At 64.9% G+C, this 57,482-nt stretch carries 49 protein-coding genes, 1 tRNA gene and 1 pseudogene (1 of these 51 running past the window's edge); 29 read left to right on the top strand and 22 right to left on the bottom strand.

Annotation, left to right across the window (positions count from 1 at the left end; genetic code table 11):
* From pyrF to J2X53_RS19485, 3 genes are all read left to right on the top strand, one after another.
* On the top strand, positions 1 to 445 hold the 3' portion of the coding sequence (gene pyrF, locus J2X53_RS19495; RefSeq protein ID WP_349039164.1) for an orotidine-5'-phosphate decarboxylase. Its footprint begins 251 nt before the window's first position; 445 of the gene's 696 nt are visible here — the last part of the coding sequence; its start codon lies beyond the left edge, outside the window; the stop codon is at positions 443 to 445.
* 209 nt (positions 446 to 654) lie between these two features.
* Positions 655 to 2,130, top strand: coding sequence for an AMP nucleosidase (locus J2X53_RS19490; RefSeq protein ID WP_349039163.1), 1,476 nt, complete (start codon positions 655 to 657; stop codon positions 2,128 to 2,130).
* Positions 2,131 to 2,271: 141 nt separating this feature from the next.
* Positions 2,272 to 2,562 carry an HU family DNA-binding protein gene (locus J2X53_RS19485; RefSeq protein WP_304880324.1) on the top strand — a complete coding sequence of 97 codons (291 nt, stop codon included), beginning with the start codon at positions 2,272 to 2,274 and terminating at the stop codon, positions 2,560 to 2,562.
* Positions 2,563 to 2,851: 289 nt separating this feature from the next.
* On the opposite strand, the gene aroC is transcribed toward J2X53_RS19485, so the two are convergent.
* Positions 2,852 to 3,952, bottom strand: coding sequence for a chorismate synthase (gene aroC, locus J2X53_RS19480; protein ID WP_349039162.1), 1,101 nt, complete (start codon positions 3,950 to 3,952; stop codon positions 2,852 to 2,854).
* A gap of 529 nt (positions 3,953 to 4,481) precedes the next feature.
* Between aroC and J2X53_RS19475 the strand changes: the two genes are divergently transcribed.
* Both J2X53_RS19475 and J2X53_RS19470 read left to right on the top strand, forming a co-directional pair.
* On the top strand, positions 4,482 to 4,961 hold the full coding sequence (locus tag J2X53_RS19475; protein ID WP_349039161.1) for a hypothetical protein: 480 nt from the start codon (positions 4,482 to 4,484) through the stop codon (positions 4,959 to 4,961).
* Positions 4,962 to 5,167: 206 nt separating this feature from the next.
* Entirely contained in the window at positions 5,168 to 6,946 is a 1,779-nt protein-coding gene (locus tag J2X53_RS19470) for an ABC transporter ATP-binding protein (protein WP_349039160.1), read from the top strand.
* Between the two features lie 3 nt (positions 6,947 to 6,949).
* On the opposite strand, the gene J2X53_RS19465 is transcribed toward J2X53_RS19470, so the two are convergent.
* Together J2X53_RS19465 and J2X53_RS19460 are read right to left on the bottom strand one after the other, a co-directional pair.
* On the bottom strand, positions 6,950 to 7,795 hold the full coding sequence (locus J2X53_RS19465; RefSeq protein ID WP_349039159.1) for a shikimate dehydrogenase: 846 nt from the start codon (positions 7,793 to 7,795) through the stop codon (positions 6,950 to 6,952).
* Positions 7,796 to 7,900: 105 nt separating this feature from the next.
* Positions 7,901 to 8,278, bottom strand: a complete 378-nt coding sequence (locus tag J2X53_RS19460; RefSeq protein ID WP_349039158.1) for a diacylglycerol kinase — start codon at positions 8,276 to 8,278, stop codon at positions 7,901 to 7,903.
* A gap of 219 nt (positions 8,279 to 8,497) precedes the next feature.
* Here J2X53_RS19460 and J2X53_RS19455 point away from each other — a divergent pair, with 219 nt between their 5' ends.
* The gene (locus J2X53_RS19455; RefSeq protein ID WP_349039157.1) at positions 8,498 to 9,685 is read left to right on the top strand and encodes an efflux RND transporter periplasmic adaptor subunit; all 1,188 of its coding nucleotides are present in this window, start codon (positions 8,498 to 8,500) and stop codon (positions 9,683 to 9,685) included.
* A gap of 3 nt (positions 9,686 to 9,688) precedes the next feature.
* Entirely contained in the window at positions 9,689 to 12,817 is a 3,129-nt protein-coding gene (locus tag J2X53_RS19450; RefSeq protein WP_349039156.1) for an efflux RND transporter permease subunit, read from the top strand.
* Positions 12,818 to 13,009: 192 nt separating this feature from the next.
* Here J2X53_RS19450 and J2X53_RS19445 read toward each other — a convergent pair whose 3' ends face one another.
* Entirely contained in the window at positions 13,010 to 13,771 is a 762-nt protein-coding gene (locus J2X53_RS19445; protein ID WP_349039155.1) for a DeoR/GlpR family DNA-binding transcription regulator, read from the bottom strand.
* Between the two features lie 259 nt (positions 13,772 to 14,030).
* On the opposite strand from J2X53_RS19445, the gene glpD reads away from it, so the two are divergent.
* From glpD to J2X53_RS19400, 9 genes are all read left to right on the top strand, one after another.
* Entirely contained in the window at positions 14,031 to 15,632 is a 1,602-nt protein-coding gene (gene glpD, locus J2X53_RS19440) for a glycerol-3-phosphate dehydrogenase (protein WP_349039154.1), read from the top strand.
* 10 nt (positions 15,633 to 15,642) lie between these two features.
* Positions 15,643 to 16,743 (top strand): ABC transporter ATP-binding protein, encoded by a 1,101-nt coding sequence (locus J2X53_RS19435; protein WP_349039153.1) that lies wholly within the window; start codon positions 15,643 to 15,645, stop codon positions 16,741 to 16,743.
* Position 16,744: 1 nt separating this feature from the next.
* Positions 16,745 to 17,821, top strand: coding sequence for an ABC transporter ATP-binding protein (locus tag J2X53_RS19430; RefSeq protein WP_349039152.1), 1,077 nt, complete (start codon positions 16,745 to 16,747; stop codon positions 17,819 to 17,821).
* A complete protein-coding gene (locus J2X53_RS19425; RefSeq protein ID WP_349039151.1) occupies positions 17,821 to 18,693 on the top strand; it encodes a sugar ABC transporter permease in 873 nt (290 codons plus the stop codon). Before J2X53_RS19430 ends, J2X53_RS19425 begins: the two co-directional genes overlap by 1 nt.
* Positions 18,693 to 19,496: a carbohydrate ABC transporter permease gene (locus J2X53_RS19420; protein WP_349039150.1), complete on the top strand. Its 804-nt coding sequence runs from the start codon at positions 18,693 to 18,695 to the stop codon at positions 19,494 to 19,496. The genes J2X53_RS19425 and J2X53_RS19420 overlap by 1 nt, the downstream gene beginning before the upstream one ends.
* The gene (locus tag J2X53_RS19415; RefSeq protein ID WP_349039149.1) at positions 19,496 to 19,909 is read left to right on the top strand and encodes a DUF2160 domain-containing protein; all 414 of its coding nucleotides are present in this window, start codon (positions 19,496 to 19,498) and stop codon (positions 19,907 to 19,909) included. The genes J2X53_RS19420 and J2X53_RS19415 overlap by 1 nt, the downstream gene beginning before the upstream one ends.
* A gap of 82 nt (positions 19,910 to 19,991) precedes the next feature.
* A complete protein-coding gene (locus tag J2X53_RS19410) occupies positions 19,992 to 21,713 on the top strand; it encodes an ABC transporter substrate-binding protein (protein WP_349039148.1) in 1,722 nt (573 codons plus the stop codon).
* Between the two features lie 141 nt (positions 21,714 to 21,854).
* Entirely contained in the window at positions 21,855 to 23,339 is a 1,485-nt protein-coding gene (gene glpK, locus J2X53_RS19405; RefSeq protein ID WP_349039147.1) for a glycerol kinase GlpK, read from the top strand.
* Entirely contained in the window at positions 23,336 to 24,463 is a 1,128-nt protein-coding gene (locus J2X53_RS19400) for an iron-containing alcohol dehydrogenase (RefSeq protein ID WP_349039146.1), read from the top strand. Before glpK ends, J2X53_RS19400 begins: the two co-directional genes overlap by 4 nt.
* Before the next feature lie 284 nt (positions 24,464 to 24,747).
* On the opposite strand, the gene J2X53_RS19395 is transcribed toward J2X53_RS19400, so the two are convergent.
* Both J2X53_RS19395 and J2X53_RS19390 read right to left on the bottom strand, forming a co-directional pair.
* Positions 24,748 to 24,824: transfer RNA gene (locus J2X53_RS19395), tRNA-Met, on the bottom strand.
* 49 nt (positions 24,825 to 24,873) lie between these two features.
* Complete coding sequence (locus J2X53_RS19390) at positions 24,874 to 26,892, bottom strand: hydantoinase/oxoprolinase family protein (protein ID WP_349039145.1); 2,019 nt, start codon at positions 26,890 to 26,892, stop codon at positions 24,874 to 24,876.
* A gap of 303 nt (positions 26,893 to 27,195) precedes the next feature.
* Here J2X53_RS19390 and J2X53_RS19385 point away from each other — a divergent pair, with 303 nt between their 5' ends.
* Positions 27,196 to 28,332, top strand: a complete 1,137-nt coding sequence (locus J2X53_RS19385) for a lytic murein transglycosylase (RefSeq protein ID WP_349039179.1) — start codon at positions 27,196 to 27,198, stop codon at positions 28,330 to 28,332.
* Between the two features lie 47 nt (positions 28,333 to 28,379).
* Here the strand turns inward: J2X53_RS19385 and J2X53_RS19380 are convergent, their stop codons facing one another.
* Positions 28,380 to 29,366, bottom strand: a complete 987-nt coding sequence (locus J2X53_RS19380) for a P1 family peptidase (protein WP_349039144.1) — start codon at positions 29,364 to 29,366, stop codon at positions 28,380 to 28,382.
* Between the two features lie 120 nt (positions 29,367 to 29,486).
* On the opposite strand from J2X53_RS19380, the gene J2X53_RS19375 reads away from it, so the two are divergent.
* The 4 genes from J2X53_RS19375 (at position 29,487) to J2X53_RS19360 (ending at position 32,921) form a co-directional block, all read left to right on the top strand.
* Entirely contained in the window at positions 29,487 to 30,185 is a 699-nt protein-coding gene (locus tag J2X53_RS19375) for an SDR family oxidoreductase (RefSeq protein ID WP_349039143.1), read from the top strand.
* A 15-nt stretch (positions 30,186 to 30,200) separates the two neighbouring features.
* Positions 30,201 to 30,566, top strand: a complete 366-nt coding sequence (locus J2X53_RS19370; RefSeq protein WP_349039142.1) for a DoxX family protein — start codon at positions 30,201 to 30,203, stop codon at positions 30,564 to 30,566.
* Positions 30,567 to 30,668: 102 nt separating this feature from the next.
* Positions 30,669 to 31,511 carry a glutathione-dependent disulfide-bond oxidoreductase gene (yghU, locus tag J2X53_RS19365; protein WP_349039178.1) on the top strand — a complete coding sequence of 281 codons (843 nt, stop codon included), beginning with the start codon at positions 30,669 to 30,671 and terminating at the stop codon, positions 31,509 to 31,511.
* Between the two features lie 201 nt (positions 31,512 to 31,712).
* Positions 31,713 to 32,921 carry a M24 family metallopeptidase gene (locus J2X53_RS19360; RefSeq protein ID WP_349039177.1) on the top strand — a complete coding sequence of 403 codons (1,209 nt, stop codon included), beginning with the start codon at positions 31,713 to 31,715 and terminating at the stop codon, positions 32,919 to 32,921.
* Positions 32,922 to 32,971: 50 nt separating this feature from the next.
* On the opposite strand, the gene J2X53_RS19355 is transcribed toward J2X53_RS19360, so the two are convergent.
* Complete coding sequence (locus J2X53_RS19355; RefSeq protein WP_349039141.1) at positions 32,972 to 33,226, bottom strand: GlsB/YeaQ/YmgE family stress response membrane protein; 255 nt, start codon at positions 33,224 to 33,226, stop codon at positions 32,972 to 32,974.
* A gap of 185 nt (positions 33,227 to 33,411) precedes the next feature.
* Here J2X53_RS19355 and J2X53_RS19350 point away from each other — a divergent pair, with 185 nt between their 5' ends.
* The 3 genes from J2X53_RS19350 to J2X53_RS19340 all read left to right on the top strand — a co-directional run bounded on the left by J2X53_RS19350 (position 33,412) and on the right by J2X53_RS19340 (position 37,518).
* Entirely contained in the window at positions 33,412 to 35,580 is a 2,169-nt protein-coding gene (locus tag J2X53_RS19350; protein ID WP_349039140.1) for an esterase-like activity of phytase family protein, read from the top strand.
* A gap of 152 nt (positions 35,581 to 35,732) precedes the next feature.
* Complete coding sequence (locus tag J2X53_RS19345) at positions 35,733 to 36,557, top strand: L,D-transpeptidase (protein WP_349039139.1); 825 nt, start codon at positions 35,733 to 35,735, stop codon at positions 36,555 to 36,557.
* A 76-nt stretch (positions 36,558 to 36,633) separates the two neighbouring features.
* Positions 36,634 to 37,518, top strand: a complete 885-nt coding sequence (locus tag J2X53_RS19340; RefSeq protein WP_349039138.1) for a DMT family transporter — start codon at positions 36,634 to 36,636, stop codon at positions 37,516 to 37,518.
* Between the two features lie 9 nt (positions 37,519 to 37,527).
* Here J2X53_RS19340 and J2X53_RS19335 read toward each other — a convergent pair whose 3' ends face one another.
* On the bottom strand, positions 37,528 to 37,869 hold the full coding sequence (locus J2X53_RS19335) for a cupin domain-containing protein (protein ID WP_349039137.1): 342 nt from the start codon (positions 37,867 to 37,869) through the stop codon (positions 37,528 to 37,530).
* A gap of 192 nt (positions 37,870 to 38,061) precedes the next feature.
* On the opposite strand from J2X53_RS19335, the gene panB reads away from it, so the two are divergent.
* On the top strand, positions 38,062 to 38,898 hold the full coding sequence (gene panB / locus J2X53_RS19330) for a 3-methyl-2-oxobutanoate hydroxymethyltransferase (RefSeq protein WP_349039136.1): 837 nt from the start codon (positions 38,062 to 38,064) through the stop codon (positions 38,896 to 38,898).
* A 2-nt stretch (positions 38,899 to 38,900) separates the two neighbouring features.
* Positions 38,901 to 39,740: a pantoate--beta-alanine ligase gene (panC, locus tag J2X53_RS19325; RefSeq protein ID WP_349039176.1), complete on the top strand. Its 840-nt coding sequence runs from the start codon at positions 38,901 to 38,903 to the stop codon at positions 39,738 to 39,740.
* Between the two features lie 188 nt (positions 39,741 to 39,928).
* Here the strand turns inward: panC and J2X53_RS19320 are convergent, their stop codons facing one another.
* From J2X53_RS19320 to J2X53_RS19310, 3 genes are read right to left on the bottom strand one after another with little or no spacing between them, the layout of a single operon-like run.
* A complete protein-coding gene (locus J2X53_RS19320; RefSeq protein ID WP_349039135.1) occupies positions 39,929 to 40,429 on the bottom strand; it encodes a flavin reductase family protein in 501 nt (166 codons plus the stop codon).
* A gap of 14 nt (positions 40,430 to 40,443) precedes the next feature.
* A complete protein-coding gene (locus J2X53_RS19315; protein ID WP_349039134.1) occupies positions 40,444 to 41,337 on the bottom strand; it encodes an aldo/keto reductase in 894 nt (297 codons plus the stop codon).
* Complete coding sequence (locus J2X53_RS19310) at positions 41,337 to 42,494, bottom strand: LLM class flavin-dependent oxidoreductase (RefSeq protein WP_349039133.1); 1,158 nt, start codon at positions 42,492 to 42,494, stop codon at positions 41,337 to 41,339. The genes J2X53_RS19315 and J2X53_RS19310 overlap by 1 nt, the downstream gene beginning before the upstream one ends.
* A gap of 100 nt (positions 42,495 to 42,594) precedes the next feature.
* On the opposite strand from J2X53_RS19310, the gene J2X53_RS19305 reads away from it, so the two are divergent.
* From J2X53_RS19305 to J2X53_RS19295, 3 genes are all read left to right on the top strand, one after another.
* Entirely contained in the window at positions 42,595 to 43,296 is a 702-nt protein-coding gene (locus J2X53_RS19305) for a GntR family transcriptional regulator (RefSeq protein ID WP_349039132.1), read from the top strand.
* A gap of 23 nt (positions 43,297 to 43,319) precedes the next feature.
* Positions 43,320 to 44,447 (top strand): Gfo/Idh/MocA family oxidoreductase, encoded by a 1,128-nt coding sequence (locus tag J2X53_RS19300; RefSeq protein ID WP_349039131.1) that lies wholly within the window; start codon positions 43,320 to 43,322, stop codon positions 44,445 to 44,447.
* 217 nt (positions 44,448 to 44,664) lie between these two features.
* Positions 44,665 to 45,477 carry an aldo/keto reductase gene (locus J2X53_RS19295; RefSeq protein WP_349039130.1) on the top strand — a complete coding sequence of 271 codons (813 nt, stop codon included), beginning with the start codon at positions 44,665 to 44,667 and terminating at the stop codon, positions 45,475 to 45,477.
* 29 nt (positions 45,478 to 45,506) lie between these two features.
* Here the strand turns inward: J2X53_RS19295 and cobA are convergent, their stop codons facing one another.
* The 10 genes and pseudogenes from cobA to J2X53_RS19245 all read right to left on the bottom strand — a co-directional run.
* The gene (gene cobA / locus J2X53_RS19290) at positions 45,507 to 46,337 is read right to left on the bottom strand and encodes a uroporphyrinogen-III C-methyltransferase (protein WP_349039129.1); all 831 of its coding nucleotides are present in this window, start codon (positions 46,335 to 46,337) and stop codon (positions 45,507 to 45,509) included.
* On the bottom strand, positions 46,334 to 48,934 hold the full coding sequence (locus tag J2X53_RS19285; RefSeq protein ID WP_349039128.1) for a molybdopterin-dependent oxidoreductase: 2,601 nt from the start codon (positions 48,932 to 48,934) through the stop codon (positions 46,334 to 46,336). Before J2X53_RS19285 ends, cobA begins: the two co-directional genes overlap by 4 nt.
* Positions 48,931 to 49,266: a nitrite reductase small subunit NirD gene (gene nirD / locus J2X53_RS19280; protein WP_349039127.1), complete on the bottom strand. Its 336-nt coding sequence runs from the start codon at positions 49,264 to 49,266 to the stop codon at positions 48,931 to 48,933. Before nirD ends, J2X53_RS19285 begins: the two co-directional genes overlap by 4 nt.
* Positions 49,263 to 51,689 (bottom strand): nitrite reductase large subunit NirB, encoded by a 2,427-nt coding sequence (gene nirB, locus J2X53_RS19275; protein WP_349039126.1) that lies wholly within the window; start codon positions 51,687 to 51,689, stop codon positions 49,263 to 49,265. Before nirB ends, nirD begins: the two co-directional genes overlap by 4 nt.
* A gap of 5 nt (positions 51,690 to 51,694) precedes the next feature.
* Positions 51,695 to 52,504, bottom strand: a complete 810-nt coding sequence (locus J2X53_RS19270) for an ABC transporter ATP-binding protein (RefSeq protein ID WP_349039125.1) — start codon at positions 52,502 to 52,504, stop codon at positions 51,695 to 51,697.
* Positions 52,501 to 53,400 (bottom strand): nitrate ABC transporter permease, encoded by a 900-nt coding sequence (ntrB, locus tag J2X53_RS19265; protein ID WP_349039124.1) that lies wholly within the window; start codon positions 53,398 to 53,400, stop codon positions 52,501 to 52,503. Before ntrB ends, J2X53_RS19270 begins: the two co-directional genes overlap by 4 nt.
* A 10-nt stretch (positions 53,401 to 53,410) precedes the next feature.
* Complete coding sequence (locus J2X53_RS19260) at positions 53,411 to 54,700, bottom strand: CmpA/NrtA family ABC transporter substrate-binding protein (RefSeq protein WP_349039123.1); 1,290 nt, start codon at positions 54,698 to 54,700, stop codon at positions 53,411 to 53,413.
* A 285-nt stretch (positions 54,701 to 54,985) separates the two neighbouring features.
* Complete coding sequence (locus J2X53_RS19255; protein WP_349039122.1) at positions 54,986 to 56,161, bottom strand: CmpA/NrtA family ABC transporter substrate-binding protein; 1,176 nt, start codon at positions 56,159 to 56,161, stop codon at positions 54,986 to 54,988.
* Positions 56,158 to 56,739, bottom strand: coding sequence for an ANTAR domain-containing protein (locus tag J2X53_RS19250; RefSeq protein ID WP_118155853.1), 582 nt, complete (start codon positions 56,737 to 56,739; stop codon positions 56,158 to 56,160). The genes J2X53_RS19255 and J2X53_RS19250 overlap by 4 nt, the downstream gene beginning before the upstream one ends.
* Before the next feature lie 473 nt (positions 56,740 to 57,212).
* Positions 57,213 to 57,482 (bottom strand): annotated as a pseudogene (locus J2X53_RS19245) (hypothetical protein); the annotation flags it as partial.

Genomic DNA, 57,482 nt, shown 5'->3' with positions numbered 1-57,482 from the left:
TTTCCTGACCGTTCATGGCGACCCGCAGGTGGTGCGCGCCGCGCAAGAGGGCAAGGGCGGCACCGGGCTGAAGATTCTGGCGGTCACCATCCTCACCTCGCTCGACCGCCGCGATCTGGATGACAACTGCATCAAGCCGGGCGACATTCACGCCATCACGCTGGAACGCGCCGCCCGCGCGCTGGCCGCCGGGGCCGATGGTGTGATCGCCAGCCCGCAAGAGGCCGCGCTGATCCGCGCCCTGCCCGAAGCGGCGGGCAAGCTGATCGTCACCCCCGGCATCCGCCCGGCGGGCAGCGACAACGGCGACCAGAAGCGCATCGCTACCCCGGCGCAGGCGATTGCGGACGGGGCCGATCACATCGTCGTCGGCCGCCCGGTGTGGCAGGCCAAAGACCCGGCCGAGGCCGCGCGGCGGGTGGTGGCGGAACTGCCGGCGCGCTGACGCGCAGGCTCACCTGCGGGCGAAACCCCGCCCCTGCAAGCCCCGTACCAGCGTCATGACGTTTGCCATACGTCTGCCATACCCGGATCAGACGTGCGCCATACCGGCAAACGTGCGGTTTCACCCGGTTTCCGGCCCTTCATCAAGGCTTCACTTGCGCGACTCCCCTCGTTTCGGCTTATATGCCGGATCATTTGACGAGAGATGTTATGCAAGACGGAACCGCCCCACAGACGCCAGACCTGCCCGCAGCGCAGGAGTTTACCGACCCCGCCGCCGCCGTTGACCGGCTGCAAGAGCTTTACACTGCAGCCACCGCCTATCTGGCTGACCATTTCAGCGCCACGGTTACCCAAGGCAAGCCGCAGACCCGCATCCGCGCCTTTTATCCCGAAATCCGCCTGCGGGTGACCAGCCATACCAAGGCCGACTCGCGCCTGTCCTTTGGCCATGTTGCCAGCCCCGGCACCTATGCCACCACCGTCACCCGCCCCGATCTGTTCCGCAACTACCTGATTCAACAGCTGACCCTGCTGATGGAAAACCACGGCGTCCCGGTTCAGATCGGCCCGTCGGAAACCCCGATCCCGGTGCATTTTGCCGTTGCCGGAAACCCTGCCGTATCAGTCCCGCAAGAGGGTGTGCTGGAATTCAGCCTGCGCGATGTGTTTGATGTACCGGATCTGGCCACCACCAATGACGACATCGTCAACGGCATGCGCAGCGAAAACCCCGACGGCTCGATGCCGCTGGCGCCGTTCACCGCGCAGCGGGTGGATTATTCGCTGGCCCGGCTGGCGCATTACACCGCGACCGATCCGCAGCATTTCCAGAACCATGTTCTGTTCACCAACTATCAGTTTTATGTCGATGAATTCGAGGCTTATGCAAGGCAGGTGCTGGCCGATCCGTCGCAGGGCTACACCGCCTTTGTCGCCACCGGCAACCAGATCATCACCACCGCAGATGGTGTGCTGAACCCGGTCGCCAAGCTGCCACAGATGCCGACCTATCACCTGAAGCGTGCCGATGGGCAGGGCATCACGCTGGTCAATATCGGCGTCGGCCCCTCCAACGCCAAGACCGCCACCGACCACATCGCCGTGCTGCGCCCGCATGCCTGGCTGATGGTCGGGCACTGTGCGGGCCTGCGCAACAGCCAGTCGATGGGCGATTTCGTGCTGGCCCATGCCTATCTGCGCGAAGACCATGTGCTGGACGACGATCTGCCGGTCTGGGTGCCGATCCCGGCGCTGGCCGAGATCCAGATCGCGCTGCAGGAAGCGGTGGCCGAGGTGACCCAGCTGGAAGGGTATGAGCTCAAACGCATCATGCGCACCGGCACCGTCGCCACCATCGACAACCGCAACTGGGAGCTGCGCGATCAGTCCGGCCCGGTCAAGCGCCTGTCCCAATCGCGCGCGATTGCGCTGGATATGGAAAGCGCCACGATCGCGGCAAACGGCTTCCGGTTCCGGGTGCCCTATGGCACGCTTTTGTGCGTGTCAGACAAGCCGTTGCACGGCGAGCTCAAGCTGCCGGGCATGGCCAGCGATTTTTACAAAACTCAGGTCAGCCGCCACCTGCAGATCGGCATCCGCGCAATGGAACGCCTGCGGTTGATGCCGATTGAACGTATCCACAGCCGGAAGTTGCGCAGCTTTGAGGAAACCGCCTTCCTATAAACCGCTCATTTTCAACCCTGGCGCACGGTTTGGGCTTGATCTGCGCGGAAAAAACCTGTGTAGCGGAACCCGTCGCCGGTAACGGCCAACCAACATCTCCGGCCCGTCCAGTGGCGGCGGCCTGCAATAAGGAAGAAGAACATGACGACGAAACCGATGACCAAAACCCAACTCGTGGCTGCAATTGCTGAAACCATGGGCGCCGACAAGAAAACCGCTGGTTCGGCACTGGATGCCATCATCGACGTAGTGACCCGTGAAGTCGCTGCCGGCGGCGCAGTCACCCTGCCGGGTCTGGGCAAAGTTGCCTGCAAGGCCCGCCCCGAGCGTCAGGTCCGCAACCCAGCCACCGGCGAAACCATGACCAAGCCAGCTGACAAGCAAGTGAAATTCGCCATCGCCAAGGCCCTCAAAGACAGCGTCAACGCCTGATATTTTCAGTCGTTTCTGCACGCCGGTTACACAGGGGCGCCCATCGGGCGCCCCTTTTTGCTTCCCCACGGGGAACCGGCCTGCCGCGCCGCATCCGCGGGCGGTGATCCGTCAACCTCATCGTTGAAACAAACTTCACGCAAGCTTTGCTGGCCTGTGATCCGACACCACGGCATTCTGCCGGCATCCTTTGAAGGAGCGAAGCAATGCAACTGTCAGATCTGAAGCGCCTGATTGCGCCGGTTACTCTGCCAAAACCGCTGAGCCTGCCGCCGGTCGGGGCACGGCCTTAGCCGATCACGCCACGCTGCCCGCCGGTCTGACCGCGATCCAGCAGCAGATGGTCCAGCAACACGCAGGCCATCATCGCCTCTCCCACCGGCACCGCGCGGATGCCGACGCAGGGGTCGTGTCGACCCTTGGTGATCAGGTCGATTTCCTCGCCGCGCTGGTTGATGGTCTGGCGCGGGGTCAGGATGCTGGAGGTCGGCTTGACTGCAAAGCGGCAGATGACCGGCTGTCCGGTCGAGATGCCGCCCAGAATACCCCCCGCATGGTTTGACAGAAACTCCGGCCCGTCTGGCCCCATGCGGATCTCGTCGGCGTTGTCCACGCCGGTCAGGGTTGCGGCGGCCATGCCGTCGCCGATCTCTACCGCCTTGACCGCATTGATGCTCATCATCGCGCCAGCCAGATCGCTGTCGAGCTTGGCATAGAGCGGCGCACCAAGGCCCGCAGGAACACCTGTCGCGATCACCTCGATCACCGCCCCGACCGAATTGTGCGACAGGCGCAGCTCATCCAGATAGGCAGCCCAGTCGGTTGCGGCCACGGGATCGGGGCACCAGAACGGGTTGCTTGCCACCTCGGCCAGATCGACGCGGCTGCGGTCGATGGCGCGGGGGCCCATCTGGACCATGTAGCCGGTGATGGTCAGCCCGGGCATCTGCGCAGCCAGAGCCGCGCGGGCGATGCCGCCTGCGGCCACGCGCGAGGCAGTCTCGCGCGCCGAAGACCGCCCGCCGCCGCGATAGTCGCGGTGGCCGTATTTCTGATGATAGGTGATGTCGGCATGACCGGGGCGGAAGGCCTGCGCGATGTCGCCATAATCCTTGGACCGCTGGTCGGTGTTTTCGATCATCAGCTGGATAGCGGTGCCGGTGGTGCGGCCCTCGAACACGCCCGACAGGATGCGGACCTCATCGGGTTCTTTGCGTTGGGTGGTGAACTTGTTCTGCCCCGGCTTGCGCTTGTCCAGCCAGGGCTGGATGTCACCTTCCGTCAGGAGGATGCCGGGGGGGCAGCCGTCGACGGTGCAGCCGATGGCCGGGCCATGGCTTTCGCCCCATGTGGTCACGCGGAACAGGTGGCCGAAGGTGTTCAGGCTCATGGCAGTCTCCCCTATTGGTTCCGGTTTAGGGGAAAACGAAAGGGGAATGAAGCGGAGATTTTGCACGCGTCCCTTGTAGGGTGAAAGCTTTCTCGTTTTAGCGCAAACACTTAACCTAAGAATTGATGGCATGGCGATTCATGGTTTGCGTGAAGCCGTGGGCTTGAAGACTTCGGTTTCTGTCTGGAAGGTCTGTGCGCTGCTTTCCAGTCCGGGTTTTTTTGGGACCCGTCAATCAGACGCCTGGCAATGTGGTTCAGGTCGCGCTGACAGGACTGGCTGACGAAATCCAAAGCTTGGCAGGAGGGATGAGGGCCCCCTCACCACCACATTTCACCACCGCCCAGACCAGCAAACGCCCTGCCTTGATGGCACGCGCCGGTCTGCAAAGCCGGTCGACAGCGATACCGCGCCGCGCTAAGGAATTGCTCAGCGGCCAGATCACCGCACCCGGGCGCGACTGTCCGGTCTGCTGACCGCACCTTCGCTGCCACAGTCCCGTTCTGTCCAACCTGCAGGCAAGACCCACATGCGACCACCTTTGTCTCTGATCGTCTTTATCCTTGCGATTGCCCTCGCCTCCTGCGGGTTCAGTCCGGTATATCAGAGCGGAAACGCCGTCGGGGATGGGGTCCGGGGCATCCGGCTGGACGACCCGAAGAACGCGATTGAATTTGCATTCCTGCACAAGCTGCAACGGAAGATCCCGCAAGGCGGCGACTCCAGGGCGCTTCTGACCTATACGCTGACCCTGACCGAAGCCTCGCTGGTTGACCGCCGCGTCGAGATCAGGGGGGCTGCGGCCTATTCCATCGTCGATACCGCCAGCCAGCAGGTCACCCTGACCGGGAGGGTTACCTCTACCACCGGATACTCCACCTCGACCACCTTTTCGGGCATCATGGCCAATGAACCCAGCCGCGATGACGCCATCGACCGTCTGACAGAATCGCTGGCCCAGGCCGTCTATCTGCAGATCCTGGCAAAGCTGGCCGCAACGCAACCCTGACCCGGCCAGCAGGTACCACGCTGCGGCGCGATCACCCGGCCATCTTGCCCTTGGCAGGGTCAGCGCATAGTTAGGTGCCAAGGCGCGTATGGGGTATGTAGCGGCGCACCATGTGAGGGCTCGTCACTCTGTCATTCCTGCGGGCGCGCGCGCATCGGTTCGGGTGACTGGAGTCTTCAGTTCCAAACCCATCAAGGCTGGACGACATGACGACAAAGACCATACGACTGCCCGTTCTGGACCGTGTTGCGGGCGAAAGCCTGCTCTGGCGGCTGCTGCGCGAAAGCCTGCCCGAGCATAAGGGCAAATATGCCGCCGCCATCGTGGCGATGGTTCTGGTCGCAGGCACCACCGCCTTGTCCGCCTGGGTGATGGGTGAAATTGTCGATGCCATGACCGATCCCGCCAATACCCGGCGGATCTATTGGGTGGCGGGCAGCGTCTTTCTGATCTTTTTTGCCAAGGGCGTCGCCAGTTTTGCCCAGACCGTGCTGATGGCGCGGGCCGGAAACCGGATCGTCGCGCAAAAGCAGACATCCTTGTTCAAGCGGCTGCTCGGCCACGGCATCGCGTTTTTCAACACCACCGAGTCGTCTGACCTGCTGATGCGGGTCACCCAAAGCGCGCAGATGGCGCGAAGTGTGATAGATGTGGTAGTGACCGGCTTTGTCCGCGATCTGCTGACCCTGATCGGGCTGGTCGCGGTGATGTTCTACCAGCAACCCTATCTGTCGCTGATCAGCCTGATCGTCGGCCCGGCTGCGGTGCTGGGCGTGCGCATGATCCTGAACAAGGTGCGTGCCGTGATGGCGCAGGAAATGGCTGGTCTGGCCGAGATCATCAAGGTGGTGCAGGAAACCTCGACCGGCGCGCGCGTGATCAAGGCGTTTGCGCTGGAAACCGTGATGCAGGACCGGATGCAATCTGCCGTGCGACAGGTCGAAAAACGCTCGAACAAGATGGTGCGGCTGGAATCCGCCACCGCGCCGCTGATGGACACGCTGACGGGTCTGGCCATTGCCGCCATTGTCATCCTCAGCAGCACCAGCATCGGCGGGCAGGCTGCGGGCACGCCGGGGCAGCTGATGTCTTTTGTGACCGCATTTCTGATGGCTTACGAACCCGCCAAGCGGTTGTCGCGCATGCGGGTCACGATCGAGGCGGGCATGGTCGGTGTCCGCATGATGTACGAATTGCTGGACCTGCCTTCAAACCTGAACGAAGCCCCCGACGCCAAGGAACTGACCGTCGGACCGGGTCAGGTGGTGCTGGACAATGTGTCGTTTGGCTATAATTCCACGACGCCGGTGATCAGAAACCTGTCCGTCACCTTCGAGGCCGGAAAGACCACCGCGCTGGTCGGCCCCTCGGGTGGGGGGAAATCGTCGATCCTTAACCTGATCCTGCGGCTTTATGATCCGCAGGATGGCGTGGTGTGGATTGATGACAACGATATCAGCAAGGTCACCTTTGCCTCATTGCGCAAGAAAATCGCCTTTGTCGGGCAGGATACCTTTCTGTTTTCGAACACGGTGATGGGCAACCTGCGCATTGCCCGCCCCGAAGCCACTGATGAAGAGGTGTATGAGGCCGCGCGCGTTGCCTATGCGCATGACTTTATCGAAAGCCTGCCACAGGGCTACCAGACCCAGATCGGCGAAAACGGATCGTTCCTGTCGGGCGGCCAGCGTCAGCGCCTGTCGATCACCCGGGCGGTGCTGCGCGGCGCGCCGATCCTGTTGCTGGACGAGGCGACCAGCGCGCTGGACAGCCAGTCAGAAACCTATGTCCGCGATGCGCTGCAAAGCATCAATACCGGCGTGACCACGATCGTCATCGCACACCGGCTGGCAACGGTCATGAACGCCGACCGGATCTTGTATATCGAGGCCGGGCAGGTGGTTGAACAGGGCAGCTTGCCGGAACTTCTGGCCAGGAACGGCGCGTTCAAACGGTTGTATGAGGCGCAGTTCAACAACAGCTGAGGCTCAGGGTGCGTCCTGCCCTTTGGCAAGCGCATGCCGCAGGCGGGCCACATCCAGCGGCAGCCCGGTAAAGATGTGCCAGGCGTCCACCCCTTGCCCGATGAACAGCTCATAGCCGGAAATCACCTGCAGCCCGGCGGATGCCGCGTCTTGCAGAAACTGCGTCTCCACCGGGGTATAGACCGCGTCAAACACCCAGTCCGCCGCCGCCAGATCCGCACGGGGCAATGGGGTGCCGTCATAGCCCACCATGCCGACCGGCGTGCAGTTGATCACCCCGGCCACCCCGGCGGCCAGTTCCGTCGCCGCCCCGCCGGTCCGGGTGATCAGACCGGGCCGCGCCGCCTGCAATGCGGCGGCCAGCGCCTGCGCCTTTGGCAGGTCGTGGTCAGCAATGCGCAGCTCCCGCACCCCAAGGGCGATCAGGCCAAAGGCCACCGCCTTGCCCACCCCGCCCGCGCCGATCAGCAGCACCGGTCCGGGGTCCGCCGCGCCGCGCGCCTGACGGTAGGCCGCGATAAAGCCAGTATGGTCGGTGTTGAATCCCTGCGGCCCGTCCGGGCCGAACACCACCGTATTCACCGCCCCCATCGCCCGAACCAGCGGGTCCGCAATCGCCACCCGTCCCGCCGCCAGTTCCTTGTACGGATAGGTCACATTGACCCCGCGATAGCCGCCTGCCGCAACCTGCGTGAACAGATCGTCAAAGCTCAGCCCAAGCGCGGGCGGCACCAGCCGGTCATAAACCACCCGCCGCCCGTTCTGCGCGCCGGCCAGCCGGTGCAGCCGTGGCGCTTGCGAGGCGGCGATATTGTCGCCGATCAGGCCAAGGCGGATAGGTCCGGTCATCGCATCGCTCCTGCGGCAGTCACCCGTTCAACGCAGCGGCAGATAGCGGATCGGCTGTCGCGCCACCAGAGCCTTTGGCTCGGCCCAAAGGCCGGGATACGCGCCCTATCCGTCGGTCATTACCCGCAGTGCAATCAGGCCAACATAGGCCAGATTGGCCAGGATCATCAGCGCCACCGCCAGCGAACCCAGATCCTTGGCCTGTTTCGCCGCCTCTGACCAGCCGGGTGAGATGTGGTTGACCACCACCTCTATCGCCGTGTTCAGCGCCTCGACCGCCAGCAGCGCGGCAAACAGCACCACAAATCCCAGCCAGTGCCACACCCCCGCCTGCGCCCAGATCAACACCAAAGCCCCCAGAGCCCCGCCCGCAAGTTCCTGCCGGGCCGAGGTTTCCGCCAGCAGCCGCCGCAACCCGGCCAGCGAATAGCCGGTGGCGTCCACCATATGCCACAGGCCCTTGCGCGGCGGTTTGACGATCATTCAGTCCCCTCCCCGGCCAGTGCCGTCCGGCGCAGCCTTGCCCGCCCGCACGGCGATGTCCAGCAGATGCCGCGCAGGCCAACCCGCGCAGCTTGGGGGCAAACTGCGACCACAACAGGCAATCGTGCAGCTTTCCCCCGCCCCGCGTGGTCAATTTCCAGTCAGCACGCTTCCCCTTTGACACGGGGGGCCTATTATCTACGGACAAAATCATATGTCATGGCCGCGCCGCCAAACGAAGGGACCGGACCCCGTATGAAACTCGTGCCGCAACTTGTGGCAATCGTCGTGATTGTCGCAATAGCCACACCGCTCGCCGCACGCTTCGTGCCCGGAACCCGACCCTGGCTGGACAGCGCAGGGTTGCTTGCCCCGCTGACCGCGCTGGGTGTCGTGCCCGCCGACGCGGCAGAGGCCAGCGCCACCGCCCGTCCGGGCGGCGGGCAGGGGGCAGGTGGCGGGGGCGGCGTGCAGGTCATCGCCGCCGAGCCTGAGCGCCGGGTGCTCAGCAATGTGATCGACGCCATCGGGTCAGCGCGCGGCGCGCAATCGGTGGATCTGTCGTTCGGCGTCACCGGCCGGATCACCGCGCTGCGGGTTGCCCCCGGCAACCGGGTCGAGGCCGGGGCGGTGCTGGCCGAACTCGATGCCCGCACCGCGCAATTGCTGGTCGAACGCGCGCGTCTGGTGCTGGCTGATGCGCAGCGCACCATTGACCGGCTGGCGCAACTGGCGCAGTCGGGCACCACCACCAGTCTACAACAGCAGGATGCCGAACTGGCGCTGCGCACCGCCGAACTGGGCCTACAGTCGGCGGAACAGGATCTCGAAGACCACATCCTGACCGCCCCGGTCTCCGGCTATGTCGGGCTGATTGAACCGCAGATCGGCGATCTGGTCACCTCCACCACCACAATCACCCGGATCGAGGACCGCTCGAACCTGATCGTCGATTTCCGCGTGCCGGAACGGGTCGCGGCGCAGGTCTCCCCCGGTGCCGTCATCTCGGCCACCCCGATCTCGACCCCCGGTCACGCCATCGAAGGCCGGGTGATCGCGGTCGACAACCGGGTGGATGAGGCCAGCCGCACCCTGCGGGTTCAGGCCAGCATCGCCAACACCGATGACCGGCTGCGCGCCGGGATGGCGTTTCGCATCTCGATGGAATTCACCGGGGCTGAGGTTCCCGCCGTCAGCCCGCTGGCGATTCAATGGGGCGATGGCGGTGCCTTTGTCTGGGTGGTGCGCGCGGCAAAGGCGACACGTCTGCCGATCCGCATCCTGCAACGCAACGCCGATGCCGTGCTGATCGAAGCCGAACTGCTGCCCGGTGATCTGGTGGTGACCGAAGGCGTGCAGGCCCTGCGTCCGGGGGCCGAAGTCTCTATCGCAGCCCCAAGGAGCTGACCGATGGAAAGCCGCCCCACCCCGACCGCCGCCATGGGACAAAGCACCGCGCTGTTTGTCCGCCGCCCGATCCTCGCCTTTGTGCTCAACGCGCTGATCGTGATCGCCGGGTTTGCCGGGCTGATGGGCGCGGATGTGCGCGAATTGCCGGCGGTGGACCGGCCCGTGGTCTCGGTCAGTACCAGCTATTCCGGGGCCGCCCCCGAGACCATCGACCGCGAGGTGACAGCGGTGATCGAAGGGGCTGCGGGCCGGGTCGCGGGTGTCAAATCCATCTCGTCCTCGTCGCGCTTCGGCTCTAGCCGGGTCACGGTGGAATTCAACGACAGCGTTGATCTGGATGTCGCCGCCACCGATCTGCGCGATGCCGTCGCGCGGCAGGTCAACAACCTGCCCGACGGGGCCGATGCGCCGCGTGTGGTCAAATCCGATGCCGACGCCGATGCCATCCTGCGCGTGGCTGTCACCTCGTCCCGGCGCAGCGCCGATGAGCTGACCACGCTGGTCTCTGACCTCGCCGAGTCGCGGCTGCTCTCTGCCCCCGGCGTGGCCGATCTGCAGATCTTTGGCGCGCGCGAATTGTCGTTCCGTGTCGATGTTGACCTCATGCAGCTGGCCGCCCGGGGCCTGACCCTCGCGGATCTGCGCGCCGTGCTGGGCAATGCCGCGTTCGATTCGCCCGCCGGGGCGCTCAGTTCCGAAAACCAGAGCCTTCTGGTCCGCACCACCGCCGCCATCCGCACCGCCGAGCAGATCGAGGCCCTGACGATTGCGGGCAACGTCCGTCTGGGCGATGTCGCGCAGGTCACGCTGGGCCCTGATCCCGGCGCGTCGATCCTGCGCGCCAATGGCGAAACCGGCATCGGCATCGGCATCATAAGGCAGGCCAACGGCAACTCGCTGGCCATATCCGAGGCGGTGTGGCAGGTGGTCGCTGACCTGCAACCGCTGCTGCCCGATGATGTACGGATGTTCATCACCTCGGACAGCGCCGATTTCATCGACGGCGCGATCAGCGAGGTCAAGCTGGCGCTGATCCTGTCGGTGCTGATCGTGACGGCGGTGATCTTTGTCTTTCTGCGCGACCCGCGCGCCACGCTGATCCCCATCATCGCGATGCCGGTCGCGCTGATCGGCACCTTGGCCGCGATCTGGATCGTCGGGTTCTCGATCAACATCATCACCCTGCTGGCACTGGTGCTGGCCACCGGGCTGGTGGTCGATGATGCCATCGTGGTGCTGGAAAACATCGTGCGCCGCCGCTCTGAGGGCATGGGCGCGCGGGCGGCGGCAGTGCTGGGCACGCAACAGGTGTTCTTTGCCGTGCTGGCCACCACCACCACGCTGGCCGCCGTTTTCATCCCGCTGTCGTTCTTGCCGGGCCAGACCGGCGGGCTGTTCCGCGAGTTCGGCTTTACCCTTGCCATCGCGGTGCTGCTGTCTTCGGTCACCGCGCTCAGCCTCTGCCCTGTGCTGGCCGCCAAACTGCTGCGCCCGCATCAGGAGCAGACCGGCTTCATGACCCGGCTGGGCGACCGGCTGTCGCGGATCTATGCCCGCACCCTGCACCTGTGCCTTTCTGCACCGCTGATCGCCGTCACCTTTGCGGTGCTGTTTGCCGCCCTCGCCGTGGCGATCTTTCCCAACCTGCGGCAGGAACTGACCCCGCCCGAAGACCGCGCCGTGATCCTCTTGTCGGTTCAGGCTCCGCAAGGCGTCTCGCTCGACTACACCGACGCCCGCATGCGCGAGATCGAGGCGCTGGTCGATCCGCTGCGCGACAGCGGCGAGGTCACCAGTGTCTTTGCCATCGCCGGCATGGGCGGGCAGGACAGTCGCGGCTTTATCGTGATCACGCTGGCCGGCTGGGCCGACCGCGCGCGCAGCCAGCAAGAGATTGCCGCCGAACTCAGTGGCAAGCTGCGTGACATCATCGGGGTGCGCGCCTTTGCGCTGCAGCCCAATTCGCTGGGCATCCGTGGCGCGGGGCAGGGCCTGTCGTTTGCGCTGGTGGGCGACAATTACGACGACCTTGCAGAATCCGCCCGCGCGCTGGTGGAAAAAATGGAGGCCGACCCGCGCTTCGGGCAAGTCCGCCTTGGCTATGACACCACCCAGCCCCAGCTGTTCGTCGAGATCGACCGCGCCCGCGCCGAAGATCTGGGCATCCAGATCGCCGGCATGGGCGAGGCGTTGCAGGCCGTGCTGGATGGCCGCACCGTGGGCACGCTGTTTCTGGATGACAACAGCTTTGACATCCGCCTTGTCTCCAACGCCGATCCGGTCAACGACCCCGGCGATCTGGAGCGGATCTTTGTGCCGACCCGCGACGGCCAGATGGTGCCGATCTCGACCTTTGTCACCCTGACCGAACGCGCCGTCGCCCCGCAGCTGGAGCGTGAGTCGCAGATGCGCGCCGTGCCGATCACGGCGGGCCTGACGCCCGAGCTCGCGCTTGGCGATGCTCTCACGCAGGTGCAGGCGATGGCCGGTGATCTGCTCACCGACAACACCCGCATCCTGCCGCTGGCCGAAGCGGCGACGCTAGGCGAAACCTCCTCCGGCCTTGCCATCACCTTCGGGATCGCGCTGATCGTGGTGTTTCTGGTGCTGTCGGCCCAGTTCGAAAGCTTTGTCTCGGCCATCATCGTCATGGCCACCGTGCCGCTGGGCCTCGCCTGTGCAATCTTTGCGCTGCTGCTGACCGGCGGCAGCCTGAACGTCTATTCCCAGATCGGGCTGGTGTTGCTGGTCGGGATCATGGCCAAGAACGGGATTCTGATCGTCGAATTTGCCGATCAGTTGCGGGAAAAGGGCGCATCGGTGCGTGAGGCGATCGAACAAGCCTCTGTCGCGCGCCTGCGCCCGGTGATGATGACCATGGTCGCCACCGTTCTGGGCGGCCTGCCGCTGCTGCTGGCGCAAGGTGCTGGGGCCGAGGCGCGCTCTGTGCTGGGCTCGATCATCGTCGGCGGGCTGGGGCTGGCCACGCTGGCCACGCTCTACATCACCCCTGTCGCCTATCTGCTGCTGGCAGGTCTGTCCCGGTCGCGCGCGGCCGAGGGGGCATTACTGGCGGCAGAATTGCAGACGGCGGCGCAGTCAAAACCTGCCCCGCACCCCGCTGAATAGCCCCCCTCCCCCTCTTTGAGCATGCGTAGGGCGGGGTTCACCCCGCCTTTGCCCACAGAGGTCGCAACAATGGCGGGGTGAACCCCGCCCAACCGCACAAGGCAGAGGTCAGGGTGTGGCACCCAAGGTACGGGCAATCACATTCGTGGGGCGAGTTCAGCAGAGCGGCCCCGCCGCGCAAACGTGTGAGGCCTACTCCGCCACCACCACCCGCGTGCCCCAACCCTCACAGGCTGCCATCAGATTGTCAGGCAGCGCCTGATCGGTGAACACCGCATCCAGTTCTGACAGGCTGGCAATCCGCGCCGGGGCCGACCGGCCCAGCTTGGTGTGATCGGTCACCAGAAACGACTGCCGCGCCTGCCGGATGATCGCGCGGCTGACGCGCACCTCGGCCAGATCGAAATCCAGAAGGTCGCCGTCGCGGTCCAGCGCCGAGGTGCCGATGATGGCGAAATCCACCTTGAACTGTTCGATGAACTGCGTGGTCAGCTCGCCCACCAGCCCGCCATCACTGCGCCGCAGGGCGCCGCCCGCCACCATGATCTCACAGCCCGGATTGGCCACCAGCGAGTTGGCGACATTCATATTGTTGGTGACTACGGTGATGTTGCGGTGGTTCACCAGCTCGCGCGCCACCGCCTCGGTCGTGGTGCCAAGGTTCAGGATCATTGAGGAATTGTCGGGGATCATCGCCGCACAGGCCCGCGCGATTGCTGCCTTGGCCGCTTCGTTCATTTTGCGCCGCGCCTCGTAGCCGATGTTGGCCACGCCAGTGCGCGGCACCGCGCCGCCATGCACCCGGTCCAGATGCCCGGCCTCGGACAGTTCGGTCAGGTCACGGCGGATGGTCTGCAGCGTCACCTCGAACCGATGCGCCAGATCCTCGACCACCACCCGGCCTTCCTGCCGCGCGATCTCCAATATGCCAGTCTGCCGGAAATTCAACGCCACTCGGTTCGCCCCTCTGATCCCGCCTTTTGCCACAGGCCAGCCTGCTTTGCCACCTGTCGCCTCAATGCTGCATCTGCATTCGTTTTTGCGCGTTTGCAGCATGCTTCCCGGGGTTCAGTGCCATTTCCAGACCCTAGCGCGTCAAAATGTTCGTTTCAAATAAAAGCGCGCATAAACGAATAAAATCGTTGACCGATGCCAGAGTCGTGATGCAGGGTCTGCCCCGGGGAGGCTGACCTTTCCAAAGGGGGATTCAACCGTGACAGATGCCCAGCGGCCCGGCGTGGCCGACCTGTTCATCATCGGCGGCGGCATCAACGGATGCGGCATTGCGCGCGACGCGTCCGGGCGTGGCCTGTCGGTCATTCTGGCCGAACAGGGCGATCTGGCGCAGGCCACGTCTTCATCGTCGACCAAGCTGTTTCACGGTGGCTTGCGCTATCTGGAGTATTTCGAGTTCCGTCTGGTGCGCGAAGCACTGGAGGAACGCGAAACCCTGCTCACCGCCATGCCCCACATCTCCTGGCCGATGCGCTTCGTGCTGCCCTATCACCGCGACATGCGGTTTGAGGGCGCGACACCGACCAGCCGTCTACTGGGGCTGGTGATGCCCTGGATGAAGGGCCGGCGTCCGGCCTGGCTGATCCGGCTGGGCCTGTTCCTGTATGACACCCTTGGCGGCCGCAAGATCCTGCCCGCCACCCGCACGCTGGATCTGGCGCGCGATCCGGCGGGGGCTGCGCTGAACCCGAAATTCGCCCATGCGTACGAATACTCCGATTGCTGGGTCGAAGATTCCCGCCTCGTCGTGCTCAACGCCCGCGACGCCGAAGCACGCGGCGCGCAGATCCTGGTCGAAACCCCGGTGATCAGTGCCACCCGCACCGGCGACCACTGGGAAGTCGTCACCAACGGCCCCGAGGGCCGCACCACCCACCGCGCCCGCGCACTGGTCAACGCCGGTGGCCCCTGGGTCGAGGATATCATCCGCAACGTCGCCCGCATCAATTCGACCGAAGGCGTGCGTCTGGTACGCGGCAGCCATATCGTCACCCGCAAGCTCTATGACCACGACCGCTGCTATTTCTTTCAGGGGGAGGATGGCCGCATCATCTTTGCCATTCCCTATGAGCAGGATTTCACCCTGATCGGCACCACCGACAAGGATCACCACGGCGCGCCCAAGGATGCGGTCTGCACGGATGAGGAACGCGATTATCTGCTGGCCTTCGCGTCGAAATACTTCGCCAAACCTGTCACCCGCGACGATGTGGTCTGGACCTATTCCGGTGTTCGCCCGCTCTATAACGACGGCGCGAAATCGGCCACGGCGGCGACGCGCGATTATGTCCTCAGTCTGGATCAGACCGGCGCGCCGCTCCTGAACGTGTTCGGCGGCAAGATCACCACCTATCGCCGTCTGGCCGAATCCGCGCTGGAAAAGCTTGGCCCGTTCTTTCCGGGCGCAAAGGGCAAATGGACCGCGCGCCAGCCGCTGCCCGGCGGGGATTTCCCGGTTGATGGCGTGCCAGCCCTGACCGCCCGTCTGAAAGCCGCCCACCCCTATCTTGGCGACTATCACGCCGCCCGCCTGATCCGCGCCTATGGCACCGAGGCCGCCACGATCCTTGGTACGGCAAAATCCCTCACCGATCTGGGCCGCGACTTCGGCGCGACCCTGACCGAGGCGGAACTGCGCTGGCTGATGACCCATGAATACGCCCGCCACGCCGCCGATGTGGTCTGGCGGCGCAGCAAGCTCGGCCTGCGCCTGACCCGTGATCAGATCGCAGCGATTGACGATTTCATGACCACGCAACGGGCAACCCGCCCGGCTGCGGAATACCCGGCTGCGGAATAAAGGAACGCGCATGGCTCTGGACCTGCAAGACGTGTCACGGTCGGTCGAGGGGAGAATGCACATCCACCCCACCAGCCTGACGCTGCAAAAGGGCACGATGAACGTGCTGCTCGGCCCGACGCTGTCGGGCAAGACCAGTCTGATGCGGTTGATGGCGGGGCTGGATGTGCCCACCACCGGGCGCATCCTGTGGGACGGGCAGGATGTGACGGGCATGCGGGTGCAGGACCGCAAAGTGGCGATGGTCTATCAGCAGTTCATCAACTACCCCGGCATGTCGGTCTATGACAACATCGCCTCGCCGCTGCAGATCATGGGGCAGGAGGCGAAAGCCATCGACAAGGCGGTGCGTGAGACGGCGGAAATGATGCGCCTGACGCCGATGCTGGACCGCCGCCCGCTGGAGCTGTCGGGCGGCCAGCAGCAGCGCTGCGCACTGGCCCGCGCGCTGGTCAAAGGTGCCGGGCTGGTGCTGCTCGACGAGCCGCTGGCCAACCTCGATTACAAACTGCGCGAGGAGCTGCGAATCGAGATTCCGCGCATCTTTGAGGCTTCCGGCGCGATCTTTGTGTATGCCACCACCGAACCCGAAGAGGCGCTGCTTCTGGGCGGCCAGACCGCCGCACTGCACGAAGGCCGCGTCACGCAGTTCGGCCCGACGCCGCAGGTATACCGCCAGCCCGCCGACATGACCACGGCGCGGGTGTTTTCCGATCCGCCGATGAACTTTGTCCCTTGCGTCAAGACGTTTGCGCAACTGGCGCTGGGTGAGGTGACGACCCCCGCCACCGGCCCTATCGCCGATCTGCCGGATGGCAGCTATACCGCCGGGTTCCGCGCCAACCATCTGGCGTTGCACCAACCATCGCCGCAGGCCATCCCGTTCCGCTGCACCCTGAGCGTGACCGAGATCACCGGATCAGAGACCTTTCTTCACCTGCATCACGGCGCCGACAGATGGGTGGGTCTGGTGCATGGCGTGCAGGATCTGGCCGACGGGGCCGAGGTGACGGTCTGGCTGGACCCCGCGCATGTCTATCTGTTCGACACCACCGGCCGCCTTGCCGCCCCCGCCCCCTATGCGCTGTCAGATATGAAAGGGGCCGCCTGACATGGCACAGATCACGCTGCAGAACCTTGCGCACAGCTATCTGCCGAACCCCGGCAAAGATGCCGATTTCGCGCTCAAGCAGATGGATCACATCTGGCAGGATGGTGGCGCCTATGCGCTTCTGGGCTCATCCGGCTGTGGCAAGACCACGCTTTTGAACATCATCTCCGGCCTGTTGCGCCCAAGCCAGGGCCGGGTGCTGTTTGGCGACCGGGACGTGACCGATGCCCCGACCGCCGAGCGCAACATTGCGCAGGTGTTCCAGTTTCCGGTGGTCTACGACACCATGACCGTGCGCGACAACCTTGCCTTTCCGCTGCGCAACCGCGGGATGGACCCGAAATACATCGCCGCCCGCGTGCAAGCCATCGCGCAGATGATCGGGATGGAGGCTACGCTGTCGCGCAAGGCGCAAGGGCTGACCGCCGACGCCAAACAAAAGATCAGCCTTGGCCGGGGGATGGTGCGCGAGGATGTGAATGCCATCCTGTTTGACGAGCCGCTGACCGTGATCGACCCGCATATGAAATGGGAGCTGCGGACCCAGCTGAAAAAGCTGCACCGCGATTTCGGCCATACGATGATTTACGTGACCCATGACCAGACCGAAGCGCTGACCTTCGCCGACAAGGTGGTGGTGATGTATGATGGCCGCGTGGTTCAGATGGGCACGCCGGAAGAGCTGTTCGAGACCCCGGCGCACACCTTTGTCGGCTATTTCATCGGCTCGCCCGGCATGAACCTGCTGGAGGCAAAGATCGACGGCACCCATGCGCATCTGCAAGGGCAATCCGTGGCGCTTGGCGCGTCCTATGCCCCGCTGGCCGGGCGCACCCAGATCGGCATCCGCCCGGAATATGCGACCCTGACCCGGGGCGACGGCCTGCCGGTCCGCATCCGCCGCGTTGAAGATGTGGGTCGCCACCGCCTGATCCGGGCCGAGGTGATGGGCCAGCCGCTCAGCATCGTCGCGCCCGAAGGGCAGGAGATCGGGGCGGATCTGACCCATGTGGCCTTTGCGCCGGACAAGATCAACGTCTACGCCGACGACTGGCGCGTGCAGGGGGGGACCGCCTGATGATCAAGACGCAGAACAACAAGGCATGGTTTCTGGTGCTGCCGGTGCTGGTGCTGGTGGCGTTTTCCGCCGTGCTGCCGCTGATGACGGTGGTGAATTACGCGGTGAATGACACGTTCGGCAACAACCAGTTCTTCTGGGTCGGGCTGGAATGGTTCGAGGAAATGGTCACCTCGTCGCGGCTGCACGACGCGCTTGGCCGCCAGATCCTGTTCTCGGCCATCATCCTGGCAATCGAGGTGCCCTTGGGCATCTACATCGCGCTCAACATGCCGAAATCCGGGTTCTGGGCCTCGTTCTGTCTGGTGCTGATGTCGTTGCCTTTGCTGATCCCGTTCAACGTGGTCGGCACGATCTGGCAGATCTTTGGCCGGGTTGACATCGGCCTTCTGGGCCACACGCTGGCGGCGCTTGGCATCGACTACAACTACACCAACGATCCGCTTGACGCCTGGATGACGGTGATCGTGATGGATGTCTGGCACTGGACCTCGCTGGTCGCCCTGCTGGCCTATGCCGGGCTGCAAAGCATCCCGCAGGCCTATTATCAGGCCGCCCGGATTGATCAGGCCAGCCGCTGGAAGGTGTTCCGCTATATCGAGCTGCCCAAGATGAAGGGCGTTCTGCTGATCGCGATCCTGTTGCGATTCATGGACAGCTTCATGATCTACACCGAACCCTTTGTCGTCACCGGCGGCGGGCCGGGCAACTCGACCACTTTCCTGTCGATTGATCTGGTCAAGATGGCCATCGGCCAGTTCGACCTTGGCCCGGCGGCGGCGTTCAGCCTGATGTATTTCCTCGTCATCCTTCTGGTCTCCTGGGTGTTTTTCACCGTGATGACCAATCTTGACCGGCAGGAGTCCAAATGATGCGCGTCAAACCCTCTGCTCTGGTGATGGGCCTGTACCTTTTGTTCCTGCTCTTGCCGATCTACTGGCTGGTGAACATGAGCCTGAAGACCAATACCGAGATCCTGTCCAGCTTTTCCCTGTTTCCGCAGAACCTGACCTTCCGCAATTACATGGTGATCCTGACCGATCCCAGCTGGTACATGGGCTATGTCAATTCGATCATCTATGTCACGCTGAACGTGGTGATCTCGCTCGCCGTCGCCTTGCCTGCTGCCTATGCGTTCAGCCGCTATAGCTTCATGGGCGACAAGCACCTGTTCTTCTGGCTGCTGACCAACCGCATGGCGCCGCCTGCCGTCTTCGCGCTGCCGTTCTTCCAGCTCTATTCCTCGGTCGGGCTGTTCGACACCCATATCGCCGTGGCGCTGGCGCATTGCCTGTTCAACGTGCCGCTGGCAGTCTGGATTTTGGAAGGCTTCATGCGCGGCGTCCCCAAGGAGATTGACGAGACCGCCTATATCGACGGCTATTCCTTCCCCAAATTCTTCGTCAAGATCTTCATGCCGCTGATCGCATCCGGCATCGGCGTCGCCGCTTTCTTCTGCTTCATGTTCTCCTGGGTGGAACTGCTGCTGTCGCGCACCCTGACATCGGTGAACGCCAAACCCATCGCCGCCACCATGACCCGCACCGTCTCTGCCTCCGGCATGGACTGGGGCGTGCTCGCCGCCGCCGGGGTGCTGACCATCGTGCCGGGTGCCTTGGTGATCTGGTTCGTGCGCAACTACATTGCCAAGGGCTTTGCCCTGGGGAGGGTGTGATGACCACCACCCCAAACCGCGCCAACTGGAGACTGATCACCCTCGCCGCAGCCGCCGTGATGGTGGCCAGCCTCGCCGCCCTGCTGCTGACCGCCCCGCAAAAGGACGGCGCCATCGACTGGTTCGCCCCGATGACCCCCGGCGGCTGGATGGCCTGGACGCTGCCGGTCGCACTGTTCTTCTGGACCATCGCCTGCCTGCTGGTCAGCTTCACCCTGCTGGCGATCCGCTTTCCCGAGACCCCGCGCACCGGCATCCTGCGGATCGAAACCACGCGCGGCGACCGGCTGTTCATCTCGCTGCTCGGCTCGGCATTCATCTGCCTTGGCTGGCTGTTCTTTTTCGGGGCCCCGCTGTGGGGTGCCCTCATCCTCTGCCTTGTCTATGCCGCGGCGGTGTTCCGCTGGGTCTAGACAGGTCGGCCACGACCCGGCGCGAGGGGAATACTCCCGCCCGGCCCACATCTGATGTCTGACACTTCTGGGAGGAATTGGAATGAGACTTCGCCACACCACAACCGCCATGGCGCTCGCGCTGATGGCCACAGGATCGGCCCCCGCCTGGGCCGATATCGAGGCTGCAAAAGCCTTTCTCGACGCCGAAATCGGCGAGATGTCTTCGCTGACCCGCGCCGAGCAGGAAGCGGAAATGCAATGGTTCATCGACGCCGCCAAGCCATATGCGGGCATGGATATCAAGGTGGTGTCAGAGACCATCACCACCCATGAATACGAGGCCAAGGTGCTGGCCCCGGCCTTTACCGCGATGACCGGCATCAAGATCACCCATGACCTGATCGGCGAAGGCGATGTGGTCGAAAAGCTGCAAACGCAGATGCAGTCGGGCGAGAACATCTATGACGCCTATATCAACGATTCCGATCTGATCGGCACCCATTGGCGCTATCAGCAGGTCCGCATCCTGGATGACTGGATGGCGGGCGAAGGGGCTGCGGTGACCAACCCGGGCCTTGATATTGCCGACTTCATCGGCACCTCGTTCACCACCGCGCCGGATGGCAAGCTGTATCAGCTGCCAACCCAGCAGTTCGCCAACCTGTATTGGTTCCGCTACGACTGGTTCAACGACGAGAAAACCAAAGCCGATTTTCAGGAAAAATATGGCTACGAACTCGGCGTACCGCTGAACTGGTCCGCCTATGAAGACATCGCCGAATTCTTCACCGGCCGCGACATGACCTATGCCGGTGGCCCGGCCTCGGCCTGGGGCAACATGGATTACGGCAAGAAAGACCCCTCGCTCGGCTGGCGCTATACCGATGCGTGGATGTCGATGGCCGGTATGGGCGATGTGGGCGAACCCAACGGCCTGCCGGTGGATGAATGGGGCATCCGGGTGGACGAGAATTCGCGTCCCGTCGGCTCCTGCGTTGCGCGTGGCGGGGCTACCAACGATGCGGCGGCGGTCTATGCCGTGACCAAGGCCATCGACTGGCTGCAGAAATACACCCCGCCAGAGGCCCAGGGCATGACCTTTGGCGAGGCAGGCCCGGTCCCCGCACAGGGCAACATCGCCCAGCAGATGTTCTGGTACACCGCCTTCACCGCCGACATGGTCAAAGAGGGCCTGCCGGTGATGAACGAAGACGGCACGCCCAAATGGCGCATGGCCCCCAGCCCGCACGGGGCCTATTGGCAGGAAGGCACCAAGGTCGGCTATCAGGATGCCGGATCGTGGACGCTGATGAAATCCACCCCGGTCGACCGGGCGCAGGCCGCCTGGCTTTATGCCCAGTTCGTGGTGTCCAAAACCGTGGACGTGAAGAAATCCCATGTCGGGCTGACCTTCATCCGCGAATCCACCATCGACCACGAAAGCTTCACCGAACGCGCGCCCAGACTCGGCGGCCTGGTGGAATTCTACCGCTCCCCCGCCCGCGTTCAATGGTCGCCCACCGGCACCAACGTGCCGGATTACCCGAAACTGGCGCAACTGTGGTGGCAGAACATCGGCGACGCCATGTCCGGTGCCAAGACCCCACAAGAAGCGCTCGACGCCTTGTGTGAAGAGCAGGAGCGGGTGATGGAACGCCTCGAACGCGCTGGCGTGCAAGGCGACATCGGCCCGAAACTGAACGAGCCGCAAGACGCCCAGATCTGGCTTGATGCCCCCGGCGCGCCGGTGGCCAAGCTGGAAAACGAAAAGCCACAGGGCGAAACCATCAGCTATGACGAGCTGATCAAATCCTGGAACTGATCTGAACAAACGGAAGGGGCAGGGCAATTGCCTTGCCCCAGTTTCTGTCCTTGAATATCCCCGCGCGGGACGCTCCTGCCGGATGCCTGCGGCAGGGATATTCAAGGACAGAAAACACCAAAAGCCTTTGGAAAAGATACCATGACCCATATCCTCGCCATTGATCAGGGCACCACCTCCAGCCGCGCGATCCTGTTTGACGAAGGTCTGCGCGTGGTGGCCTCGGCGCAGGAGGAGTTTGCGCAGCACTACCCCCGCCCCGGCTGGGTGGAGCATGATCCGTCCGACCTGTGGTCCACCGTCGCCGCCACCGCACGGGCGGTGATGGAAAAGGCCGGGATCAGGGCTGACAGCATCGCCGCCATCGGCATCACCAACCAACGCGAGACCACGCTGATCTGGGACCGCGCCACCGGGCAGCCGATCCACCCGGCCATCGTCTGGCAGGACCGCCGGACGGCAGGCATCTGTGACGCGCTGAAGGCGGCGGGACACGAGCCGATGATCACCGCCCGCACCGGATTGCTGCTGGACCCGTATTTTTCGGCGACCAAGGTGAAATGGCTGCTCGACCATGTCGAAGGCGCGCCCGCCCGGGCCGAGGCGGGCGAGTTGGCCTTTGGCACGGTTGACAGCTGGCTGATCTGGAACCTGACCGGCGGCCGGGCGCATGTGACCGATGCCACCAACGCCGCGCGCACCATGCTTTACAACATCGCGACCGGCGCATGGGATGCCGAGATCTGCGCGCTGATGGGCGTGCCGATGGCGCTCTTGCCCGAGGTGCGCGACTGCGCCGCTGATTTCGGCATGACCCGCGCCGATCTGTTCGGGCGTGAGATTCCGATCTCGGGTGTCGCGGGCGACCAGCAGGCGGCCACCGTGGGGCAGGCCTGTTTTGCCCCCGGCATGATGAAATCCACCTATGGCACCGGCTGCTTTGCGCTCTTGAACACCGGGGCCGACCGGGTGCCCTCCACCCACCGCCTGCTGACCACCATCGCCTATCAGCTGAACGGCAAGCCGACCTATGCGCTGGAAGGCTCGATCTTCATCGCGGGCGCGGTGGTGCAGTGGCTGCGTGACGGGCTGAAGATCATCCGCCACGCGTCAGAGACCCAAGCCCTTGCCGAAGCCGCCGAAGAGGCGCAGGGCGTCATCCTCGTCCCTGCCTTCACCGGTCTGGGCGCGCCCTATTGGCGGCCCGACTGCCGGGGCGCGGTCTATGGTCTGACGCGGAACTCCGGCCCGGCCGAGCTGGCGCGCGCGGCATTGGAGTCGGTCGGCTACCAGACCCGCGACCTGCTGGATGCGATGCGCGCCGATTGGGGGGCCGCCGCCGATGGCGTGCTGCGGGTCGATGGCGGGATGACCGCCTCTGACTGGGCCATGCAGTTTCTTTCCGACATCCTCGGCGCACCCGTTGACCGCCCCATGGTCACCGAGACCACCGCGCTGGGTGCCGCCTACCTCGCCGGGCTGCAGGCCGGGATCTGCGGCAGCCCTGAAGAGTTCGCCAAAAGCTGGGCGCTCGACCGGCGTTTCCAGCCGTTGATGGACGCCGCCACCCGCGACGCCAAATACGCGCGCTGGGGCCGGGCCGTCAAAGCCACGATGTCGGTATGAACTTCACCATCCTCCAGCCGCCGCGCATCCTGTTTGGCCGGGGGCAAGCGGCGCAAGCCGCGGGCATCGCCCGCAGCTTTGGCGCGCGCGGCATTGTCGTGCACGGGGCCAACCCGGCCCGCGCTGCTGCCCTGATCGAAGCGCTCGGCCCCGGCATCCTGTCGCTCGCCTGCGCGGCTGAGCCGACCCTGCCGATGCTGGAACAGGCCACTGTCACCGCCCGTGCGCACCACCCCCACTGGGTGCTCGCCATCGGCGGCGGTGCTGCGCTTGACCTTGGCAAGGCCCTCGCTGCTCTGATCCCCGCGCCCGGCGGCCCGCTCGACCATCTGGAGGTCGTGGGCAAAGCCCTGTCGCTGCAGGCCGAACCCTTGCCGTTCATCGCCATCCCCACCACCGCAGGCACCGGGGCCGAGGTTACGAAAAACGCCGTCATCGGCCTGCCCGATCATGGCCGCAAGGTCAGCCTGCGCGACGACCGCATGATCGCGCGCGTGGCCATCATCGACCCTGCCCTGACCGATGGCTGCCCCTGGCCCGTTACCCTCGCCTCCGGCCTCGACGCGGTGACACAGGTGATCGAGCCCTATGTCTCCCACAAAGCCACCCCCTACACCGATGCCATAGCCCTGCCCGCCATCGCCCCCGGCCTGCGCGCGCTGATGCAACTCCACCGGGGCGAAGACCCCAAAGCCCGCGATGCCCTGGCATGGACCTCGCTCTGTGGCGGTCTGGCCCTCGCCAACGCCGGCCTGGGCGCAGTCCACGGCCTCGCCGGCGTGATTGGCGGCACCACCGGGGCCGCCCATGGCGCGATCTGCGGTGCGCTCCTTGGCCCTGTGCTGGCCATGAACCGCGCCCGCAGCACCGGCGAGGCCCGCAGCCGGATAGACCATGTCTGCACGCTGCTGGCCGAAGTGCTGGGCTGCACAGCCAGCAACGCGCCCAAAGCCCTCGCCACATGGGCGCATGCGGCGGGCCTGCCAAGGCTGTCCGCGCTTGGCGTCAGGGAGGAAAACCACGCCGCCATCGCGGCGGCGGCAGAGACTGCCTCATCGACCAGGGGCAATCCGGTGGTGCTGGAGCGTGAGGCGTTGTGTGAGGTTCTGGTGAGGGCAGGCTGAGGATAAGCCGGTATCAGCGCATGGAAACAGTTCTGATCACGGTGTTTGTTCCCACGGCGTGATGGTGGCTAGCCGACCAAAACCCAGCCCCTGACCGCGCAGCCTGTGCGCAACGGCACCCTGACACAGGGCGGCCGTCGTGATCAGTCCGGGGCAGCGGCCATCGGGAATAGAAAAACAATGCGGTGCGAAAGACTCAGGCATGCCGACAGTTTACAGGGGTCGCGTGCCACAACGCATCGCACCCGGATACATTTCAACCAAGGTAGTGATTCAGGGAGAAGTGGTGGCGAGGGGGGGACTCGAACCCCCGACCCCGTGATTATGAGTCACGTGCTCTAACCAGCTGAGCTACCTAGCCATTGGCGGGCGTGGTATTGTGCCCGCCTGCGCGCGTCAAGGCCTATTCGTCATTCTGCTGCATCACTGACGCGCGCCACGCGCGGGCGGCCCGAGGCGGTGACGCTGAGGATGGCCTCGATGAACATGCTGCGGCCCTCGACTTCGGCCTCGCGGATCTCCCGCGTGGTGGTCAGGTGCAGATCGACGGCCCCGGCGCGCAGGGCGCGGGCGGTGGCATCGGCGGTCAGCGCCGCCAGCATCGCGGCAAGCGCAGAGTCGCGGTCGCTGAAGGTTTCGATCCCACCCGGCAGGTGGGCAGCAAAGCGGCCCTCGGACGGGCTGGTCACGGTGCCGGTGGCGCGCTGGCTGACCTGCCCCACCACCGCGCCGATGGCATTGGCGACCCCGGCATGCTCGGGCAGGATCATCTGACAGCCCAGACGCTCGCCCACCGCGCCGTAATAGGCGGGGGCCGATGCGCCAAGGCCGATCACCGGCACCGCCAGCCGGGCGGTGATCTGCATCACGCCCTGATGACCGCGCAAGCCCGCACGGGTCAGGCTGTGACGGGCAAGGGTTTCGGGCGATTCGTTGGCAAAGGCGGGGTCTTCGGCAAAGGCGGCCTCCAGCAAGCAGTCGGCGGTCTGGGTGGTCAGCTGGTCGATGATCGCCTGCGCCAGTTTCAGCGGATCGGAGGCAAACCGCTCACCCGTGCCGGTGCGGCGGCGGCCCAGCAGGCGCAGCGCCTTTTCCGATGCCAGTGCGTCCCATGCGTCCAGACGCCCCAGCGCGTGGCTGGCATCCGACGGCGTGACGCCCGCAATCATCACCAGCCCGCGCGCCACCAGCCGGTCGAGTGCTGCCACCTCCAGCCGTGTGGTCAGGGCCTGCGCCAGCGGCATAGGTTGGGCGATGCGGGCCATGAGCGTTGATTCGCGTGGGGTGAGGCCATCGCATGGGCCTGTCATGGGGATGGCAAAGCGCCCATCATGCTCGCCCGACACATCGCTGGACAGCACGCGGTCGAGGGCTGCATGCACCATCGGCCCATGATCCTGCGCCAGCAGTGAGACCGGGATCAACCGGCGCGGGCCGAGGCGCAGGCCGCCGGTCAGCCCTTCGGTGATCAGATGCACCTCAGAGTCGCCGCCAAGGCCGGTGGTGCGCATCGCCACCGCCTCGACCATGGTGCGGAACCCGCCGACCCGCGCGCCCTGCGGGTCGATCTCGGGCAGGCCGTCGCGCAAGAGCGCCACATCGGTGGTGGTGCCGCCGATGTCGCTGACCAATGCGTCAGAGGCCCCGGTCAGCCAGCGCGCGCCGACAATGCTGGCGGCGGGGCCGGAGAGGATGGTTTCAATCGGGCGCTCGCGCACCATGGCGGCAGAGATGAGCGCGCCATCGCCCCGCACCACCATCAGGTGCGCGTTAATGCCAATGGTCGCAAGATGGCGTTCGCAGGCAGCCACCAGACGGTCGATCATGCCGATCAGCCGGGCATTGAGCACAGCGGTCAGCGCACGTTTGGGGCCGTTGAGATTGGCCGACAGCTCGTGCGAGCAGGTGACGGGCCGCCCGGTGATACGCCGGATCAGATCGCGCGCGGCGATTTCGTGCGCGGGATTGCGGGTGGCAAAGCGGGCGGCGACGGCATAGCCCATCACCTGATCCCCGCTGTCGCGCAGGCTCTGTTCCAGCGTGGCCGCGTCCAGCGGGGCGAGCTCCTGCCCGGCATGGCCATGGCCGCCGGTCAGACGCAGGATAGGGTCGCCGCGCAGCGCCTCGTCCAGCCCGGCGCGGGCCTCATCCCCGGCATCAAAGCCGATGAAGACCAGAGCCACGCGCCCGCCCTGCCCTTCGACCAGCGCATTGGTGGCGAGGGTGGTGGAGAGCGAGACCAGCGCGATCTCGCTGGCGGCAACGCCTGCCAGTGCCAGAGCGGCATCAACAGCACCGCCGATGCCGATCGCCAGATCGTTGCGGGTGGTCAGCGCCTTGGCCTTGCCGATGACCCGGGTCGCGGCCTGATCCACGATCACCGCATCGGTGTAGGTGCCGCCCGTATCCACGCCCAGAAAATACCCCATCGCCTACTGTCCTTGCTTCTTTGCCTGTCAGCTAGGCCATGCGCGCGCCAAGATCAGCCCCTGATGCGACATTTGCCGTCGCAGATCGGCCAGCAAGGGCGCTTATCGGTCGGTCTCCACCCCTTTGCACGGCAGCGCCGCGCCTTGGGTTTGCCCTTTGCCGCGCCGGGCACTAGGCTGGCGGAAAACGGGGCACAGAATATGCGGGCAGGTCTGATCTTTGTGATGCTGGGGATGGCGCAGCCGGCGGCGGCGCAATCGCTGAACACGTCGGAGACGGACAGCCCGGTGGAGAGCATCGAGATGACGGCAATGGGGACCGAACAGGGCTTTGCGGACTGGCTGACCGGGTTTCGCCCGCGCGCGCTGGAAGCGGGGATCGCGCCCGAGGTGCTGGACCGCGCGCTGGAGACGGCCCGCTACAACCCGAAGATCATCGAGCGCGACCGCAACCAGAATGAATTTACCAAGACGATCTGGGACTATCTGGATACCGCCGTGTCTGACGACCGGGTAGCGCATGGCAAACGGGCACTGGCGCAGCACGGGGCGATACTCGCGCGGATCGAGGCAGACTACGGCGTTGACCGTCATGTGGTCGCGGCGATCTGGGGGCTGGAATCGGCCTATGGCAGCTTTCGCGGCGACACGCCCATCATCGAGGCGCTGGCGACGCTGGCCTATGATGCGCGGCGGGCGGCATTTTTCGAAGCCGAGCTGATCGCGGCACTGAAGATCATCGGCAATGGCGATGTGTCGGCGCAGGCGATGCGCGGCAGCTGGGCCGGAGCGATGGGGCACACCCAGTTCATGCCGACCAGCTGGTGGGCGCATGCGGTGGATCATGACGGCGACGGGCGCCGCGATGTCTGGTCGGATGAACCCACCGACGCGCTGGCCTCTGCCGCTGCCTATCTGCGGCACTGGGGCTGGACCGATGGTGCGCCCTGGGGGCTGGAAGTGCGCCTGCCCGAGGGGTTCGACTACGACCAGACCACCGAGCGGGTGAAAAAGCCTGTGGCGGAGTGGGCGGCGATGGGGGTTGTGCCGGTTGCGGGTGGCGCGCTGCCCGATCATGGGCTGGCCTCGGTGCTGCTGCCCGGTGGCGCGCGGGGGGCTGCGTTTCTGATCTTTTCAAATTTTCAGGTGATCGAGCGCTATAACACCGCCGATGCCTATGTCATCGCCGTGGGTCATCTCGCCGACCGTTTGCGTGGCGGGCCTGCGATACAGGCGACATGGCCGCGCGAGTTGCGGGCGCTGTCACTGGCCGAGCGGAAGGAGCTGCAGGAGCGGCTGGGCGCAGCGGGGTTTGATCCGCAAGGCGTGGATGGCCGGATCGGGCCGAACACCATTGCGGCGGTCAAGGCGTTTCAGCGCGCCAACGGGCGGGTGCCGGATGGCTATGCCAGTCTGGAGATTCTGCAAGCGCTGCGCTGAGGGTTTGTGTTGGACGCCTCCGGCGGGAGTATTTGGCAAGCAGCAATTCAGGGGTGCGATGACCAGACGGGCTGGCGGTCGCCCGGTTGTGGCGAAGCAAGAAAGACCGCACGCGCAATGGCGCGGGCAAGGCAGGTGGCGGCGGCGTGGCCGAGCTGGAAGCTGTCGGTGAGCGGGTCGGTCAGGGGGCGCGCGCCGGTGGCTGCGGCAAACACCAGATCACCGTCCAGCGGGGTGTGGGAGGGCACAATCGCGCGGGACATCCCGTCATGCGCTGCGATGGCCATGCGCTGGGCCTGTGCCTGAGTGAGCGACGCATCTGTGGCGACGATGGCGATGGTGGTGGATTCCCCCATGCGCTTGTGCGGCAGGGGCGCGTCTTGGGGCGGCTGGCGCGGGGCGGGGCCAAGGCCGCCGAACTCGTCGCCCTCTTCCCACGGCGCGGCCCAGAAATGGCGACTGTCGCCGACAGTGGTGGCACCAAGCGCGTTGACCGCGACCAGTGCGCCGACAGTCAGGCCCGAGGGTAGAACGGCAGAGGCGGAGCCAATGCCGCCTTTCCAGTTTTGCGTGGCGGCGCCATAACCCGCGCCTGCGGTGCCCAAGGTGAAGTCGGCGGCGGCGGCGTGCAGGGCTGTCGCGCCGAGCGCGGCGTAGGGGTTGCGCGTCCAGGATTTGTCGCCGCCGTTCAGCAGGTCAAACAGGATCGCCCCCGGCACGATCGGCACCCGCTGATCGCCCACCGCAAAGCCACGCCCCTGCGCGCGCAGCGCATCGGCCACGCCAGAGCAGGCATCGAGGCCAAAGGCCGAGCCGCCCGACAGCACCAGCGCATCCACCTCTTGCACCAGCCGGTCGGGAGAGAGCAGATCAGTTTCGCGGGTGCCTGGCGCGCCGCCCATCACATGAACGGCGGCGGTAAAGGGGCGGTCGGCGGTCAGCACAGTGACGCCGGAGCGCAGAGCGGCATCCTGCGCCTGACCGACCAGCAGGCCGGGCACATCGGTGATCAGGTTCTTTGGTCCGGGTCGCATGGGGCAAGGGGGCGGCAAAGGGCGGCGAATGGCAAGAAAAATCTGCCATGCCGCGCTGCGCGGGGCTTCATTGCCGCGCAGGACCGTGCCACGGTGCCGCAAAGTGGGGAGGGCGAGCAGATGCAAAAAGTGGCAGTGGTGACGGCGGGCGGGTCGGGGATGGGGGCGGCGGCAGCGCGAAAGCTGGCGGCCGAGGGCTATGCCGTGTGCATCCTGTCGTCCTCGGGCAAGGGCGAGGCTTTGGCGGCAGAGCTGGGCGGTGTGGGGGTGACCGGGTCGAACCAGTCGCAAGCCGATGTCGACCGGCTGATTGCCGCCACGATGGACCGCTTTGGCCGGATCGACGTGCTGGTGAACAGCGCAGGCCACGGGCCGCGCGCGCCCTTGGTCGAAATCACCGATGAGGGCTGGCATCAGGGGTTCGAGATCTATTTCCTGTCCGCCGTACGACCCATTCGCGCGGTAACCCCGATCATGGAGGCGCAGGGCAAGGGCGCGATCATCAACATCACGACCTTTGCCACCTTCGAGCCGGACCCCACCTTTCCCACCAGCGGCGTGGCGCGGGCCGGGCTGGCGGCGTTTACCAAGCTCTACGCCGATCAATACGCCGCCAAGGGCATCCGCATCAACAATGTGCTGCCGGGGTTCATCGACAGCCTGCCAGAGAAAGAGGTGTTCCGCGCCCGCATTCCGATGGGCCGCTATGGCCGGGTTGAGGAGATTGCGGCGACGGTGGCATTTCTGGCGTCCGACGGGGCGGGCTATATCACCGGGCAGAATCTTCGGGTGGATGGCGGGATCACGCGGTCTGTCTAGCAGATGGATGATGTGATGCGCGACGGACTTGATCTGGCGGGGCGGGTGCTGCTGGCGGTCCTGTTCGCGGGGGGCGCGGTGCAAAAGCTGGCGGACCCGGCGCCGGTACAGGCGATGCTGGCCGGGGTGGGCTTGCCGGGGGGGCTGGTCTGGCCGGTGGCCGCGTTCAACCTGATCGCCGCTGCGGGGCTGCTGGCCGGGCCACGGGTGGCGGTCTGGGCTTTGGCCTTGGCGGGCTATTGCGTGATGACCAGCTTTTTCCATTGGCAGCTGCGGGCGGATCCCTGGCAGGTGACGATCATGGTCAAGAACTGGTCGGTTGCCGGGGGGCTGCTGATCCTGGCCGCTGCGGGGCCGGGGCGGTTTGTGCTCTGGCGCTGAGCGCGCTGGCGCACAGGCTGCCCGCACTTGCCGGGTCTTGCCGATGCCCGGCGGAGGTCATACCTTTTTGTCCAACGCATGGCCAATCAGATGGGAACCGAGATGACCGACACCCCTTACGTACCGCCGAAGGTCTGGACCTGGGACAAGGAAAACGGCGGGCAGTTTGCCAGCACCAACCGCCCCATTGCCGGGCCGACGCATGACAAGGATCTGCCGCGCGGCGAGCATCCGTTTCAGCTGTATTCGCTGGCCACACCGAACGGGGTGAAGGTCACGGTGATGTTCGAGGAACTGCTGGAGGCCGGGCATGCCGCCGAATACGACGCCTGGATCATCAAGATCGGCAATGGCGATCAGTTCGGGTCGGGGTTTACGGCGGTGAACCCGAATTCAAAGATTCCGGCGCTGATGGATTATTCCGGCGACACGCCGCTGCGGGTGTTCGAATCCGGCTCGATCCTGCTGCATCTGGCAGAAAAATTCGGGGCGTTTCTGCCCGCATCCGGGCCGGTGCGGACCGAGGTGATGAACTGGCTGATGTGGCAGATGGGGTCGGCCCCGTTTGTCGGCGGTGGCTTTGGCCATTTCTACGCCTATGCGCCCGAGAAGTATGAATATCCGATCAACCGCTATGCGATGGAAACCAAGCGCCAGCTGGATGTGCTGGACCGGCAGCTGGCAGAGCATGCCTTTGTCGCGGGGGATGACTACAGCATCGCCGATATGGCGATCTGGCCGTGGTATGGCGGGATTGCCTTGGGCCGGGCCTATGATGCCGCCGAATTTCTGGATGTGACATCCTACAAGCATGTCATGGCCTGGGCGGAAAAGATCGACGCCCGCCCGGCGGTGGTGCGGGGCCGCAAGGTCAACCGCGACTGGGGCGCGCCGGGTGAGCAGCTGCCCGAGCGCCATTCGGCGGCGGATTTCGATAAATTGTGACGGCAGAAGGCGGGGTGAACCCCGCCCTACCCCTTGTCGGCAGACCCCGGTAGCGTCATGGTAGATATGAGCCGTGGCGATGGCGTCGCCACAGGGGTCTTCCCCGCTGCTTGCGGTTTGCGCCGCTTTCGTCCTGTACGCCGGGACCTTTCGGGGTTCCGGGCGCCATGTCCGGCCCCATGATCGAGGTCTGATATGGAACTGATCCGCCCTGAACAGTACCGCTTGCACAACGGCGACGCCAAAGATGCGTTGCCCTTTGCGGCAGAGGAATACGAAGATCGCCTTGCCGGTCTGCGCGACATCATGGAGCTGCACAGCCTTGACGCTGTGGTGCTGACCAGCATGCACAACGTCGCCTATTACTCGGGCTTTCTGTATTGCAGCTTTGGCCGGCCCTATGCCTGTGTGGTGACCAAAACCGATTGCATCACGGTCAGCGCCGGGATTGATGCAGGCCAGCCGTGGCGGCGGTCGGTGGGCGACAACATCACCTATACCGACTGGACGCGCGATAACTTCTGGCGCGTAGTGGCCAGCATCACCGGCACCGGCCGCGCCATCGGTTGTGAGGCCGATCACCTGACGATGGAGCGGGCGGAAAAGCTCAACACCTTCCTGAAACCCAGGCGCGGGATGGATATTGCGCCCGCCACCATGCAGCAACGGATGATGAAATCCCCGGCCGAGATTGCGCTGATCAAGCACGGATCGAATGTCGCCGATGTCGGCGGCTATGCCATCCGTGAGGCGATTGCGGTGGGGGCGAGCGAGCTGGAAATCAGCATCGCGGGGCGCGATGCGATGGAGCGCGAGATTGCAAAACGCTTTCCCGATGCCGAATACCGCGACACCTGGGTCTGGTTCCAGTCGGGGCTGAACACCGATGGCGCGCACAACCCGGTGACCAGCCGCAAGCTGAAGCGCGGTGATATCCTGTCGCTGAACTGCTTTCCAATGATTTCAGGCTATTACACCGCGCTGGAGCGCACGCTGTTTGTCGGCGAGGTGGATGATGCCTCGATGGCGGTCTGGCAGCATAACATTGCCGCGCATGAATATGGCATGACCCTGCTGCGCGCGGGCAGCACCTGTGCCGATATCACGGCCAAGATCAACGCGTTTCTGGCCGAGCGCGACATGCTGCAATACCGCACCTTTGGCTATGGCCACAGTTTTGGCCTGCTGTCACAATACTACGGCCGCGAGGCGGCGCTGGAACTGCGCGAGGATATCGACACCGTACTGGAACCCGGCATGGTGATCTCGATGGAGCCGATGCTAACCATTCCGCACGGCCAGCCGGGGGCGGGTGGCTACCGCGAGCATGATATTTTTGTCGTCACCGACGATGCGCCCGAGAATATCACGCACTATCCGTATGGGCCGGATTTCAACGTGGTGGGATAAAGGAAAAGGCCGGGGAAAACCCCGGCCTTTTGGTCTGTCTGAGGCAGCGCTCAGGCGCGCTTGATCAGGCGGATCAGGAACAGCAGGATCACAGCACCCAACGTGGCCGCAATGATCGAGCCGAGGATGCCGCCGCCAAGGCCAAGGCCGATGCGGGGAAACAGGAAACCGGCAAACAGCGCGCCGACGATGCCGACAACGATATTGCCCAGAAGGCCGAAGCCGTAGCCTTTGACAATCTGACCGGCCAACCAGCCTGCGATTGCCCCGACCAGAAGAATGATAAGAAGTGCTTCAATAGCCATCATAGTCCCTTTCTGATGCCCCGCTTGCGGGGGCTATGCTCACAAACTCTTGTTCATGCCAAAAGGTTCCCGGCAAAATTCCGCCTGCGCAAAATATCGCAAAGCTGACATTTCCCTGTCATCCGGCTGTGACCAAACCGGCCCAAGCCTCGCTCGGAATTCCCATCCGAACGAGGACCGATCCGATGCCGATCAAAACTCTTGGCCTGACCTCTGCTCTGGCCATCTTTGCCGCCTTTCCGGCGCTGGCCGAGACGAACTTCAACCGCATTGCCAGCTTTGCCACGCCGCTGAACATGGCGGAAGGGGAGGATCTTGCCCGCACCACCAGCGCCGAGATCATCTCTGCCTCTGAAGATGGGATGACCCTGGTTTACACCGACAGCCCGTTGGGCGTGATCGGTCTGATCGACATCACCGACCCGAAGGCGCCAAAAGCCATGGGCAACATCGACGTGGGCGGCGAGCCGACCACCGCCGTGTTCATCGGCGACAAGATTTTCAGCGGTGTGAACACCTCTGAGAGCTATACCGCGCCTTCGGGCAAGCTGGTGACGATTGATCCGGCCACCCGCGCGATCACCGCCGAATGCGACATCGGCGGCCAGCCGGATTCGGTTGCCAAGGCCCCGGACGGGTCGTTCCTGGCGATTGCCATCGAGAATGAGCGTGATGAGGAAGCGGGCGATGGCGGGTTGCCACAGATGCCTGCGGGCTATGTGGTCAAACTGCCGGTGGTGGACGGCGTGGCCGATTGCGCCGCACAGCTGCACATCGAGATGACCGGCATGGCCGAAATCGGTGCCGAAGACCCGGAGCCGGAATATGTTGATGTGAACGCGGCGGGCGAGATTGTCGTCACGCTGCAGGAAAACAACCATCTGGTGGTGATCGGGGCCGATGGCACCGTGACCAGACATTTCAGCGCCGGGGAGGCCGAGGTTTCGGGCATCGACACCAAGCGCGATGGCCGGCTGGAGTTCACCGCCCCCAAGGGTGCGGTGCCGCGTGAACCTGATGCGATTGCCTGGATCGACGGCGACCACTTCGCCACCGCCAATGAGGGCGACTGGAACGGCGGCACGCGCACCTGGTCAATTTTTCACAAGGACGGCACGCTGGTCTGGGATTCGGGCGCATCGCTGGAGCGCGCGATTGCCGAAATCGGCCACTACCCGGAGCACCGCAGCCACACCAAGGGCGTGGAGCTGGAATCGGTCAAGTTTGACACGTTCGGCGGCGTGCCGATGGCCTTTGTCGCCTCGGAGCGTGGCTCGGTCATCGCGGTCTATGATCTGACCGATCCGGCCAGCCCGGCGCTGAAACAGCTGCTGCCCTCGGGCGTGTCGCCCGAAGGCATCGCGACCCTTCCGGCGCGCAACCTGCTGGTCACCGCCAACGAGGTGGACCTGCGCGAAGACGGTCTCGCCCCCGCCCATGTCATGCTTTACGAGTTGACCGAGGCCCCTGCCGCCTATCCGATGCTGACCAGCGCAGGCTCTGATCCGCTGATCGGCTGGGGCGCGCTGTCGGGTCTGACCGCAGGCACCGAACCCGGCCAGCTTTTTGCCGTGTCGGACAGCGTCTATGGTGCAATGCCGCGCATCTACACCATCGACGCCACGCAGACCCCGGCAAAGATCACTGCCGCCCTCGACATCACCCGTGGCGGTGACGCGGCGCAAAAGCTGGACATCGAAGGCATCGCGCCGGATGGCAAGGGCGGGTTCTGGCTGGCCTCGGAAGGGCGCAGCGACCGGCTGATCCCGCACGCGATCTACAATGTGAACGACAAGGGCGAGATCAAGCAGGAAATCGCCCTGCCCGCCGAACTGCTGGCGCATGAGATCCGCTTTGGCTTTGAAGGCATCACCGTGGCCGGAGACTGGCTGTGGATGGCGGTGCAGCGCGAGTGGAAAGATGATCCGAAGGGTATGGTCAAACTGCTGGCCTATAACACTGCGGAAGAAACCTGGGGCGCGGTGCACTACCCGCTGGATACCCCGGCCGAAGGCGCCTGGATGGGTCTGTCGGAAATCACCCTGCACGGCGACTGGGTCTATATTGTCGAGCGTGACAACCAGATCGCGGGCAAGGCGCAGACCAAGAAGCTCTACCGCGTTCGGGCTGCCGAGCTGCAGCCCGCCGAACTGGGCGGCCCCCTGCCGGTGGTGACCAAGGAACTGGTCCGTGATTTCCTGCCCGATCTGGCGGTGCTGAACGGCTATATCGTGGACAAGGTCGAAGGTTTTGCCATCGACGCGGCCGGGACTGGCTGGGTGGTGACCGACAATGACGGCGTGGACGACTCGTCGGGCGAGACGCTGTTCTGGTCTATCGGCGCTGTAAACTGAGCGAAAAGGCGGCGCGCGACGGCTGTCGCCGCGCCTTCCGGATCACAATCGAGCAACGAATCACCGATCCGGGCAGGAAAATCTGTCCGGGTCTTTCCGTTTTGCAAAACGGCATGCTAGGTAACAGACGACTCGCATTATCAAGGTCTCCAATGTCTTTTGACCCCCTCAGCCGCCGCAGCTTTCTTGCAATGTCCGGTTTTGCCGCCCTTTCCGCCTGTGCGCCCGCCGCACCCGGATCGGTTCAACCCGTATTCTCGGCCGGATTTCTGCCCGGCTATGGCCCGGTCTTTGACAGTGGCTATTCCTTGCCCGGCATTCCGGGCCAGTACACCCAAAGCCCGAACCGCCGGATCACCGGGCAGTATCTGGGTGAGCAGGCAGTGGGCACGATTGATGTCGATCCCTATTCAAAGTTCCTGTACTTTGTGCGCGAAGGCAACAATTCGGTGCGCTACCCGGTGGGCGTTGGCCGGGCCGGGCTGGCCTTTGCCGGCAATGGCACCATCCAGCTGAAACGGAAATGGCCGGGCTGGACGCCGACACAGAACATGATCCGCCGTGAACCGGATGTGTATGGCCCGTTTGCCAAGGGCATTCCGGGCGGCTTGCGCAGCCCGTTGGGCGCGCGGGCGCTGTATCTGTACAAGGGCGGGCGCGACACCTATTTCCGCATCCATGGCACCAATGACATGGAATCCATCGGCAATTCCGGGTCTGCGGGCTGTATCCGCATGTTCAATCAGGACATTATCGACCTGTTCGAACTGGTGCCGATCGGCGCCCCGGTCCATGTCCGCACCGAAGCCGAAGCGTTGCGGGTAGACCCCGAGAATTTTGGCCGTGGCACGGACCTGCCATCGCGCACCGTAGACCCCGAGCTGATCTATGGCCCCGACGCCAACACCCAAGAGCCGGTGTTTGACGACCCGCGCGACGGAATGGCGGCCACCGGCGGCGACAACGTTCCACTCTAAGATCTTGCGCCGCCTTTGACATCTGATCAAAGGCGGCCTCTTTCCTTTCCCTGCGGCCCCGGCAATAGTCCGCCGTATGACATCCTCCCGCCCCCTCTGGCTGATCGTCGCCCCTGCCGTCTTTCTGATCCTGTGGTCGGCGGGCTTTGCCATTGCCAAGCTGGGGCTGGGTCATGCCGAACCGATGACCATTCTGGCGCTGCGCTACTGCCTTGTGCTGCTGGTGCTGCTGCCCTTTGTCATCGCGCTGCGCCCGCCGATGCCCGCCACCCTGCGCGGCTGGCTGGATGTGGCGGTGGTCGGCTTTCTGATCCAGGTCAGCTATTTCGGCCTGTGTTATCTGGCCTTCAAGTCCGGGGTGTCGGCGGCGGGTGTGGCGATTGTGGTCTGCCTGCAACCCATTCTGGTTGCGCTGATCGCACCGCGCTTTGTCGGCGAAGTGGTCAGCCGCCGCGCCTGGGCCGGGCTTGGGCTGGGGCTGGCCGGGGCGTTGGTCGTGATCCTTGCCCGCGCGCAGGTGCAGGCCGAAAACCCGTGGGGCCTGCTGCTGGCGGTTGGCGGGTTGTTCGGCATCACCGCCGGCACGCTGTATGAAAAGCGGTTCGGGGTCAGCCAGCACCCGGTCACGTCAAACATGATCCAATATGCGGTCGGCGCGGTGTTTACCCTGCCGATTGCGCTGCTGACCGAAAGCCAGAGCATTTCCTGGGATGCCGAGTTCATTGCGGTGATGGCCTATCTGGTGATCGGCAACTCGTTGCTGGCGATGTCGCTGCTGCTGGCGATGATCCGGGTGGGCGAGGTCAGCCGGGTGTCGGCGCTGTTCTATCTGGTGCCCGCCATGTCGGCGCTGTTCGCCTGGCCGCTCTTGGGCGAGGCGATGCCGCTGATGGCATGGCTGGGGATGGGCCTTGCGGGGACCGGGGTGGCATTGGTCAGCCGCAAGGCCAAGGCCGCCTGAACCCCGCGCCTAGGACCGGATAACGTAATCTTTCAGCGTGGTCTCAATCACTTCCCAGACCCCGGCAAATCCGGGGCGGATGATGTAGCTGTCGCCCGCCCGCAGATGCGTTTCGCTGCCGTCCTCGCCGCGCAGGACCGAATGGCCCGACAGAATATGCACGTATTCCCACTCGGCATAAGACACCCGCCAGGCGCCGGGGGTGGACTGCCACATGCCGCAATAGAGGCCATCCATATCCTCGATGTTCCAGGTGGTATGCACAGGATCGCCGGATACAACCTTGGCGGGGTCCGGCCGTTCCTCTTCGGCTGGGGTGGCATCGCGGGTGACGGGTTGGATCAGCGACATATCGGCCTCCGGGCTTTTTGCTGAGGATATGGGGCACAGCCGCCCCCGCCCCGTCAAGCCTGAGCCCCGTCAAGCCTGCGGGATGTGCCGCAGTGCGGCGCAATATTCTTGCGCATCCCGGTGGGGTCATGCACTTATGTCAGGCAGTTTAAGGACGCCCGGTGACAGGGGCGTCACAGGCAGGAGACGATCATGAGCGCCACCACCCCCGTCCGCCCGGTTCTGCCGCCCGATATCAAGGCCCGCAAGGGCGGCCAGCCGCTGGTGATGCTGACGGCCTATACCACGCCGATGGCGCGGCTGGTGGATCCGCATTGCGACATGGTGCTGGTGGGCGACTCGCTGGGCATGGTGCTGCACGGCTTGCCCTCGACCGTGGGCGTGACGATGGAGATGATGATACTGCACGGCCGATCAGTCATGCGCGGGTTGTCCAAGGCGATGGCGGTCATTGACCTGCCGTTTGGCAGCTATGAGGAAAGCCCGCAGCAGGCGTTCCGCAATGCCGCCCGGCTGATGGCCGAAACCGGCGCGCCAAGCGTAAAGCTGGAGGGTGGCGCGCATATGGCCGAGACCATCGCCTTTCTGACCGCGCGCGGGGTGCCGGTGATGGCCCATATCGGTCTGACGCCGCAATCGGTGAACACCCTTGGCGGCTACAAGGTGGTGGGCCGCGACGATGAGGCCGCCAAGGTGATGGCCGACGCCCGGGCGTGTGAGGCGGCGGGGGCCTTTGCCATCGTGCTGGAAAAGGTGCCGCAGGGCCTAACCCGGAAGATCACGGCGGCGCTGAGCATCCCCACCATCGGCATCGGGGCTGGGGCGGACTGTGACGGGCAGGTGCTGGTGATCGACGACATGCTGGGCCTGTTCACCGATTTCCGCCCCAAGTTTGTCAAGCGCTATGCCGAACTGGGCAAGCTGGCCGATGCCGCCATCGCCACCTATGCCGGCGAGGTGCGCGCGCGGGCGTTTCCGGGGCCGGAACATGTCTTTGCCGATGTGTTGCCCGTGAAAGCCAAATCGTGACCCTGCCCGTCATTGTCCGCACCGTTGCCGATCTGCGCGCTCATACCCGTGCCTGGCGGGCGGCAGGCGAGGTCATCGGCGTTGTGCCCACCATGGGCGCTTTGCATGATGGCCACCTGAGCCTTGCGCGCGCCGCAAGGCGTGACTGTGATCGGGTGATCACCACGATTTTCGTCAACCCGATGCAGTTCAACAACCCCGACGACCTGCTGAAATACCCCCGCACCGAAGAGGCCGACGCCGCTTTGCTGGCCACGGTCCCGGTTGATCTGATCTTTGCCCCTGCCCCCGAAGAGGTCTATCCCGACGGATTCAAGACCGTGGTGTCGGTCGCCGGGGTGTCGGAACCGCTGGAGGGGCGGATGCGCCCCGGCCATTTCGATGGCGTGGCGACGGTGGTGACCAAGCTGTTTGGCATGACCCTGGCCGACCGGGGCTATTTTGGCCAGAAGGACTGGCAGCAGCTGCAAGTGGTGCTGCGGCTGGTGCGCGACCTGAACATGGCGGTACAGATCGTCGGCTGCGAAACCATCCGCGAGGCGGACGGGCTGGCCATGTCGTCGCGCAATGTGCGGCTGACCGCTGCGGGGCGGGCGAAAGCCGGGGTGCTTTACGCGGCCATCACAGCGGCGGCCGAGGATATCCGCGCCGGGCAATCCGACCGGATGGCGATCCGTGAGGCCGCCGAGGCGATCCGCGCCGCCGGATTCGAGCGGGTGGAATACATCGAGCTGCGCGACGCCGCGACGCTGATGCCGTCAGACGATCCCGCCAGCCCGCGCCGGATGCTGGCGGCAGTCTGGCTGGATAGTGTGCGGCTGATCGACAATATCCCGGTTTAGGACGGTCACGACCGGGCGGGACAATACGTCTTGCGGATCGCGGCATTGCAATCCCGCGCCCCGACCTCTCAGAACCGCGCTTTTATCTTGGCAAAAATATCCCGGGTTGCGCATTGGTTTCGCCATGGGTCCGAGGAACCAATGCGCTGGGGGCAGAGCCCCAGTCTGTCCTCACCGCGAGCACACCCTCAGAGACCGTTCGCGAACCGCCCGTAGGCCCCTTGCGAAAACACCAGCGGCGCGCCCTCGCGATAGGCGGCGCGCAGCACGCGCCCCACCACGATCAGGTGATCGCCGCCGTCATGGGTGGCGTGTTGCGCGCAGTCGAAGCGGGCCAGCGCGCCGTGGATCACCGGCACACCTTCGGCATTCGCCTCATGGCTCAGCCCGTGAAAGCCCGCGCCACCGCGCCCGAACCGGGTCAGCCAGCCGGTATGCTCTGCATCCAGCACGTGGATCGCATAGTGCTGCGCCTGGGCGAAAGGCGCGAACCGGCTGGAGGCTTTTGCCGGAGACCACAACACCAGCGCCGGATCCAGCGACACGGCGGCAAAGCTGTTGGCGGTGAACCCCATCGGCCCATCCGGGGTGGCGCAGGTCACCACCGTAACCCCGGTGGCAAACCGCCCCAGCGCATCGCGAAACGCGCGCGGGTTGTCCTCTGGCGTGAACTGCATTTCCCTCATCAAAGCTCCATCCGTCCTTACGGCACCTCATGTCCCATGGCATGGGTGTAGAGCTCGAACCACGTCTGGCGATCCATTTCGACACGACAGGCATCAGAAAGTTTTTCAATCCGGTCAAGACTGTTGGTCCCCATCACCGGAATGATCCGCGCCGGGTGCCGCAACAGCCAGGCCACCGCCACCGCCGACCAGTCGGTGCCCTGTTCCGCCCCCACCCGGTGCAGCGCGTCGCGCAGCCGCAGATCGGCGCCCGACAGCAGGCTGCCCCCGGCCAGCGGGCTCCACGCCATCAGCGGCTGGCCGTGACGCTGGTGAAAGGCGATGTCACCATTGGTAAAGGCATCGTATGCCCGCAGGCTGACCTCGATCTGGTTCGTCACCAGCGGGGATTTCATCGCCGATTGCAGCAGCTCAAAATCCCAGGGGCGGAAGTTCGACACGCCCACCGCCAGCACCTTGCCGCTGGCCACCAACGCGTCAAGGGCGGCCCCGGTTTCCTCATGATCCATCAGCGGATCGGGGCGATGGATCAGCAACAGGTCGATCCGGTCGGTCGCCATATCGCGCAAGGATGCCTCGACGCTGGCGGCGATATGGGCGGCGGAAGTGTCGTAATGCTTCACCCGTGCCGCGGCATGGCGGCCTGCGGGGGCCACGATATCGCATTTGGTCACAATCTCGATCTGGTCCCGCAGGGCGGGTGCGGCCTTCAGGGCCGCGCCAAAGATCGCCTCGGCGGTATAGCCGCCGTAAATGTCGGCCTGATCCATCGTGGTGATGCCCTGGGCAAGGCACGCCTCGACCTTGGCCTGCACATGGGCGGGCGAGGTGTCGGCATCATCGCCCAGACGCCACATGCCATAGACCAGACGCGACAGGGAGACTTCGGGCGAAAGGGTGATCTTTTCCATCAGCGGCGGGGTCCGTTTCCTAAAGGGGTGGCGGGAGTGCTGGCGGGCACACGGCCGTATTCATGCGGCAGAGAGCAGGTTTTCAGCTGTGGCAGCACCCTGGTGCCGAAATGGTCACATTCCTCAAGATGAGGATAGCCCGAAAAGATAAAGGCACGGATGCCCATCTTGCGGTAGTCCTCGATCTGGCTCAGCACCTGATCGGTGGACCCGACCAGCGCCGCGCCACAGCCCGACCGCGCCCGGCCGATGCCGGTCCACAGATGGCGCTCGGTATAGCCGAACTGATCGGCCAGTTCGCGCGCCCGCGCCTGATGTGCCACGCCAAGGCTGATGGAATCATGCGCCCGGTCGCGGATCAGCTTGCCGTATTCGTCATCCAGCTTGCTGGCGATATGCTCGGCATACTCCCGCGCTTCAGCTTCCGTGTCGCGCACGATCATATGCACGCGCAAGCCGTAATCCAGCGTCCGGCCATGGGCGGCAGCGCGGGCATGCACATCGCGCATCCGCTGTGCCAGCATGTCTTTGGTTTCAGGCCACATCAGGTAAACATCGCATTGCGCGCCACAAAGTTCCAGCGCGTCGGGGGAATAGCCGCCGAAATACAGCAAGGGCCCGCCGTTCTGCTGATACGGCCGCGCCGGGTCGGCGCTGATCTTGCTGATCTGATAGATCTCGCCCGCGTAGTCGATATGGTCCTGCGTCCAGGCCTGCCGCAGAATTTCCACAACCTCGTGACTGCGCTTGTAGCGAAAGGCGCTGGGGGCGACTTCGCCGGGGAAGTCCGACGAGATGACATTCAGCGTCAGCCGCCCTTGCAGCATATGGTCCAGCGTGGCCACGGTGCGGGCCAGCATCACCGGCTGCATCTCGCCGCAGCGGATCGCGGCAAGGAAGTTGATGCTATCGGTGATCGGCGCGCAGCCCGCGACAAAGGACAAGGTATCCTGCCCGACCTGATACGACGACGGGCACAGGATGTTGCGAAAGCCATGCGCCTCGGCGCGCTTGACGATGCCCGAGCAATGCGCCCAGCTGGAGCGCAGGGCCGGGTCGGGCACGCCGAGATATTCATAGTCATCCGAGCACAGGGCGGCGAACCAGCTGACCTCGCTGGCATCAAGATCGGCCGAGGTGACGGGCACCACTGTCATGACGTTTCCTCCCAGAAATCCATGGATGAGACTCAACTTTTTTCTTGCGTAGCATCGGAAATCCTATAGATCAATCCTGTATCAATTTACGGCACAGTCTATGTCCTCCCCCGGCGCCCTGCCCTTGTATCTTCAGATCAGCGAGCTGTTGATCCGCGACATCGCGGCGGGGCGGCTGATCGACGGCGAACGCCTGCCGCCCGAGCGCGAGATGGCGGCGGGGCTGGGGATTGCGGTCGGCACCTTGCGGCAGGCGCTGCAGGCGCTGGCCGCCAAGGGGCTGGTGGAGCGCAAACAAGGGTCTGGCAATTACATCCGCGCCAAGGCCGACCCGTCCTCGGTCTATGCGCTGCTGCGGATCGAGCTGTTGTCGGGGGGCGGCCTGCCGACCGCCCGGGTGCTGTCAGTCGACCGGTTGCCGAAAGACCCCAGGCTGCCCGCCTTTGGCACCAGCGCCGAAGGCCACCGCATCCGCCGCCTGCGGTTTCTCTCGGGCGTGGTGGCGGCGGTCGAGGAGATCTGGCTGGATGGCGCGCTGGCCGAGCGGATCGCCCCCGAAGACCTGTCGGAATCGCTGTATTTCTACTACCGCCAGCGCCTGAACCTGTGGATCACCCGGGCCGAAGACCGCGTCGGCCTTGGGGCCCTGCCCGACTGGGTGCTGGCGGAGTTTCCGCACCCCCCCGGCACGCCGCTGCCGATGATCACCCGCATCGCACGGGGGCAGGACGGCCAGTCGGCCGAAGCGTCCTTCACCTGGTATGACCCTGACCGCGTGGCCTATGTGGCCCGCCTGAAATGAGGCCCGTTTGAAATGAGATCACTATGGATCTGAGATACGGTATCATCGGCTGTGGCATGATGGGGCAAGAGCATCTGCGCAACATCGCGCTGATCCCTCGTGCAAGCGTGGCGGCCATCTTTGAGCCCGACCCCGCGATGCGCGCGCGGGCGGCAGAGCTGGCACCGGGGGCGGTGATGGTGGACAGCGTGGCCGAGGTGGTGGCGCACAGCGACGTGAACTGCCTGCTGATCGTGTCGCCCAACCACATGCATCTGGCGCAGCTGGAACAGATCGCCGCGATCCGCCCGCTGCCGATCCTGTGCGAAAAGCCGCTGTTCACCGACCCTGCCGATGCCCCGCGTCTGGCGGCGTTGCGCGCGGCCTACCCCGCGCCGATCTGGGTGGCGATGGAGTACCGCTATATGCCGCCCGTCGCGCATCTGATCGCGCAAGCCGAGGCGGCGACTGGCGGCATCAAAATGCTGACCATCCGCGAGCATCGCTTTCCGTTTCTGGAGAAAGTCGGCGACTGGAACCGCTTTAACCACAACACGGGCGGCACACTGGTGGAAAAATGCTGCCATTTCTTTGACCTGATGCGGCTGATTGCCGGCTGCGACCCGGTGCGGGTGATGGCGAGTGCGGGACAGGCGGTGAACCATCTGGACGAGCGTTATGGTGGTCAGACCCCGGACATCTGGGACAATGCCTATGTAATCGTCGAGTTCGAGAACGGGCTGCGCGCGATGCTGGAGCTGTGCATGTTTGCCGAAGGCGCGCGCTATCAGGAGGAAATCTCGGCCGTGGGGCCGCTGGGCAAGATCGAATGCCTTGTGCCCGGACCGGGCCGGTTCTGGCCCGCCCATCTGGGTGCGGCCCCGGTGCCGCAGGTGATCGTCAGCCCACGCGACCCGAAGGGTCCGCAGGTGCAGGAGGTGCCGGTGGACCCGGCGCTGCTGGCGGCGGGCGATCACAACGGCAGCACCTTTTATCAGCATCAGGGCTTTGCCCGCGTGGTGCGCGGTGAACAGGCGGCAGAGGTCAGCCTGCTGGATGGCTGGTGGGCCGTGGCCATCGGCATGGCCGCGCAGGAAAGCGCCGCCACCGGGCAGGCGGTGGACCTGACCCGCGCCCCCTATGCACCCCCCGCCGGGAACGGCCAAAGGTGATCTGATTGCGCCCCCGCAAAGGGCGGGGGCAAGCTGTTTGGTGCGGGGGGCTCCGCCCCCGTCGCGCGGCGACAGCGCCTGTGGCAGACCGCCCGCACTGACGCGCGACTCCCCCGGAGTATTTGGGAAAGCAGCAAAGCACGACGGTCGGCAAGTTCTTGCTTGCATCCCCCCCCTGAAATCTGTTCCCTGCGGCCCTGACCTGCGGGAGACGACGATGGCGGTGGTGAAGTTGAATGACGGCAACCGGATTCCGGCGCTGGGTTTGGGAATCTGGCAGATTCCGGCAGATCAGACCAGCCATATCGTGTCGTCGGCCTTGCGCATGGGCTATGCACTGGTGGACGGTGCGGCGATCTATGGCAACGAGACGGGCCTGGGTGAAGGTCTGCGCCAGTCCGGCGTGGCGCGGGATCAGGTGTTTGTCACCACCAAGATCTGGAACGACCGTCAGGGCCATGATGAGACCTTGCGCGCCTTTGACGTGTCGGTGGCGCGGCTGGGGCTGGAGCCGGACTTGCTGTTGATCCATTGGCCCTGCCCGCAAAAGGGCCTGTATCTGGACACCTGGCGCGCGATGATCCGGCTGCGCGAAGCGGGCCGGGTGAAATCCATCGGCGTGTCGAATTTCATGGGCGACCATCTGGAGCGGCTGATCGGTGAGACCGGCGTGACGCCGGTTCTGAACCAGATCGAGCTGCATCCGGGATTGCAGCAGGCCGAGTTGCGCGCTTTGCACGACCGGCTGGGGATTGTCACCCAGAGCTGGACCCCGCTGGGCAAGGGGCAGGCGTTTGACGCCGCCCCGGTGCAGGCGGTGGCGGCGCGCACCGGCAAGACTCCGGCGCAGGTGATTTTGCGCTGGCATATCCAGCTGGGCTGTTCGGTGATCCCGCGCAGCACCGATGCGGGGCGGCTGGCGCAAAATCTGGATGTCTGCGATTTCAGCCTGACCGAAGACGAGATGACAGCAATGGCGACACTGGACGCGGGCCTGCGCGGCGGACCGGACCCGAGACTGTTCAGCTAGGGATGCTGTGGATCGCCGCCAGATCCCTGCTAGGACGCTGACACTGCGGCGGCGGAGGCGGACTGGGCGGCAAAACTGATCCCGCCCGGTTGCGGTTCTGGCGGTTTCGCCAGCTCAATCAGGATGACCGCCGGATTGCGGACCTTTGCCGCCTCACAATCCTGCCAAAGTTGCGCGACTGTTGTGGTCAGGCTGCGTTCATTCGCGCGCGAAACATTGGTAGCGACAGTCACCGGCTGATCCGGCGCGACCCCGGCGGCGATCAGCTGATCAGACAGCGCCCGAAGCTGCGTCATCGCCATGTAAAACACCAGCGAGGTGCCGGGCCGGGCGATTTCGCCGATCTGCGACGGCATCTCGCCGGTGCAGCAGGTGGCCGTGGCCAGCACCACGCGATCTGTCACCCCACGTTGGGTCAGCGGCTGGCACAGGCTCGCGGCAGCGGCAGAGGCGGCGGTCACCCCGGGAATGATCTCGATGTCGATCCCGTGCGCGCGGGCGGCGGCGATTTCTTCGGCAGCCCGGCCAAAGACGGACGGATCGCCGGATTTCAGCCGCACCACCCGTTTGCCCTGCAAGGCGGCTGCCACGATGGTCGCATCGATCCGGGCTTGCGGCCAGCTGTGCGCGCCCACCTCTTTGCCGACAAAGATGCAGGCGGCACCGGGCCGGGCAAAGGCCAGCACCTCCGGCTCTACCAGCCGGTCATAGTAGATGACATCGGCCTGCCCAAGACAGCGCACCGCCCGCAGCGTCAGATGGTCTGCCGCCCCCGGACCGGCCCCGACCAGCGCGATACGACCACGCGGCGGGGTGACTGTAGAGGGGACAATGGTTGCTGGGTTCTGAAGATAGCTCATTCGGCGGCCTCGCAGTGGCTGTGACGGGCGACAAGGGCGGCAAGTTCGGGGCGGCAGGAGCCGCAATTGGTGCCAGCGCCAATTGCGGCGCCGATGGCGTCAACGGTCATCAGCCCGTCGGTGCTCATGGCGCGAAGAATGGTGTTCAGACCGACATTGAGGCAGGCACAGACCGTTGGCCCCGGATCGGGACGGTCTGCCGCCGGACGGCCAGCCAGAACCGAAACGTCAGTGCCGCCAAGGGCCGACGCCAGATGCGCGCGGGATAGCAGCACAGGCGCGCGCGCGATAAACAGCGCCGCGATGAGGCGGCCCTGCTCGACAAAGGCCATGCGGTGGACCCCCTGCGCCGGGTCAGAGACCATGGCCGAAGGTGCGGCCAGCCCGAACAGCGCGGAGGCCCAGTCCGCCCAGTCCTGCGGCTCCTCCTGTCCTGCCAGTTCCATCTGCATCCCGCCCGCGACCGGGCCTTTGGCCCAATAGTCACAGGTGGGGCGCAGGCCATTGCGCGACAGAGCAAAGCCATACCACCGGGCGGCAAAGGGCCGGATGGCGACCGCGGCGGATTTGCTGGCGGGCTGGCCGGAGACCGGGTCTGTCAGACCCGGCACCAGCACATCAATGCGGCCGGTCGGTGCCGTCTCGCCCGTCCAGTGCATCGGCGCAAACGGGTGGCCGGGCTGAACCCGGTCGCTGATCATCACCCGCAGCACCGAGCGGCCCTGATCATTGCTGAGCTCGGCCAGCGAGGCCGGGGCCAGACCCAGACGCGCGGCATCCGTCGGATGCACCTCCAGATACGGCTCGCCCAGATGCTGTGACAGGCGCGGGGCCATGCCGGTTCGGGTCATTGTGTGCCACTGGTCGCGCACCCGCCCGGTGTTGAGCCGGAACGGCTGCGCGGCGGGCGCGGTTTCGGGCAGCCGGGCGGTGACCGGCACCATGCGGGCGCGGCCATCGGGGGTGTGGAAGCGTCCATCGCCAAAGAACCGGCCGCCCCGCTTGCCCGCTTGTGGCCAGACTGTCGGAGCAAGGGTGGCGTAATCCGCCCCGACCAGACCCGAGATGTCAAAGTCGCTGCCCAGACCCCCGGCCACTCCGGACAGGGCGGCGTATTCGTCAAAGATCGCGCCGGGGCCATCCCAGTCAAAGCCGGCAAACCCCATGCGTTGCGCCACCTGTGCCAGCTGCCACCAATCCGCCCGCGCCTGCCCCGGCGGCGCGGCAAAGGCGCGCTGGCGGCTGATCATCCGCTCGGAATTGGTAACGGTGCCCTCCTTTTCGCCCCAGCCGGCTGCGGGCAACAGCACCTGTGCCAGCCGGGCGGTATCTGTCGTGGGCCAGATGTCGCTGACCGCCACGAAATCACAGCCCGCGATGGCGCGGGCCACACGGTCGGCGTCGGGCATCGTGACGGCGGGGTTGGTGTGCAGAATCCACAGGGCCTTGATCCGCCCGTCTTCGACCGCGCGGAACATGTCCACCGCTTTCAGCCCGGGTTTGTCGGCCATGGTGGGCGACGCCCAGAAGCCCTGAACGGCATCGCGATGGAGCGCATTCTCAAGATCCAGATGACAGGCCAGCATATTGGCCAGACCGCCAACCTCACGGCCGCCCATGGCATTGGGCTGGCCGGTCACCGAAAACGGCCCCATGCCGGGGCGACCAATGCGCCCCGTCGCAAGGTGGCAGTTTAGGATCGCGTTCACCTTGTCGGTGCCGCTGTCAGACTGGTTGATGCCTTGGGAGTAGACGGTGACCACCCGTTCGGTGCTGGCCCATAGCGTGAGAAACGCCACCAGATCGGCCTGAGGCAGTCCGGTTTCGGCGGCGGTGCTGCTGCGGGCGGCGGCGAGGGTGGCCTCCAGCCCGGAGACATGCGCGAGAAAATCCGCCGAGATCTGGCCGCTGTCGGCAAGGTGGCACAGAAGCAGATTGAACAGATGCGCATCGGCGCCCGGTGCCAGGGCCAGGTGCAGGTCTGCCCCTTCGCAGGTCGCGGTGCGGCGGGGGTCGATCACGACAATCTTCAGGTCGGGCCGCGCCGCCCTGGCCGCCATCAGGCGCTGGTGCAGCACCGGGTGGCACCAGGCCAGATTGCTGCCGACCAGCACCACCAGATTGGCCAGCTCCAGATCTTCATACTGCCCCGGCACAGTGTCGGACCCGAAGGCGCGGCGGTGGCCAGCCACGGAAGACGCCATACAGAGCCGCGAGTTGGTGTCGATATTGGCGCTGCCGATGAAGCCCTTCATCAGCTTGTTGGCGACGTAGTAATCTTCGATCAGCAGCTGGCCAGAGACATAGAGCGCCACCGAATCCGGCCCGTGTGCCGCGATGGTTTGCGAAAACCGCGCCGCCACCTCATCCAGCGCGCTATCCCATGACACCTGCCGCCCCCGGATCATCGGTGCCAGCAGCCGCCCCTCGGTCGACAGCGTTTCGCCCAAGGCCGCCCCCTTGACGCACAACCGGCCCCGGTTGGCGGGGTGGTCGGGGTCGCCCTTGATCTGAACGCCACCCTTGCCGTCGGGCGAGGCGATCACGCCGCAGCCGACGCCGCAATAAGGGCAGGTGCTGCGCACGGGGGCGGTCATGCGGCGCTGCGCCGGGCAAGCCGGGTCGTATCCAGCAGCACGCGACCGTTCTCCAGCCGCACCGGAAAGGTGTGAACCGCCCCCTCATCCGCGCCCTGCGCCTGCCCTGTGTTCATGTCGAACACCCAGGCATGCAGCGGGCAGGTGACCGATGTGCCATGCACGATCCCTTCGGACAGCGGCCCGCCCTTGTGGGGGCAGCGATCCTCCAGCGCGAACAGCTGATCATCGGCGGTGCGGAACACCGCAATGCAGCCGATCATGGTTTTCACCACCCGCGCGCCCTGACGCGGGATGTCATCCAATGCGGCGATGTCGATGAACTGGGTCATTCTGCGGCCCTCAGGGTCAGATCGGCAACCGGCGCCCAGTCTGCCGGCGTTGCGGCCAGTTCGGCCCATGGATCGGTCTGGTAGACCGATTGCGACAGCATGAAGCGGTCATAAAGCGCGCGGCGGTTGGCCGGGTCTTCGACCTGCGCGCGACACCAGTCAAGGCCGACCTTTGCCACCCATTTGTAGATGCGGTGCAGATAGCGGGCGTTTTCGCGGTAAAGCTGGGTAAAGGCGGCAATCACCTCCATCACCTCGGCTTCCGTGGTGACCTTGCACAGGAATTCGGTCTCACGCACGTCCATGCCAGCGGCACCCGCCACGCTGATTTCATACCCGGAATCAACGCAGACCACGCCGATATCCTTGCACGTCGCCTCGGCACAGTTGCGCGGGCAGCCCGAGACGCCCAGCTTGACCTTGGCCGGGGTCCATGAGCCCCAGAGCAGTTTCTCCAGCTTGATCCCCAGCCCGGTGCTGTCCTGCGTGCCAAAGCGGCAGAAGTCTGTCCCGACACAGGTTTTCACCGTGCGCAGACCTTTGGCATAGGCGTGGCCACTGACCATCCCGGCGGCGTTCAGGTCAGACCAGATGGCGGGCAGGTCTTCTTTCTTGACGCCCAGCAGGTCGATCCGCTGGCCGCCGGTCACTTTGACCATCGGCACCGCATAGCGGTCGGCGGCATCGGCGATGGCGCGCAACTCGGCAGGCGTGGTGACGCCGCCCCACATGCGCGGCACGACGGAATAGGTGCCATCCTTCTGGATGTTGCCATGATTGCGCTCGTTCACAAAGCGCGACTGGCGGTCATCAGTGTACTCAAGCGGCCAGTCGGCGATCAGGTAATAGTTCAGCGCCGGGCGGCACGACGCGCAGCCGCCAACGGTTTTCCAGCCCAGTTCCTGCATCACGGCGGGAATGGACTTCAGCCCCATCGACTTGATCAGCCGCCGCACATCCTCATGCGTGTGATCGGTGCATTTGCACATGGGTGGGTTGGCATTGGCGCTAAAGCTGTTACCCAGCGTCAGCGCCATCACCTGTTCGACCAGCCCGGTGCAGGTGCCGCAGCTGGCACTGGCCTTGGTGGCCATGCGCACCATGTCCAGCGTGTTGGCCCCGCCTTGAATCGCGGTCACGATCCTGCCTTTGCAGACGCCGTTGCAGCCACAAATCTCCGCCTCAGGCGGCAAGGCTGCAACGGCTGCCAGAGGGTCCGTTTGGGCACCTCCCTGAAATGCCGGGCCAAAGATCAGCGTGTCGCGCAGGTCGGTGACATCGCGGCCCTGCTTGATCAGGTCAAAGAACCATGCGCCATCGGCAGTATCACCATACATCACCGCGCCGATCAGCTGCTCGCCTTCAAGGATCAGGCGCTTGTAGACCCCGCGCCCCGGATCGCGGAACACGATATCCTCGCGCCCCGGCGCATCGGCGAAATCGCCTGCGCTGAACAGATCGACACCGGTGACCTTCAGCTTGGTCGCGGTCTGCACGGGCTTGAACGCTGCGTCCTGCCCCAGCAGCGTCGCCGCCAGCACCTTGGCCTGATCATAAAGCGGCGCGACAAGGCCAAAGAGCTGGCGATCATGCTCCACGCATTCCCCCAACGCAAAGATCGCCGGGTCAGAGGTGCGCATCTGATCGTCCACGGTGATGCCGCGCCCGACCTCGAGATGCGCGTCATTGGCCAGCCGCACCTCGGGCCGGATGCCAACGGCCATGCAGACCAGATCGGCGGGGTAGACGGTGCCATCTTCCAGCAGCACCGCCTCGACCCGATCCTCGCCCAGAATGGCCTTGGTGGCCCCTTTGCAATGCACCCGGATGCCCCGGCTTTCGAGATCCTTTTGCAGAAGGTATCCGGCAGCGGGGTCCAGCTGACGTTCCATCAGATGGCCCATCAGGTGAATGACCACCACCTCGGCCCCGCGTGCGGCCATGCCGGCTGCCGCCTCCAGCCCCAGCAGGCCGCCGCCGATCACAACGGCGCGTGCCCCCGGTTTGCTGGCGGCGATCATCGCATTGGTGTCTTCCAGATCGCGGTAGGTGCAGACGCCCGGCAGATCCTTGCCCGGCACCGGAATGATGAACGGGGCCGATCCGGTCGCAATCACCAGCGCGTCATAGGGAACGCCGCCCGCGTTGGAATAAACGATCCGGTTGGCGCGGTCGATCTTGACCACCGCCTCGCCAAAGCGGCAATCAACGCCATGCGCCTCATACCACTCCGCATCATGGGTCACGATCTGGGCGTAGGTCTTTTCGCCAGACAGCACCGGCGACAGCATCAGCCGGTTGTAGTTGCCGCGCGCCTCAGCGTTGAACAGGGTGACATCGAAATCACCGCCCGCCTCAAAGATCGTCTCCAGCATCCGGCCCGAGGCCATGCCTGCGCCGATCACCACAAGTTTCTGTTTCATGATCTTTACTCCGCCGCTTCGACAAAGCGGTGACGTTCATACAGGAACCGCAGCACCGCTTCGCGGGCGCGGACGTAATCGGGGTTGCTGGCCAGCGCGATGCGGTCGCGGGGGCGGGGAATGCCCACCTCCAGCACCTCACCGATCGTTGCCTCAGGGCCGTTGGTCATCATCACGATGCGGTCGGCCAGCAGCACGGCCTCATCCACGTCATGGGTGATCATGATCATGGTGTTGCCAAGCCGCGCGTGAATATCCATCACCGCATCCTGCAGATGCGCCCGGGTCAGCGCATCGAGCGCGCCGAAGGGTTCATCCAGGAGCAGCACCTTGGGTTCCATCGACAGCGCGCGGGCAATGCCGACGCGCTGCCGCATGCCGCCCGAAATCTCGCCCGGGCGCTTGTCGGCGGCATGGGTCATCTGCACCAGATCAAGGTTCTGCATGATCCAGTCATGCCGTTCCGCCCGCGATTTGGTGGAGGAAAACACCTTGTTCACCGCCAGCTTCACGTTGTCATACACGGTCAGCCAAGGCAGCAGGCTGTGGTTCTGGAACACCACCGCGCGTTCCGGCCCCGGCGCGTTGACCTCGCGCCCTTCCAGCTTCAGCGCACCTGTGGTCACGTCGGTCAGCCCGGCGATCAGGTTCAAGAGCGTGGACTTGCCGCAACCGGAATGGCCGATGATCGACACGAACTCGCCCTTGTCGATGGTCAGGCGGATATCGGACAGAACCTCGGTGACCTTGGACCCGTTGGTAAAGGATTTGCAGACCCGGTCGATGTGCAGGTATTTTGCGGATACCATGGTCATGTCGCTGTCCCCCGTGAAATGACGGCGCCAAGCCAGCCCACCAGACGGTCCAGCACAAAGCCGGTCACCCCGATGTAGATCAGCGCCACGATGATGTCGGTCAGGCGTGACGAGTTCCACGCATCCCAGATGAAGAACCCGATGCCGACACCGCCGGTCAGCATCTCGGCGGCAACGATGGCCAGCCAGGACAGGCCAACCCCGATGCGCAGGCCGGAAAAGATGTAAGGCGCGGCAGAGGGGACCATGATCTTCCAGAAGAACTCCACCTGATTGAGCCGCAGAACGGCGGCCACATTGCGGTAATCCTGCGGAATGGCGCGGACCCCGGCGGCGGTGTTGATGATGATCGGCCAGATCGCGGTGATGAAGATCACAAAGATCGCACTCGGGCGGCTGTCCATGAAGGCGGCAAGGCTGATCGGCAACCACGCCAGGGGCGGCACGGTGCGCAGCACCTGAAAGATCGGATCAAAGCCGCGCATCATCAGCGCCGACTGACCAATGACCGCGCCCATCAGCACCCCGGCAATCGCTGCAAGGCCAAAGCCATAAGCCACACGCTCCAGCGAGGTCAGCACCCGCCAGCCAAGGCCGATGTCCTGCGAGCCGTAGACAAAGAACGGATCCAGGATCAGCTCGCTGCTTTCGGCCCAGACCTTGGTGGGCGTCGGCAACCCGGCATTGGGGCCGGAAAAGGCGATCTGCCAGATCGCCAGCAGCACGAACAGCACCACCAGCGGCGGCAGCACCGATGAGACGACCCAAGCCAGCGACTTTTGCAGCCACTGTCCTGACCTTGCCGCAACCGGAAGCGGCAGAACCTTTGCCTCTGCGGGTTTGGCCGGGGCCCCGGAGGCCGCAGGCGAAGTCTTTTTCAACGCAACGACAGACATGCCCACCCCCTTACACCATGGCCTTGATCGACTGACTGTCGAGGTAGGCCTCGGCGTTGGCCGGATCGAAAGTCTTGCCGTCAAAGAACGTCTCTACCCCGCGGCTATCGCCAAAACCCGAGGTGTCGATCCCCAGACCCGCCGCCGCCTGCAGCCACAGGTCGCTGCGGTTGGTGGCATCCACGGTCGCCTTGGTGTCCAGATCGCCGGGGAAATAGCCCCACCGCTTGTTTTCGGTGATGAACCACGCATCCAGCGACTTCCACGGGAACGAGGTGGCGCCCCCCCTCCAGAACTTCATCGCCAGTGCCGGGTCCGATGCAGTGCGGCCATTGCCATAGTTCACCTCGCCCTTGATGCGGCCGATGATGTCGCCGACGGGCACGTTGTACCACTGACGCCGCCCGATGATTTCGGCCATCTCATCCTTGTTGGCGGCGTCTTCGCACCAGATCTGCGCCTCCATCACCGCCATCATCAGGGCGAGCGTGGCGTTGGGGTTGGCATCAACCCATTCGGCGCGCATGCCCAGCACCTTTTCAGGGTGATTGGCCCAGACTTCGCCGGTCGTGGCGGCGGTAAAACCGATGCCCTGATTGACCAGCTGTTCATTCCACGGCTCGCCCACACAGAATGCTTCCATGTTGCCGACCTTCATGTTCGCCACCATCTGCGGTGGCGGCACGACGATCAGATCAACATCCTTGGTCGGGTCGATGCCGCCAGCCGCCAGCCAGTAGCGCATCCACAGATCATGGGTGCCGCCGGGAAAGGTCATTGCGACCGGAATTTCCTGCCCGGCGGCGCGTTTGGCGGCAAATGCCTCGCGCAGGGGTGCGCTGTCCAGCCCGACGCCGGTTTCGGCATAGGCCTGCGCCACCGACAGCCCCTGACAATCTTCGTTCAGGTTCAAAAGCGTATACATCGGCAGCGGCTGGTTGTTCTGCATCACCTTGCCGGTCGCATACAGGTGCACCTTGGGGCGCAGGATATGGCCGCCATCAATGCCGCCCCCCGCTGACCCAAGCGCCATGTTATCCCGCGTGGCGCCCCAGCTGGCCTGCTTTTCCACCTTCACATCCGGCATGCCATGTTTGGCATAGAAGCCCTTTTCATACGCAATGATCAGCGGCGCGGAATCGGTCAGGGCGATATAGCCCAGCGTGCACCCCGTCACTTCGGGCGTGGGCGTCGCGGCCCAGGCACCGCCCGGCAAAGCAAGCCGGGCAGCGGCTGCGGTGGCGGCAACGCTGACGGCGGATTTCAGAAAGCTGCGGCGAGTGGGCTGGATCAGGGTCATATGGCGTGTCCTCTGGCAAAGGCCGGGCCGGCGGTTGCGCGGCGGGCTTGGGCTGAACGGCAAAAAGCCACCTCGATCACTGCCTCGGACGCGAGGACAGGATGGGTGGCGGCGTTGCCATTTGGGGGGACCGCATCTTTGCGGAAAACGTGCAGGTCAAAAGCGCCATTGCTTTCGACTTGTCTTCAGGATGGGCTGCTTGCTGGCTTCCGGTCAAGTGCTGCAATGCAGTATCGCGGCCGCAGCATTCCTTTTACGCAACGCCCGAAAGCCGTGCTCAAAACTTCAGCGCAACGCAAAGGCCGGATCAAAGGTTTCGCCGTCAAAAAAGGCGTCCGGCGCCAGAATCATCTGGCCCTTTTCCGAAGCAACCGCCGTCGGATGCGCCATTGCCCCCTCGATCCGGGCCGAAGCGCCGGGCAGATCTGCCCCGGCGCTGCGCAGGTGCTGGCGGTACAGATCGGTGCGGAAACACTCCGTCGCCTGCTCCATCGCGTGCGTGACATTCAGCCCGTGCAGCCCGGCAATCCGGCGCGCCAGAAGGGCGGCCAGACTGCGCCAGGGAAAATTCACCGCCCCGTCGTGAAACCGGATGAAGCCGGGAAACTGCCGGATTTCGCCCGCCGCGCTGACATGCAGACGGCCCAGCAGGCCCCGTTCCGTCAGTTCCGGCGGCAGGTTCAGGTATTCGGGCCGCGACAGGATCTCGGCCGCCGTTCCGCGATTGTCTGGCCGGTCGAGCCAGCGGCAAGCCCGCCAGACGGCCCGCATCAGCCGCCCGGTTTCTTCGGGGCGGGCCTCGGTAAAGTCGCGGGTCAGCACCAGCCCCTTTTCCGGCGGCGAGGCCCAGATCGCCCGCCCCGCCAGCAACAGCGCCCCGACCCCGGTTTCCACCGCATAAGAGGCCCAGGGCTCGCCGACACAGAACGCATCCACTTCACCTGCCGCCAGCGCGTCGGCCATCAGGGGCGGCGGTACGGTGTGGATGGTGACCCCGGCAGCTAAATCAGTGCCGTCCAGCCAGCGCCGCACCAGTTCGGCCTGCGTCGAGAACGGAAACGGCACGCCCACCCGCAATTGGCCTTTGGTGACCGCCATCAGCGCATCCCGCGCGGCGACAGGATCATCAAAGCCAAACCCGTGCCCCTGCCCGCGCATCGCATCGGCGAGGGCGGCACTGACCGCAATCGCCTGCCCGCCCACCGACAGCATCATCACCAGATCAAACCGGGGATAATCAGGGCCAAGCCCAAGCGTCTGTGCAATCGGCAGCGGCACCAGCATATGCGCGGCATCAATCGTGCCCATGCCCAGCAGATCCCGGCTCTGTGCCCAGCTTTGCACCCGGATCAGATCGAAGCTCAACCCTTCCTCGGCAGCAAAGCCAAGCTCCTGCGCCACGATCAGGGGTGCGGCATCGGTCAACGGCACATAGCCCAGGCGCAGCGTCGTCAGGCTCATGTCAAAAGCCCCGCCGCCATCACCAGTTGCTGCGCGATATCGGCCACGCGGCGTTTCTGGTCCATCGCCGTCTTGCGCAGCAGCGCATAGGCGGCCTCTTCGTCAATCCCGCGCGCCTTCATCAGAATGGCCTTGGCGCGGTCGATGATCTTGCGATCCTCCAGCGCGGCCTTGGTGGCGGCGAGTTCGGCGCGCATCTTCTGGAACATGTGAAACCGCGCAATGGCGGCATCCAGTACCGGCTTGATCCGTTCCGGCTGCAACCCGTCGACCACATAGGCCGAGACACCCGCCTCGATCGCGGCACGCGTCAGTTGCTCGTCGGACCGGTCGACAAACATCGCGACGGGCCGTTCCATCGGGCCAGAGACCAGCGCCAGCTCCTCCAGCACATCGCGCGACGGGTCGGCCACGTCGATCAGCACGATATCCGGCTTTTGTTCGGCAATCCGTCGCGCCAGGCCGGTTTCTTCGGAAATGACCGTGATGGCATGATCGCCCGACGCCATGAGGCCGTCGACAATGCGCAATGCGCGCTCCCGGTCGCGCTCGACAACGATGATGGAAAGCCGTGCCATGTCTCAACTCCGTCACAGCGAACAGCCGCCGGAGCCAGCATCTGTGCAATGAAAGATGTGGGCAAAGGCCAGCAGATCGCAGATTTCGCCTGCATTCTACGCAAAACTCAGCGAAGCGCCTGTCATTTAAGCAATTCCGGCACAGCGCAGCCCTGCAACCGCCACGGCCCTTGCCAAAAATGGGCCGCAGGATTCCTCCCACGGTCAGTTGCCTGTACGGCAAACACGTCCGTGCCTGAGCGGAGTGGGCCGCCAGTCGTCGTAAAGTATCGGCTGGAGAGGAGATTCTGATGGGCGGCCTGCACCCCCGGGGTCAGCACCGCCCAATAGTGGAACGAGGCCAGCCCCGGCCCGCCAGCATGGCTTCCGGGCATGGCCTGAGAAATCCCTCCCCAACACAAAACGCGCGGCCCGTGGTCTGGGCCGCGCGCTGTGGGGCTCGCGCAAGGGGAGCCCTGTGGTGACGGCGTGGCTCAGGCCGTGGTGTCGTCCAGCCCGCCCAGCAGGCCGTCCGATCCCAGCAATCCGCCGTCGCCCCCCAGCAGGCCGCCCCCCAGAAGACCGCCGCCGAGAAGACCGCCGGCACCGTCGGTTGCACCGCCCAGAAGGCCCCCCAGCAGGCCTCCGGATGTCGCATCCCCGTCGCCCAGCAGGCCCGCGCCCGTCAGCTCGCCGATCAGCCCGTCAGACCCGGTGAGATCGCCCAGCAGCCCGTCGTCGCCGATCGCATCGCCCAGCACGCC

This window comes from Pseudotabrizicola sp. 4114 (assembly GCF_031457365.1).
GTDB lineage: Bacteria > Pseudomonadota > Alphaproteobacteria > Rhodobacterales > Rhodobacteraceae > Pseudotabrizicola.
Note: the sequence above shows the minus strand (reverse complement) of the source record. Positions and strands in the feature narration are given on the sequence as shown.

Excerpts from the sequence above, each read along its gene's own strand:
- J2X53_RS19305 (WP_349039132.1), top strand. The coding sequence starts at position 42,595 with ATGTCCTCCCCCGGCGCCCTGCCCTTGTATCTTCAGATCAGCGAGCTG.
- J2X53_RS19295 (WP_349039130.1), top strand. The coding sequence starts at position 44,665 with ATGGCGGTGGTGAAGTTGAATGACGGCAACCGGATTCCGGCGCTGGGT.
- J2X53_RS19355 (WP_349039141.1), bottom strand. The coding sequence starts at position 33,226 with ATGGCTATTGAAGCACTTCTTATCATTCTTCTGGTCGGGGCAATCGCA.
- nirB (WP_349039126.1), bottom strand. The coding sequence starts at position 51,689 with ATGAAACAGAAACTTGTGGTGATCGGCGCAGGCATGGCCTCGGGCCGG.
- J2X53_RS19260 (WP_349039123.1), bottom strand. The coding sequence starts at position 54,700 with ATGACCCTGATCCAGCCCACTCGCCGCAGCTTTCTGAAATCCGCCGTC.
- glpK (WP_349039147.1), top strand. The coding sequence starts at position 21,855 with ATGACCCATATCCTCGCCATTGATCAGGGCACCACCTCCAGCCGCGCG.
- J2X53_RS19315 (WP_349039134.1), bottom strand. The coding sequence starts at position 41,337 with ATGGAAAAGATCACCCTTTCGCCCGAAGTCTCCCTGTCGCGTCTGGTC.
- J2X53_RS19350 (WP_349039140.1), top strand. The coding sequence starts at position 33,412 with ATGCCGATCAAAACTCTTGGCCTGACCTCTGCTCTGGCCATCTTTGCC.
- nirD (WP_349039127.1), bottom strand. The coding sequence starts at position 49,266 with ATGACCCAGTTCATCGACATCGCCGCATTGGATGACATCCCGCGTCAG.
- J2X53_RS19415 (WP_349039149.1), top strand. The coding sequence starts at position 19,496 with ATGACCACCACCCCAAACCGCGCCAACTGGAGACTGATCACCCTCGCC.
- J2X53_RS19425 (WP_349039151.1), top strand. The coding sequence starts at position 17,821 with ATGATCAAGACGCAGAACAACAAGGCATGGTTTCTGGTGCTGCCGGTG.
- J2X53_RS19490 (WP_349039163.1), top strand. The coding sequence starts at position 655 with ATGCAAGACGGAACCGCCCCACAGACGCCAGACCTGCCCGCAGCGCAG.
- J2X53_RS19340 (WP_349039138.1), top strand. The coding sequence starts at position 36,634 with ATGACATCCTCCCGCCCCCTCTGGCTGATCGTCGCCCCTGCCGTCTTT.
- J2X53_RS19375 (WP_349039143.1), top strand. The coding sequence starts at position 29,487 with ATGCAAAAAGTGGCAGTGGTGACGGCGGGCGGGTCGGGGATGGGGGCG.
- J2X53_RS19465 (WP_349039159.1), bottom strand. The coding sequence starts at position 7,795 with ATGACCGGACCTATCCGCCTTGGCCTGATCGGCGACAATATCGCCGCC.
- J2X53_RS19255 (WP_349039122.1), bottom strand. The coding sequence starts at position 56,161 with ATGAGCCTGACGACGCTGCGCCTGGGCTATGTGCCGTTGACCGATGCC.
- ntrB (WP_349039124.1), bottom strand. The coding sequence starts at position 53,400 with ATGTCTGTCGTTGCGTTGAAAAAGACTTCGCCTGCGGCCTCCGGGGCC.
- J2X53_RS19380 (WP_349039144.1), bottom strand. The coding sequence starts at position 29,366 with ATGCGACCCGGACCAAAGAACCTGATCACCGATGTGCCCGGCCTGCTG.
- J2X53_RS19420 (WP_349039150.1), top strand. The coding sequence starts at position 18,693 with ATGCGCGTCAAACCCTCTGCTCTGGTGATGGGCCTGTACCTTTTGTTC.
- J2X53_RS19460 (WP_349039158.1), bottom strand. The coding sequence starts at position 8,278 with ATGATCGTCAAACCGCCGCGCAAGGGCCTGTGGCATATGGTGGACGCC.
- J2X53_RS19250 (WP_118155853.1), bottom strand. The coding sequence starts at position 56,739 with ATGGCACGGCTTTCCATCATCGTTGTCGAGCGCGACCGGGAGCGCGCA.
- J2X53_RS19335 (WP_349039137.1), bottom strand. The coding sequence starts at position 37,869 with ATGTCGCTGATCCAACCCGTCACCCGCGATGCCACCCCAGCCGAAGAG.
- J2X53_RS19485 (WP_304880324.1), top strand. The coding sequence starts at position 2,272 with ATGACGACGAAACCGATGACCAAAACCCAACTCGTGGCTGCAATTGCT.
- J2X53_RS19410 (WP_349039148.1), top strand. The coding sequence starts at position 19,992 with ATGAGACTTCGCCACACCACAACCGCCATGGCGCTCGCGCTGATGGCC.
- J2X53_RS19385 (WP_349039179.1), top strand. The coding sequence starts at position 27,196 with ATGACGGCAATGGGGACCGAACAGGGCTTTGCGGACTGGCTGACCGGG.
- panB (WP_349039136.1), top strand. The coding sequence starts at position 38,062 with ATGAGCGCCACCACCCCCGTCCGCCCGGTTCTGCCGCCCGATATCAAG.
- J2X53_RS19270 (WP_349039125.1), bottom strand. The coding sequence starts at position 52,504 with ATGACCATGGTATCCGCAAAATACCTGCACATCGACCGGGTCTGCAAA.
- J2X53_RS19370 (WP_349039142.1), top strand. The coding sequence starts at position 30,201 with ATGCGCGACGGACTTGATCTGGCGGGGCGGGTGCTGCTGGCGGTCCTG.
- J2X53_RS19400 (WP_349039146.1), top strand. The coding sequence starts at position 23,336 with ATGAACTTCACCATCCTCCAGCCGCCGCGCATCCTGTTTGGCCGGGGG.
- cobA (WP_349039129.1), bottom strand. The coding sequence starts at position 46,337 with ATGAGCTATCTTCAGAACCCAGCAACCATTGTCCCCTCTACAGTCACC.
- J2X53_RS19345 (WP_349039139.1), top strand. The coding sequence starts at position 35,733 with ATGTCTTTTGACCCCCTCAGCCGCCGCAGCTTTCTTGCAATGTCCGGT.
- J2X53_RS19470 (WP_349039160.1), top strand. The coding sequence starts at position 5,168 with ATGACGACAAAGACCATACGACTGCCCGTTCTGGACCGTGTTGCGGGC.
- J2X53_RS19435 (WP_349039153.1), top strand. The coding sequence starts at position 15,643 with ATGGCTCTGGACCTGCAAGACGTGTCACGGTCGGTCGAGGGGAGAATG.
- J2X53_RS19390 (WP_349039145.1), bottom strand. The coding sequence starts at position 26,892 with ATGGGGTATTTTCTGGGCGTGGATACGGGCGGCACCTACACCGATGCG.
- J2X53_RS19300 (WP_349039131.1), top strand. The coding sequence starts at position 43,320 with ATGGATCTGAGATACGGTATCATCGGCTGTGGCATGATGGGGCAAGAG.
- J2X53_RS19430 (WP_349039152.1), top strand. The coding sequence starts at position 16,745 with ATGGCACAGATCACGCTGCAGAACCTTGCGCACAGCTATCTGCCGAAC.
- J2X53_RS19455 (WP_349039157.1), top strand. The coding sequence starts at position 8,498 with ATGGCCGCGCCGCCAAACGAAGGGACCGGACCCCGTATGAAACTCGTG.
- J2X53_RS19310 (WP_349039133.1), bottom strand. The coding sequence starts at position 42,494 with ATGACAGTGGTGCCCGTCACCTCGGCCGATCTTGATGCCAGCGAGGTC.
- J2X53_RS19450 (WP_349039156.1), top strand. The coding sequence starts at position 9,689 with ATGGAAAGCCGCCCCACCCCGACCGCCGCCATGGGACAAAGCACCGCG.
- J2X53_RS19285 (WP_349039128.1), bottom strand. The coding sequence starts at position 48,934 with ATGACCGCCCCCGTGCGCAGCACCTGCCCTTATTGCGGCGTCGGCTGC.
- aroC (WP_349039162.1), bottom strand. The coding sequence starts at position 3,952 with ATGAGCCTGAACACCTTCGGCCACCTGTTCCGCGTGACCACATGGGGC.
- J2X53_RS19475 (WP_349039161.1), top strand. The coding sequence starts at position 4,482 with ATGCGACCACCTTTGTCTCTGATCGTCTTTATCCTTGCGATTGCCCTC.
- yghU (WP_349039178.1), top strand. The coding sequence starts at position 30,669 with ATGACCGACACCCCTTACGTACCGCCGAAGGTCTGGACCTGGGACAAG.